This window comes from Domibacillus sp. 8LH (assembly GCF_038806185.1).
GTDB classification, from domain to species: Bacteria; Bacillota; Bacilli; order Bacillales; family Domibacillaceae; genus Domibacillus; species Domibacillus indicus_A.
On record NZ_JAVJNG010000011.1, the window covers coordinates 55,569 to 113,239 of the forward strand.

56 protein-coding genes and 1 riboswitch (1 of these 57 only partly in view) are annotated in these 57,671 nt (G+C 45.5%); of the genes, 8 read left to right on the forward strand and 48 right to left on the reverse strand.

The features are described 5' to 3' along the window. Positions 1-118 precede the first annotated feature (118 nt). The 24 genes from RG959_RS13875 to RG959_RS13990 all read right to left on the reverse strand — a co-directional run bounded on the left by RG959_RS13875 (position 119) and on the right by RG959_RS13990 (position 25,187). Positions 119-232: a methionine/alanine import family NSS transporter small subunit gene (locus RG959_RS13875; RefSeq protein ID WP_251269777.1), complete on the reverse strand. Its 114-nt coding sequence runs from the start codon at positions 230-232 to the stop codon at positions 119-121. Beyond that, positions 232-1,725, reverse strand: coding sequence for a sodium-dependent transporter (locus RG959_RS13880; RefSeq protein ID WP_342797602.1), 1,494 nt, complete (start codon positions 1,723-1,725; stop codon positions 232-234). Before RG959_RS13880 ends, RG959_RS13875 begins: the two co-directional genes overlap by 1 nt. Before the next feature lie 204 nt (positions 1,726-1,929). Further along, positions 1,930-3,444 (reverse strand): Na+/H+ antiporter NhaC family protein, encoded by a 1,515-nt coding sequence (locus RG959_RS13885; RefSeq protein ID WP_342797603.1) that lies wholly within the window; start codon positions 3,442-3,444, stop codon positions 1,930-1,932. Between the two features lie 164 nt (positions 3,445-3,608). After that, positions 3,609-4,340, reverse strand: a complete 732-nt coding sequence (yunB, locus tag RG959_RS13890; RefSeq protein WP_242234054.1) for a sporulation protein YunB — start codon at positions 4,338-4,340, stop codon at positions 3,609-3,611. A gap of 41 nt (positions 4,341-4,381) precedes the next feature. Next, positions 4,382-5,737 carry a bifunctional metallophosphatase/5'-nucleotidase gene (locus tag RG959_RS13895; protein ID WP_342797604.1) on the reverse strand — a complete coding sequence of 452 codons (1,356 nt, stop codon included), beginning with the start codon at positions 5,735-5,737 and terminating at the stop codon, positions 4,382-4,384. A 13-nt stretch (positions 5,738-5,750) separates the two neighbouring features. After that, on the reverse strand, positions 5,751-6,560 hold the full coding sequence (locus RG959_RS13900) for a sulfite exporter TauE/SafE family protein (RefSeq protein ID WP_342797605.1): 810 nt from the start codon (positions 6,558-6,560) through the stop codon (positions 5,751-5,753). Positions 6,561-6,576: 16 nt separating this feature from the next. Continuing rightward, positions 6,577-7,422, reverse strand: a complete 846-nt coding sequence (locus RG959_RS13905) for a DUF72 domain-containing protein (RefSeq protein WP_342797606.1) — start codon at positions 7,420-7,422, stop codon at positions 6,577-6,579. Positions 7,423-7,905: 483 nt separating this feature from the next. Further along, positions 7,906-8,238 (reverse strand): DUF1904 family protein, encoded by a 333-nt coding sequence (locus RG959_RS13910; RefSeq protein ID WP_342797607.1) that lies wholly within the window; start codon positions 8,236-8,238, stop codon positions 7,906-7,908. Between the two features lie 723 nt (positions 8,239-8,961). Next, on the reverse strand, positions 8,962-10,359 hold the full coding sequence (sufB, locus tag RG959_RS13915; protein ID WP_242234059.1) for a Fe-S cluster assembly protein SufB: 1,398 nt from the start codon (positions 10,357-10,359) through the stop codon (positions 8,962-8,964). 115 nt (positions 10,360-10,474) lie between these two features. Beyond that, positions 10,475-10,909 carry a Fe-S cluster assembly sulfur transfer protein SufU gene (sufU, locus tag RG959_RS13920; protein WP_309088776.1) on the reverse strand — a complete coding sequence of 145 codons (435 nt, stop codon included), beginning with the start codon at positions 10,907-10,909 and terminating at the stop codon, positions 10,475-10,477. Next, positions 10,899-12,128, reverse strand: a complete 1,230-nt coding sequence (locus RG959_RS13925) for a cysteine desulfurase (RefSeq protein ID WP_251269787.1) — start codon at positions 12,126-12,128, stop codon at positions 10,899-10,901. The genes sufU and RG959_RS13925 overlap by 11 nt, the downstream gene beginning before the upstream one ends. Continuing rightward, on the reverse strand, positions 12,125-13,435 hold the full coding sequence (gene sufD, locus RG959_RS13930) for a Fe-S cluster assembly protein SufD (protein ID WP_342797608.1): 1,311 nt from the start codon (positions 13,433-13,435) through the stop codon (positions 12,125-12,127). The genes RG959_RS13925 and sufD overlap by 4 nt, the downstream gene beginning before the upstream one ends. A 19-nt stretch (positions 13,436-13,454) precedes the next feature. Then, positions 13,455-14,231: a Fe-S cluster assembly ATPase SufC gene (gene sufC / locus RG959_RS13935; protein ID WP_309088772.1), complete on the reverse strand. Its 777-nt coding sequence runs from the start codon at positions 14,229-14,231 to the stop codon at positions 13,455-13,457. Between the two features lie 175 nt (positions 14,232-14,406). Further along, positions 14,407-14,586 carry a YuzK family famiily protein gene (locus tag RG959_RS13940; protein WP_242234064.1) on the reverse strand — a complete coding sequence of 60 codons (180 nt, stop codon included), beginning with the start codon at positions 14,584-14,586 and terminating at the stop codon, positions 14,407-14,409. A 261-nt stretch (positions 14,587-14,847) separates the two neighbouring features. Then, entirely contained in the window at positions 14,848-15,702 is an 855-nt protein-coding gene (locus RG959_RS13945) for a MetQ/NlpA family ABC transporter substrate-binding protein (RefSeq protein WP_342797609.1), read from the reverse strand. Between the two features lie 34 nt (positions 15,703-15,736). Then, entirely contained in the window at positions 15,737-16,405 is a 669-nt protein-coding gene (locus RG959_RS13950) for a methionine ABC transporter permease (RefSeq protein ID WP_242234066.1), read from the reverse strand. Further along, positions 16,398-17,423: a methionine ABC transporter ATP-binding protein gene (locus RG959_RS13955; RefSeq protein ID WP_342797610.1), complete on the reverse strand. Its 1,026-nt coding sequence runs from the start codon at positions 17,421-17,423 to the stop codon at positions 16,398-16,400. The genes RG959_RS13950 and RG959_RS13955 overlap by 8 nt, the downstream gene beginning before the upstream one ends. A gap of 71 nt (positions 17,424-17,494) precedes the next feature. Beyond that, a riboswitch (SAM riboswitch) is annotated at positions 17,495-17,600 on the reverse strand. Positions 17,601-17,688: 88 nt separating this feature from the next. Further along, a complete protein-coding gene (locus RG959_RS13960; protein WP_242234068.1) occupies positions 17,689-17,985 on the reverse strand; it encodes a thioredoxin family protein in 297 nt (98 codons plus the stop codon). 1 nt (position 17,986) lies between these two features. After that, positions 17,987-18,349: a toprim domain-containing protein gene (locus RG959_RS13965; RefSeq protein WP_251269795.1), complete on the reverse strand. Its 363-nt coding sequence runs from the start codon at positions 18,347-18,349 to the stop codon at positions 17,987-17,989. A 202-nt stretch (positions 18,350-18,551) separates the two neighbouring features. Further along, entirely contained in the window at positions 18,552-18,935 is a 384-nt protein-coding gene (gene gcvH / locus RG959_RS13970) for a glycine cleavage system protein GcvH (protein WP_251269796.1), read from the reverse strand. A gap of 70 nt (positions 18,936-19,005) precedes the next feature. Continuing rightward, entirely contained in the window at positions 19,006-19,356 is a 351-nt protein-coding gene (locus tag RG959_RS13975; protein ID WP_342797611.1) for an arsenate reductase family protein, read from the reverse strand. Positions 19,357-19,910: 554 nt separating this feature from the next. Next, entirely contained in the window at positions 19,911-21,677 is a 1,767-nt protein-coding gene (locus RG959_RS13980) for an acyl-CoA dehydrogenase family protein (RefSeq protein WP_342797612.1), read from the reverse strand. Between the two features lie 14 nt (positions 21,678-21,691). Continuing rightward, entirely contained in the window at positions 21,692-22,870 is a 1,179-nt protein-coding gene (locus RG959_RS13985) for an acetyl-CoA C-acetyltransferase (protein WP_342797613.1), read from the reverse strand. A 13-nt stretch (positions 22,871-22,883) separates the two neighbouring features. Then, positions 22,884-25,187, reverse strand: coding sequence for a 3-hydroxyacyl-CoA dehydrogenase/enoyl-CoA hydratase family protein (locus RG959_RS13990; protein WP_342797614.1), 2,304 nt, complete (start codon positions 25,185-25,187; stop codon positions 22,884-22,886). Between the two features lie 185 nt (positions 25,188-25,372). Here RG959_RS13990 and cls point away from each other — a divergent pair, with 185 nt between their 5' ends. Then, the gene (cls, locus tag RG959_RS13995) at positions 25,373-26,899 is read left to right on the forward strand and encodes a cardiolipin synthase (RefSeq protein ID WP_342797615.1); all 1,527 of its coding nucleotides are present in this window, start codon (positions 25,373-25,375) and stop codon (positions 26,897-26,899) included. Positions 26,900-26,935: 36 nt separating this feature from the next. Here cls and RG959_RS14000 read toward each other — a convergent pair whose 3' ends face one another. From RG959_RS14000 to RG959_RS14035, 8 genes are all read right to left on the reverse strand, one after another. Beyond that, positions 26,936-28,000 carry a M20 family metallopeptidase gene (locus tag RG959_RS14000; protein ID WP_342797616.1) on the reverse strand — a complete coding sequence of 355 codons (1,065 nt, stop codon included), beginning with the start codon at positions 27,998-28,000 and terminating at the stop codon, positions 26,936-26,938. A 34-nt stretch (positions 28,001-28,034) separates the two neighbouring features. Beyond that, on the reverse strand, positions 28,035-29,246 hold the full coding sequence (locus RG959_RS14005) for an MFS transporter (protein ID WP_342797617.1): 1,212 nt from the start codon (positions 29,244-29,246) through the stop codon (positions 28,035-28,037). Positions 29,247-29,257: 11 nt separating this feature from the next. Then, positions 29,258-29,473, reverse strand: a complete 216-nt coding sequence (locus RG959_RS14010; protein ID WP_342797618.1) for a hypothetical protein — start codon at positions 29,471-29,473, stop codon at positions 29,258-29,260. 55 nt (positions 29,474-29,528) lie between these two features. After that, positions 29,529-30,461, reverse strand: a complete 933-nt coding sequence (locus RG959_RS14015) for an aldose 1-epimerase (RefSeq protein ID WP_342797619.1) — start codon at positions 30,459-30,461, stop codon at positions 29,529-29,531. 153 nt (positions 30,462-30,614) lie between these two features. Further along, complete coding sequence (locus RG959_RS14020; protein WP_342797620.1) at positions 30,615-31,325, reverse strand: LutC/YkgG family protein; 711 nt, start codon at positions 31,323-31,325, stop codon at positions 30,615-30,617. After that, entirely contained in the window at positions 31,322-32,752 is a 1,431-nt protein-coding gene (locus RG959_RS14025; protein ID WP_315694594.1) for a LutB/LldF family L-lactate oxidation iron-sulfur protein, read from the reverse strand. The genes RG959_RS14020 and RG959_RS14025 overlap by 4 nt, the downstream gene beginning before the upstream one ends. Before the next feature lie 13 nt (positions 32,753-32,765). Beyond that, positions 32,766-33,482, reverse strand: coding sequence for a (Fe-S)-binding protein (locus RG959_RS14030; protein WP_342797621.1), 717 nt, complete (start codon positions 33,480-33,482; stop codon positions 32,766-32,768). Between the two features lie 131 nt (positions 33,483-33,613). Further along, positions 33,614-34,330, reverse strand: coding sequence for a FadR/GntR family transcriptional regulator (locus RG959_RS14035; protein ID WP_342797622.1), 717 nt, complete (start codon positions 34,328-34,330; stop codon positions 33,614-33,616). Positions 34,331-34,477: 147 nt separating this feature from the next. Between RG959_RS14035 and RG959_RS14040 the strand changes: the two genes are divergently transcribed. After that, positions 34,478-36,286: an L-lactate permease gene (locus RG959_RS14040; RefSeq protein WP_342797623.1), complete on the forward strand. Its 1,809-nt coding sequence runs from the start codon at positions 34,478-34,480 to the stop codon at positions 36,284-36,286. Between the two features lie 117 nt (positions 36,287-36,403). On the opposite strand, the gene RG959_RS14045 is transcribed toward RG959_RS14040, so the two are convergent. Continuing rightward, complete coding sequence (locus RG959_RS14045; protein ID WP_342797624.1) at positions 36,404-38,932, reverse strand: rhamnogalacturonan lyase; 2,529 nt, start codon at positions 38,930-38,932, stop codon at positions 36,404-36,406. Positions 38,933-39,336: 404 nt separating this feature from the next. Between RG959_RS14045 and RG959_RS14050 the strand changes: the two genes are divergently transcribed. After that, positions 39,337-39,507: a hypothetical protein gene (locus tag RG959_RS14050; protein WP_342797625.1), complete on the forward strand. Its 171-nt coding sequence runs from the start codon at positions 39,337-39,339 to the stop codon at positions 39,505-39,507. 158 nt (positions 39,508-39,665) lie between these two features. Here the strand turns inward: RG959_RS14050 and RG959_RS14055 are convergent, their stop codons facing one another. Next, a complete protein-coding gene (locus tag RG959_RS14055; RefSeq protein ID WP_342797626.1) occupies positions 39,666-40,529 on the reverse strand; it encodes an STAS domain-containing protein in 864 nt (287 codons plus the stop codon). A 118-nt stretch (positions 40,530-40,647) separates the two neighbouring features. Here RG959_RS14055 and RG959_RS14060 point away from each other — a divergent pair, with 118 nt between their 5' ends. Then, positions 40,648-40,971, forward strand: coding sequence for an iron-sulfur cluster biosynthesis family protein (locus tag RG959_RS14060; RefSeq protein ID WP_309088722.1), 324 nt, complete (start codon positions 40,648-40,650; stop codon positions 40,969-40,971). Positions 40,972-41,000: 29 nt separating this feature from the next. On the opposite strand, the gene RG959_RS14065 is transcribed toward RG959_RS14060, so the two are convergent. The 6 genes from RG959_RS14065 to RG959_RS14090 all read right to left on the reverse strand — a co-directional run bounded on the left by RG959_RS14065 (position 41,001) and on the right by RG959_RS14090 (position 47,359). Next, positions 41,001-41,828, reverse strand: a complete 828-nt coding sequence (locus RG959_RS14065) for a metallophosphoesterase (RefSeq protein ID WP_342797627.1) — start codon at positions 41,826-41,828, stop codon at positions 41,001-41,003. Further along, positions 41,812-42,357, reverse strand: coding sequence for a GNAT family N-acetyltransferase (locus RG959_RS14070; protein WP_342797628.1), 546 nt, complete (start codon positions 42,355-42,357; stop codon positions 41,812-41,814). Before RG959_RS14070 ends, RG959_RS14065 begins: the two co-directional genes overlap by 17 nt. Positions 42,358-42,494: 137 nt before the next feature. Then, positions 42,495-42,959, reverse strand: coding sequence for a DinB family protein (locus RG959_RS14075; RefSeq protein ID WP_342797629.1), 465 nt, complete (start codon positions 42,957-42,959; stop codon positions 42,495-42,497). A gap of 26 nt (positions 42,960-42,985) precedes the next feature. Continuing rightward, complete coding sequence (locus RG959_RS14080) at positions 42,986-43,381, reverse strand: GNAT family N-acetyltransferase (RefSeq protein ID WP_342797630.1); 396 nt, start codon at positions 43,379-43,381, stop codon at positions 42,986-42,988. A gap of 570 nt (positions 43,382-43,951) precedes the next feature. Beyond that, on the reverse strand, positions 43,952-45,256 hold the full coding sequence (locus RG959_RS14085; protein WP_342797631.1) for a methyl-accepting chemotaxis protein: 1,305 nt from the start codon (positions 45,254-45,256) through the stop codon (positions 43,952-43,954). 129 nt (positions 45,257-45,385) lie between these two features. Then, positions 45,386-47,359 (reverse strand): alkaline phosphatase family protein, encoded by a 1,974-nt coding sequence (locus tag RG959_RS14090; protein ID WP_342797632.1) that lies wholly within the window; start codon positions 47,357-47,359, stop codon positions 45,386-45,388. A 167-nt stretch (positions 47,360-47,526) separates the two neighbouring features. On the opposite strand from RG959_RS14090, the gene RG959_RS14095 reads away from it, so the two are divergent. Further along, positions 47,527-47,787 carry an HPr family phosphocarrier protein gene (locus RG959_RS14095; protein ID WP_342797633.1) on the forward strand — a complete coding sequence of 87 codons (261 nt, stop codon included), beginning with the start codon at positions 47,527-47,529 and terminating at the stop codon, positions 47,785-47,787. Between the two features lie 69 nt (positions 47,788-47,856). On the opposite strand, the gene msrA is transcribed toward RG959_RS14095, so the two are convergent. Together msrA and RG959_RS14105 are read right to left on the reverse strand one after the other, a co-directional pair. Continuing rightward, on the reverse strand, positions 47,857-48,528 hold the full coding sequence (gene msrA, locus RG959_RS14100) for a peptide-methionine (S)-S-oxide reductase MsrA (RefSeq protein ID WP_342797634.1): 672 nt from the start codon (positions 48,526-48,528) through the stop codon (positions 47,857-47,859). A 64-nt stretch (positions 48,529-48,592) separates the two neighbouring features. Next, entirely contained in the window at positions 48,593-48,973 is a 381-nt protein-coding gene (locus tag RG959_RS14105) for a hypothetical protein (RefSeq protein WP_251269833.1), read from the reverse strand. A 183-nt stretch (positions 48,974-49,156) separates the two neighbouring features. Here RG959_RS14105 and RG959_RS14110 point away from each other — a divergent pair, with 183 nt between their 5' ends. Next, complete coding sequence (locus RG959_RS14110; RefSeq protein WP_242234101.1) at positions 49,157-49,348, forward strand: alpha/beta-type small acid-soluble spore protein; 192 nt, start codon at positions 49,157-49,159, stop codon at positions 49,346-49,348. An 82-nt stretch (positions 49,349-49,430) separates the two neighbouring features. Here the strand turns inward: RG959_RS14110 and RG959_RS14115 are convergent, their stop codons facing one another. The 4 genes from RG959_RS14115 to RG959_RS14130 form a co-directional block, all read right to left on the reverse strand. Beyond that, a complete protein-coding gene (locus tag RG959_RS14115; protein WP_342797635.1) occupies positions 49,431-50,132 on the reverse strand; it encodes a hypothetical protein in 702 nt (233 codons plus the stop codon). Positions 50,133-50,243: 111 nt separating this feature from the next. Then, positions 50,244-51,977 carry an assimilatory sulfite reductase (NADPH) hemoprotein subunit gene (gene cysI / locus RG959_RS14120; RefSeq protein ID WP_342797636.1) on the reverse strand — a complete coding sequence of 578 codons (1,734 nt, stop codon included), beginning with the start codon at positions 51,975-51,977 and terminating at the stop codon, positions 50,244-50,246. Positions 51,978-52,005: 28 nt separating this feature from the next. Continuing rightward, a complete protein-coding gene (locus RG959_RS14125; RefSeq protein ID WP_342797637.1) occupies positions 52,006-53,790 on the reverse strand; it encodes an assimilatory sulfite reductase (NADPH) flavoprotein subunit in 1,785 nt (594 codons plus the stop codon). Positions 53,791-53,996: 206 nt separating this feature from the next. Further along, a complete protein-coding gene (locus tag RG959_RS14130; protein WP_396120225.1) occupies positions 53,997-54,242 on the reverse strand; it encodes a hypothetical protein in 246 nt (81 codons plus the stop codon). Between the two features lie 106 nt (positions 54,243-54,348). On the opposite strand from RG959_RS14130, the gene RG959_RS14135 reads away from it, so the two are divergent. Beyond that, a complete protein-coding gene (locus RG959_RS14135) occupies positions 54,349-54,852 on the forward strand; it encodes a YceI family protein (RefSeq protein WP_342797638.1) in 504 nt (167 codons plus the stop codon). Continuing rightward, positions 54,849-55,334, forward strand: coding sequence for an immunoglobulin-like domain-containing protein (locus RG959_RS14140; RefSeq protein WP_342797639.1), 486 nt, complete (start codon positions 54,849-54,851; stop codon positions 55,332-55,334). The genes RG959_RS14135 and RG959_RS14140 overlap by 4 nt, the downstream gene beginning before the upstream one ends. Before the next feature lie 51 nt (positions 55,335-55,385). On the opposite strand, the gene RG959_RS14145 is transcribed toward RG959_RS14140, so the two are convergent. Both RG959_RS14145 and RG959_RS14150 read right to left on the reverse strand, forming a co-directional pair. Further along, on the reverse strand, positions 55,386-56,855 hold the full coding sequence (locus RG959_RS14145) for a flotillin family protein (RefSeq protein WP_342797640.1): 1,470 nt from the start codon (positions 56,853-56,855) through the stop codon (positions 55,386-55,388). 127 nt (positions 56,856-56,982) lie between these two features. Then, positions 56,983-57,671: the 3' portion of a Bcr/CflA family multidrug efflux MFS transporter gene (locus RG959_RS14150; protein ID WP_483298889.1), read on the reverse strand. The gene runs 484 nt beyond the window's last position; only the last 689 of its 1,173 coding nucleotides appear in the window; its start codon lies beyond the right edge, outside the window; its stop codon occupies positions 56,983-56,985.

Consider the following 57,671-nt stretch of genomic DNA (forward strand, 5'->3'; position numbering starts at 1 on the left):
TAGGAATGGCTCGCTGTTTACTGTCAATAATATAAAAAGCCGGATTACTTTATCGGTAATCCGGCTTTGATTTTGCAAAGTATTCAGCAGAGCAGCGTTTAAATTCGCTTTTTTGCTATTATGAATGTTTGTTTTCTTTTGCTTTTTTTACTGCGTGACCAATGCTGGCACCAAGGCCGCCCCAAATGATCACAACCCCAATGACCATCATCACAATTGCACTCGTATCCATTATAGCCCCTCCTTGCTGTTCCGGCTTAAAGGCTTAATAAACATAAAGACTACACCAATGATAATGGCAAGTGCTGCCGTACCCCAGCCGTAAGTAATCAGGAATGAAAGTGGATAATCCTCATATGGAGTAGACAAGTCTTGACGAATGTTGTCAAACATCATATAAGCCAGCACGATAGGCGTTAAAATCATTAAGCAGAATTTCCACCATGCACCCAGCTTTATGTCAGAAACGGCATCCGCATGCTGTTTCAACGAGTCCAATTCTTTAAATACCCAAGCAACAAGAATAACTTCAACGAACCCAGCGAAAACAATTCCATACAAGTTAATAAAATGATCTACCGTGTCTAAGAAGAAAAGACCGCCTTTTGTTGCGTATAAAAGTGAAATTAACGCTGAAAGGCCTCCCCCTACTGCCACAGATACTGTTCGGGAAATATTAAATTTCTCCTGCAGTCCTGCCACAAACGTTTCAATAATGGAGATAAGCGATGTTAACCCTGCAAGCGTAAGCGAGATAAAAAATAAGAATCCAAAAAATCCACTTGCTACTGGAAACTCATTAATAATTTGCGGGAAAACGGCAAAAGCTAAAATGATTCCGCTTGATACAACTTCTTCTACCGCTACACCCTGTTGTTGCGCCATAAACCCAAGAGCGGCAAAAACACCAAAGCCAGCAAGCAGTTCAAATGAGGAATTTGCAAAAGCTGTAATAAAAGCATTATTCGTAATATCTGCTTTTTTCGGCAGATAGCTGGAGTAAGTAATCATGATAGCAAACCCGACTGATAAACTAAAGAAAATTTGGCCGTAAGCTGCAATCCATACTTTACCATCCAAAATTTTAGACCAATCTGGCTGGAAAAAGGCATTTAAACCTTCAACAGCTCCCGGCAAAGTCAATGCGCGTACTACAACAATAAAGAATAAAATAACAAGAAGCGGAAGCATAAATTTCGTAGCTGCTTCAATTCCTTTTTTAACACCTGAAAACATAATGCCCAATGTTACAATCCACACAAGCAATAGCGGAAGAAGAACACCGCCTGCAAACCCGCCAAGCTGGCCTGGTTCACCTACTTGTAAATACTCCCCCAGCAAAAAGTCCTGCGGAGCGTTACCCCATGATTTAGTAAATGAGAAAAACGAGTATGATGTAGCCCATGCAATAATAACAGAATAATACGTTGCAATGAAAAAAGAGATTGCCAGCTGCCACCAGCCAAGCCACTCTGACTTTCTATTAATTCTTGTCATTGTCAGCGGTGCAGAACCGCGATACTTGTGACCCATTGTAAATTCCATAATAAGCAGTGGGATTCCGGCTGTTAATAGAGCGAACAAATAGGGAAGGAAAAAAGCACCTCCGCCATTTTCATATGCTACTGCGGGGAAACGCCAAATGTTTCCGAGTCCGACTGCCGAGCCAACCGCTGCCATAATGAATCCAGCGCGTGACCCCCATTGTGGACGATTTTGTTCCATATATATGGACCTCCTTGAATGTTCAAAATTTTGTATTTTCAGATAATTTCTGAAGACCATCTTTATTATAATCTTCTTTAAAATATTCGTAAATATCTTTTTTATTATTTTTTTAGAATAATTCAGTTAATTTACTGTGAATCCGCTTACCTAACAAAAAAGACCTGCATATTTTCCATATACAGGTCTTTCTTCTAAAAAATTTTACTTTGTTCTTTTTAAAATAAAAGCAAACATAACTAGTAAAAGAATCGTCACGGCAAGCCCAAGAAAAATATTTTCCGTAAAACCGAGCACAAGATAACCTGCTGCCGCCGCTAAAGCAGATACGAGCGCATAAGGAATTTGTGTCATCACGTGATCTATGTGATTGCTCCCTGCCCCGGTTGATGAGAGAATCGTTGTATCTGAAATCGGCGAGCAGTGGTCTCCGAATACAGCACCCGCTAAGACGGCTGCCAAAGCCGGCAATAAAAGCGAAATATCTGTTGCTGCTGCGATTTCACCGGCAATCGGAAGAAGAATCCCAAACGATCCCCAGCTTGTTCCAGTTGCAAAAGCCATAATACCGGCTGTGACAAACAAAATTATCGGCAAAAAGCCAATGTTCAAGTCAGATTTTTCTACAAGGCCGGCTAAATACGTGCCTGTTCCAAGCTCACCAATCAGCGCTACGATCGTCCACGCTAAAAATAAAATATACACTGCGGGAAGCATGGATTTAATGCCTTCGACTATCCCTTTTCCTAATACAGCACCGGCTCCCTCAGGGAACACAGCGGCCTGTCGTGCAAAAACCACCAATGCTGTAATAAGCCCAATGACTCCGCCAATAAACAATGATTTTGCTACATCTGTGTTTTCAAAAATAGCAAAAATGTCTGCGCCTTCTCCTGCCGCTTTGAAGCCCGTAAAAAGCATAGCTGCGACCGTACCGATAATCAATGCTACAATCGGCCAGACAAGTCCACCGATCGTACCGCGGTCACTCACCGGCAAATCTTCTTTTAGCTCACCAGGAATTTCACGGCCGCTGAATACCACTTCTCCTGTTTGAACAGCATGATTTTCATGCTTTTTCATTGGACCAAAATCCCGGTTTAATACCGCTACAAGAAAGACCATTCCAAGTGCCGCCCAAACGTAATAATTCATAGGAATCATTTGCATAAACGCCGAGAAAGCTGTGAGGTCCGTTACTTGATGAGCAGTTAAAATGGTGCCGATCAATCCTATAATGTAAGCACCCCAGCTTGAGACCGGCGCTACTACACAAACTGGAGCAGACGTCGAGTCAATGATATAAGCAAGCTTGGCGCGTGAAATACGATGGCGGTCGGTAATAGGCCGTGATACCTGGCCTACCGCCAGTGCATTAAAGTAATCATCGATAAAAATCAAAACACCAAGTAAAGCGGCCATTATTTGAGCACCGGTGCGTGACTTAACGCGCGTAACAGCCCATTCTCCAAAAGCACGGCTGCCGCCGGAAATGGTAATAAACGCTGTAACGATACCTAAAATAAGCAAAAATAAAATAATATATAAATTCCATTCACTCCATTCAAATGCCCCACCTGTTCTTGTGTACACATTACCAGATAGTGCTCCCCAAGCGATTGAGAATGTTTTCCCAATTTTAAAATCAGCAAGCAAAAAAGCTGCTGCCAGAATCCCAACCCCAAGCGATAAAAGCACACGGCGTGTTAAGACCACCATTACAATGGCCAGGATCGGCGGTAAAAGTGAAAAATTGTGTTTTCCAAAAGTATTTCTCCTCCATTTTGTGCAATAAAAAAAAGCAATGGCTTATTGGCTGCATTGCCTTTATAGTTTATTTCGTTAACATCGTATCAAAAAACACAAACCTTTTCTATGCTTTTTTATTTTGACGGTACATTGATGGCATCTGGATTATAGTAGTTTGGCACCGTTCCATGAACAAGCCCCATCGCTACAGGAAGTGTTTGTTTGACGACGGTTGTATCCACCGCAAATGGAACGATAACTTCTACGCTGACTTCAAGTTCAATATATACTTCTACATAAGCAGAGTTAATACCGAACGGCTCCACTTTTGTTTTGACATTCGATGTAACGTCCCCGATGGCATGAAAGCGAATCGGAATACGCGGTCCAAGATTGCCAAGAATAGCGTTATTTGTAATTTGTCCGAGCGGGATCGTGTAAGCAATCCCCTGCGCTCGTGCTGTTTCTTCCGTATCAATCTCGACACCTGAGATCTCTTCAAGTTCCGTTAAATTACCCGCTTCCGCTTTGTCCAGGTTTTCTTCGGCAAGATCAGTCACTTCGGCAAGCACCCTGTTGATCACTTCCGCGTTAAATGTCGTCGATCCTCCATCGCCTTTTTCAGTCGTCATGATATCTTTTATATTAAGATTTTCGGTAATTTCCTCACTGATCGCTTTTTGCAGAACCATTGAAGCAATTTTGTTCGTCTGCGCCTCAGCGAAGTTTAAAATGACTGGCTGAATATTCCGGTTGATCAGCCAAAGAACAAAAATAATGCCAGCTATAAAAAAAATAACAACAGTTAAAAAGCGGCGGCGGCCTGATGATGAAGCACGGCTTTTCCATTTTCTGCGCCTGCGCATAAAAAAACCTCCTTTTCCGCATTGTATGCGGGAAAGAAGGCTTATAGTTGCAGAAGCTTCCATTCCATAATATCGCGTAAAAATTCGGGCATGAAATACCGTTTGGATGAAGCACGATGCAGTTCAACAAAGTAATGGCCATACGTAAACATATCAAGAGTGGCAACCTTGTACGTCCGCTTTATGTCGATCGGCTCACCGTTAACGAAAATATTCGGCTTATCGATCTCGATCCGGTCATACACAAATCGGCCCATGACACTTCCGCGAAAACCGAGCCCTTTAATTTGCAGATGAGGCCATTTTTCGTCACATGTCTGCCGGATGACTTCTGCCAGCTCCGCCCCTGTCAATTCGATTAAACAAGGGTTTATAGGATGAGGCAGCAGTTTATGCAGGTCGTATTTTGTGATATCCCCTGCCGGCAAATTCCCCAATACGACGCCTGCATTTAAAAAAGAGCAGTCAGCTCTGCACCACTCTGTAAGTGCTTCGGTCAGCATTTGAGGCAGCGGAGACGGCTTAAACCAATCACTCCAAAGCTCTTTTTGGAGCCGTACAACCGGCACAGACAGGGCTTGTTCCCCTTTCTCTTCAAAGAGCGCCTGCTGCTTCTTTTCGTCTGGCGGAGGCGTAAGCAACCGGTTTGTTTCATATACACGGGCTCGTTTCTCAGCTATGCGGCCGGCTTTATCGATATCCACTTCTACGTGGCCGGTAAAATAGCCATATTTGCCGGCTGCCGCCATCAATGTTCCATTTACTTCTTTTCCTTCATGAAACGTATGATGGGTATGCCCGCCTAGAATAATATCCGCCTCTGTTTCTTCCGCCAGCTTTTCATCATCATACATCCCAAGATGAGAAAGCACGATTACAATATCTGCTCTCTTTTTCAGCATCGCAATTTGCTTTTTCAGCTCATCAATAGGAAGAGTGACGCACCAGTCCAGAAGCTCATAAAAAGCGGTGTACTGTGCAGTCGCAGACGTAACGGCAATCGTGGTGCCGCCTGCTTGAAAAAAAGTATGCGGTACAACCCAGTCCGGCCGCCTCTCTCCGTTTTTTTCAAACAAGTTGGCGCAAACAACCGGAAAGCGAGCTTGCTCGTACAGAGCGTTCAACGCTTCTCTTGGCATCGTAATTCCTTCATTGTTACCGATCGCAGCCGCATCAAACCGAGATGAATTCAGCAGCTCAATGTTGAAGGCGCCGAGCGTTCCTTCTGTTAACGGATGGGCCCGGTCCACATGATCACCAATATCAAAAGCGAAAACGAACTCTCCGGCCGATTCGTGCAGTTCCCGCTTTTCCTTTAAAAAGCGGGCAATTCTCGGCCAATTTTCAAAATGGCTGTGTAAATCATTTGTATGGTAAATATGTATCGTTTTTTCCATGTTCATTCCACCTTTAATAAATGCCCTGCCAAATCAAGCGGGCACCAACCAAAATTAAAACGAGACGAAGCATTATCACAACGGTTTTTGACGCCAGGCGGGCATTCAGCCAGGCCCCAATTTGTGCCCCGAACCAGGCTCCGGGCACGAGCGCTGCTGCATAAAGCCAGTTTACGTTTCCAAGAAATACGTGTGTCACACTCGATACGCCTGCTGATAAAAAAATAAGCAGCATCGATGTAGCAACGGCTACATGCGGGGGAACCGCAAACAGCATAATCATGGCGGGCACCATTAGTGAGCCGCCGCCGATGCCGAATAAACCGCCTAAAAAGCCGACCACAAATGAAGCGATCGTTCCGGTAATCGGCTCAATGGAATATGTATGAGTTCCTTCGTTATCGGTAAATGTCCGGGTGAGGCCGCGCGAGGCAAACAGCGGTTTTGCCCGATTTTTCAACATAAGTACAAATGACATAAACACCATGAACAAGCCAAAAAACAAGCTGAACTGCTCCATGTTCAGCCCTTTATTGGCCCAAGCCCCAAGCAGGCTTCCCGGCGCGCTGCCAATAAATAAAAGAAAGCCCAATTTATAATCCACTTTTCTCTGTTTCATGTAAGCAAGGGTTGAAGACAAGCCGGTAATAATTAAGATAACCGACGACGTACCCACTGCTATTTGTGGGGAAACGGGGTTGAGCAGTGCCGTTCCGCCTAAAAAAAGCAGTGCTGGCACAATGATAATCCCGCCCCCAAGTCCGACGAGGGCGCCGATTGCTGCTGCGAGCAGGCCGATGCCGAGTAAAAGAATCCATTCCATTCTACATTCTAGCCTCCTAAAACAAATCGAGCTGGCGCGAAGCTAAATTGTCATATTGAATATCAGCTAAATGTAAGAATTGCTTCGCATTATCCGCCGCATCACCGCCGGAATTATTGTTAAACAGCACGAAGACATCTTTTGACTGTTTATGGAGTTCATTCGTAAAATCCACCCACTGCCGTAATTCATGCTCATTGTAGCGATACAGATAGCGCACCTTGCGCCAATTTTTCTGACCGTTTTTCCGCCAGCCTGCCCGGTTGCGTCCATGCAGGCGGACCAGCGTTTTTTCTTTGTTCGTTGCTTGAAGCACAATAGGAATTGAGCCTTCACCGGCCTGCGGCTCATCGCATACCGTATGAATCCAGTTCTCCTGTTCTAAAAAAGAAATCGTTTTATCAAAATACTTGGCTTCATACCAGGTTTGATTCCGAAATTCAATAGCAAGCGGGACATTCCCCATTTTTTCCTGGCAATACCGAATATACGTCACGTTTTCACGTGTGCAGTCGAACCAGGGTGGAAACTGAAACAACACCATGGCGAGCTTTCCTGTTTCGATCATTGGTGTGAGCGATAAGTTAAATGCGTGAAACATCTCTTCTTTCGAGTCAAACGGAATTTCGCCCCGTTCATGGCCGGTCATTCCCTGGTATGCTTTAACTACAAATCGAAAGCCGTCCGGCGTGTCTTCTGTCCATTTCCGCATGTTGCGCTCCGGCTGTACAGCATAAAAGCTGGAGTCAAGTTCAACGGTCGGAAAATGCGCTGCGTACTCGGTTAATTTATCGCGGGAAGCGACTCCTTGCGTGTAAAGTGTGTCATGATCTCCCCAGCCGGTTACCCCTGTATAAATCATCTCGTATCACCTCGTAGTAAGAGTGTAGCATAAGTAGGAATGGCTGTGAATTTCAAGCATCTCAAATACCAGCTCTTTATTTTACTTTTCTTTCTCAAAAAGAAGATGGCATTCCCCAAAGATACACTTCGTAAATCCAGCGTCTCTTTTCTTCTTCAAAAAAGCAGCTTGCAGTATGATTTCTTATTACCCTTTCTCCTTCTCATTGACTCCTCATTACTTTTTCATTATTTGTAAATACTTTCATTTTACCCTGGCAATCAAAAAAACCAAACCACACAGGTGGTCTGGTCTTGGAACAGCTGTGATACACTGTTTAACCGAATGAATTTAAGAATCGTACCAAGCCCTGGCAAGCATCGAATTCAACAACTTAAAAAATCCATCCGTACCCCAGCCTCTTTATTCATTCCTTATTAGATACTATTTTACGTCTATAAGGGGCAGCAACGATCCCCCCTTATCTTTCCATCCATGTTTCCTCTAGTTCCCGACTCTTTCGCCATTAATATAATAAGCAGGCTCGGAGAAAGGAATAAACACGACTTCTATTTCATCAGCACCTGTTGATATAATATGTCTGGTAACGGACTGGGCGAATCGATCGCGAGCTTCTTGCCCGCGTTCAAACCATTTTACTTCAATAAGCGGGAAAGCTGGAATCTCTTCCCCATCAAATACAAACGTCGAATGAGGCACTTCGAACGTAAAATTATCCGTCCCACATTCACAAATTTCTGCAAGCTCTTCTACTAATGGCTTGCTGATTCTTTTCATCTCCTCAATCGATACCCCTCGAATCACTAAGTGCGGCACTTATATTCCCTCCATTATGTATGATCATTTGTTAGCTCTCTGCTGAAAAGTTTATATCAAATCTTTCTATAATCAAAGTCTTTCCTTCTGTTCCATATTGCAGATGCGAACCAAAGTGACCGGTTAGGTAGAACTCCATTAGTCACTGCCTGTTATTTTGGTTTTATTAAGATCGCAGCTTTCTTGATGAAAAATGACTGCCCGTATAGGACCTGATAAGATTATGGTCGATAAACAAATTAGAAGGGATGATCACAATACTGTCATCCTGACAACGTTAAAAAATTCTTTTTATTGCTCAAATAAAATAGTCCCTGATTTAGTACGTGAATGGACACGACGTAAACTGAAGATGGTATCATTTCCTGAAATTATCATGATCTAACAGCTTCTCTTATTCGCGAAACAATGCAAGATTATCTCAAAAAAGCCGGCGTTGAATATAGCAAAAGCACTCATGATTTAAATATACAGACGTGGTTCTATTGCTTAAAACAGGGGAAAGCCTTAAATATACCTTAAATCGCTTGGAGCATAAGACCTTCAAGACAAGATCGAATACTTACCTTCGATACTACAAAAAAATAAAAAAGACGAACTGGATAAGTCCGCCGAACACCTTTCAGAATGAAATCCAATCGAACTTGGTACATTCTTGGTATGCGGCTGATTTATCACAGTTCGCCTTCTATTAAAAGCCTTATGAATAAGGGTTTTTCGGTATTAACCGATAGAACCTTCCATCTCAAATTTAATGAGGCGGTTCATTTCAACAGCATATTCCATTGGAAGCTCTTTTGTAAATGGCTCGATGAAGCCCATAACGATCATTTCTGTTGCTTCTTCTTCAGAAATACCACGGCTCATCAAGTAGAACAATTGCTCTTCAGACACTTTTGATACTTTCGCTTCGTGCTCAAGAGAAATATTGTCATTTAAGATTTCATTGTATGGAATCGTATCTGATGTTGATTTGTTATCCATAATAAGTGTATCGCACTCGATATTTGAGCGGGCGCCTTCTGCTTTACGGCCAAAGTGAACGATACCACGGTATGTTACTTTTCCGCCTTGTTTTGAGATCGATTTTGATACGATTGTGGATGATGTATTTGGTGCAAGGTGAATCATTTTTGCCCCTGCATCCTGATGCTGTCCTTTACCGGCAAGAGCGATCGAAAGCGTCATACCGCGCGCGCCTTCGCCTTTTAGGATAACAGCTGGATATTTCATTGTCAGTTTAGAGCCGATGTTTCCATCTACCCATTCCATTGTGGCGTTTGCTTCACAAACGGCACGCTTCGTTACCAGGTTGAATACGTTATTCGCCCAGTTTTGAATCGTTGTATAGCGGCAGTATCCTCCCGCTTCAATCGCAATTTCTACGACCGCTGAGTGAAGTGAGTTTGTTGTGTAAACAGGAGCTGTACAGCCTTCAACGTAATGTACACTTGCATCTTTATCAACGATGATTAATGTACGCTCAAACTGGCCCATATTTTCTGAGTTGATACGGAAGTACGCCTGAAGCGGCGTATCCACTTTCACGCCCGGCGGAACATAGATGAATGAGCCGCCTGACCAAACAGCCGAATTTAGTGCAGCAAATTTGTTGTCTGTCGGCGGAATGATTTTCGCCCAGTACTTGCGGAAAATGTCTTCGTTCTCTTTCAAAGCAGAATCCGTATCCTTAAAGACAATGCCAAGTTCTTCCAAATCTTCTTTCATGTTGTGGTATACAACTTCGGATTCATACTGTGCTGAAACCCCTGCAAGATATTTTTGTTCCGCTTCCGGAATTCCAAGCTTGTCAAACGTTTGCTTGATTTCGTCCGGTACTTCATCCCATGATTTCTCTGAGCGTTCAGAAGGTTTTACATAATACGTAATTTCATCAAAGTTAAGAGACGCCATATCGCCTCCCCATTGAGGCATCGGCATATTATAAAAATACTCTAATGATTTTAAACGGAAATCGAGCATCCATTGTGGTTCATCTTTCATTTTTGAGATTTCTTTTACGATTTCAGGCGTTAATCCACGTTCCGAACGGAAAATGGATACGTCGCGATCATGGAAGCCATATTTGTAATCGCCAATTTCAGGGGCTTTTTTAGCCATGCTGCATTCCTCCTGTTGTTATGGCAGGCTGACGATAAACGCTCGCTTTCAGGGGTACCTGATGTTCGCGGCGTGAACCCTCAGCCTGCTTTTTTATTTATTCGTTATTTACCGTTTATTTTTGGTCCTGGAGTCCTTTTTCCATTGCTTTCCACGATAGTGTCGCACATTTAATGCGGGCCGGGAATTTTGCCACTCCCTGCAGCGCTTCAATGTCGTCAAGGTCTACATCGTCCGGATAGTCATTACCGAGCATCATGTCAGAAAAAACTTGAGACAGCTTGATGGCATCCTCGATGTTTTTCCCCTTGATCGCCTGTGTCATCATGGAAGCAGAAGCCATGGAAATCGAGCAGCCTTCACCGTCAAATTTCGCGTCCGTGACAACCCCGTTTTCTACATTCATCGTCAAATGAATCCGGTCTCCGCACGTTGGGTTATTCATATCAACGGTCACACTGCCGTCTTCAATGGCCCCTTTGTTGCGCGGATTTTTATAATGGTCCATAATCACCTGACGGTACAACTGATCTAAATTATTAAAAGACATCTGAGAAATACTCCTTCGTTTTTAACAAACTGGCGGCAAGTCTGTCGATATCTTCTTCGGTATTATACAAGTAAAAGCTTGCACGTGCTGTGGCAGATACTTTGCACCATTTCATTAGCGTTTGTGCGCAGTGATGCCCTGCACGAACAGCGATGCCTTCCGCGTCAAGAACCGTCGCCACATCATGCGGATGAACATCATCTAAATTAAATGTTACCACACTTGCGCGGTCTTTTCCTCTTTTCGGACCGAAAACAGAAATTCCCGGAATCTCCGTTACTTTATCCATGGCGTACGCAGCAAGCTTATGCTCATGCTGCTCGATTGCATCCATGCCGATTTCTGTTAAGAAGTCGATGGCTGCGCCAAGCCCGATGGCTCCGGCAATAATCGGTGTGCCGCCTTCAAATTTCCACGGAAGTTCTTTCCATGTTGATTCGTATAAGCCGACAAAGTCAATCATTTCTCCGCCGAATTCAATTGGTTCCATTTCCTCTAAAAGTGCTTGTTTTCCATACAATACTCCAATGCCGGTTGGACCGCACATTTTATGGCCGGAAAAAGCAAGGAAATCACAGTCAAGCTGTGCGACATCAACTTTCATATGAGGAGCCGCCTGAGCTGCATCCACTACCATAACTGCTCCGTTTTCGTGAGCAATTTTCGTAATTTCTGCAATCGGGTTAATGGTACCGAGCACATTTGATACCATCATCACCGATACAATTTTTGTGTTAGGCGTGACGGTTTTTCGGACATCCTCTAAAGAAATGGTTCCGTCTTCCTGTAGAGGAATGTACTTTAAAGTAGCTCCTGTTGCTTTGGCAACCTGCTGCCACGGAATGATATTGGAGTGATGCTCCATCATCGTAATGACAATTTCGTCGCCTTCTTTTACGTTCGTACGCCCGTAGCTTTGAGCGACAAGATTCAATGCTGTCGTTGTTCCACGCAGAAAAACAATTTCCTTTGTAGAAGCCGCATTAATAAACTTGCGTACTTTTTCACGTGCGCCCTCATACAAATCCGTCGCCCGGTTGCCGAGCGTATGCACGCCGCGGTGCACATTCGAATTTGCATAACGGTAATAATGATCAAGCGCTTCAATCACTTGAACGGGCTTTTGGGAAGTGGCCGCGCTGTCAAGATAAACGAGTGGATGACCGTTCACTTCTTGATCAAGAATGGGAAAGTACTTTTTCAGTTCTTTCGCATTCATTGGCGAACTTTCCTTTCAATAACCCCTGTCAATTGCTTTTTCACATTTTCGATTGGCAGGTTGTTTACGACTGGTGCCAGGAAGCCGTGAATCACAAGGCGTTCTGCTTCTTGTTTCGTAATACCGCGGCTCATTAAGTAGTAAAGCTGAAGCGGATCAACACGGCCAACAGAAGCAGCATGCCCTGCTGTAACATCATCTTCATCAATCAAAAGGATTGGGTTCGCGTCACCGCGAGCTTTTTCACTCAACATAAGTACGCGTGATTCCTGCTCAGCGTTTGATTTTGAAGCACCATGCTCGATTTTGCCGATGCCATTAAAGATTGATTTTGCTTCATCTTTCATTACACCGTGCTTTAAGATGTAGCCTTCTGTATGCTTGCCGAAATGAACAACCTTTGTTGTAAAGTTCATTGACTGCTTGCCACGGCCGACCACTACTGTTTTTGTATCAGCAAAGGAACCATCGCCAATCAAGTTTGTCACATTTTCTGAAACGGTATTGCCATCATTCATGATACCGAGTGACCAGTCAATACGCGCATTTGGTGATGTAATACCGCGACGGTTCACGTATGTTGTCATATTTTCAGCTAATGTGTCAACGGCGCCGTATGAAACTTGTGCGTTATCGCCAGCGATCACTTCTGTCACGATATTCGCTACGCCTTGCTCTGTTTTCACTGTGGAAATGTAGTTTTCTACATATGTCACCTTACTGTTCGCATCCGCTGCCACAATAACATGGTTGAACAGCGCAGCCTGCGCATCGTCATGAATGAAAACAGCTTGAATAGGTTCTTGAATTTCAACATTTTTAGGCACGTATAAGAATACACCGCCGTTTACAAGCGCTGCATGAAGAGCGGTTAATTTATGCTCATCTGCTTTGACCACCTGCTGCATAAAGAATTTTTGGAAAACTTCGCTGTGTTCTCTTGCGGCTGTTGAAAAATCAGTAAAAATCACACCTGCTTCTTTTAATTCAGCCGATACGTTTAAAATAGACGGCGTATTGTTGCGCTGTACATAAATGTTTTGTGAAGCTGTTTCTTCACCAATAACCGCTTGTGCAGCCTGTGGCAGCTGAGTAAGCTGGGTATACGCTGCACTTTGTACGCTGTGTGCGCCAAACTCGGTAAAGTTCCATTTATCGAGTTTCGTTTTATCCGGCTTTGGAAGCGGAAGATCTGCCGCCTTGTTAAACGCATCCAGACGAAGGTTTAACAGCCATTCTGGTTCGTTGTTTGCAGCTGAAAAATCGCGGATTGCCGATTCATCAACTGACCATTTTGTTTCTGTCATGTTTGCTCCTCCTATACGATTACTGTACCGTTTCGTCTTCGATGCCAAGTTCCTGCTTGATCCAGTCATATCCTTCTGCTTCAAGGCGTTCCGCTAGTTCCGCTCCACCGGATTTCACGATTTTACCCTGCATCATAACATGAACATAATCAGGTGTAATGTAGTTCAGAAGACGCTGGTAGTGCGTAATCATAAGGCAGCCAAAATCTTCGCCGCGCATTTTATTGATTCCTTTTGAAACCACTTTTAATGCATCGATATCAAGACCGGAGTCGATTTCGTCAAGGATCGCAATTTTTGGCTGAATTGTCATTAATTGAAGAATTTCGTTGCGCTTTTTCTCACCGCCGGAGAATCCTTCGTTTAAGTAACGCTGTGCCATATCCTGGTCCATATCAAGAACGTCCATGTTTGCATCCATTTGGCGGATAAATTTCATGAGGGAAATTTCATCGCCTTCTTCACGGCGTGCGTTTACAGCTGAACGAAGAAACTCAGCGTTTGTAACACCTGTAATTTCACTTGGGTACTGCATCGCAAGGAAAAGACCTGCACGTGCGCGCTCATCTACTTCCATCTCAAGCACGTCTTCACCATCAAACGTGATCGAACCTTCTGTTACTTCATATTTAGGGTGGCCCATGATTGCAGACGAAAGAGTGGATTTACCTGTTCCGTTCGGTCCCATGATCGCATGGAACTCGCCGCCTTTAATTTCAAGGTTGACCCCTTTTAAAATTTCTTTTCCGTCGATTGAGACGTGAAGATTTTTGATTGTTAACGTTGATTGTGACATCTTTTACCCTCCGTATTCATCGGCCGAGAAAACCGATTGTGTCTATTCTCAATTTATTCTCATTACAATCTTATAACAAATGAAATTTATATTCAACTTAGGAAAACGATTAAATAAAGTATTCTCAAATAAAAGCAGAAAAACCGGTTTTAAAACCGGTTTTTCTGCTTATTCATTAGGAAAGGTGATTGGTAAATTTACGATTAAAGTCAGCAACCATGCGTCTTGACTGTTGATAGTCTTCCTCACGGTTCTGCTCAATATCCATTCTCACTTCATGCTTCTGATTGTACTCTGCATAGCCGACACCATGCGATGCATGCATGGCTTTTTCCATACCTTCTGTGTACTTCATATCAAGTGAGTTACTAATGGGGAATCAATCCTTTTCGTTTTTTTTGAAGACCTGGCTTTCGTTCTCTATCCTACCAGAGTCTTGCCAGGAGGCACAAAAGCCGTATGGCTTCTTCCAGCCTTCTCACACTGGGTGAGCTTCGTTACACTCCTTTATATAACCGCTGTCTCCGAATATAAACCTTTTACGCCCGAATTCTAAATTATCAGAAAATAAAATAGGTAAAAAAAAGCGCCTGGCTCCATACCAGGCGCTTTTTCATTATTCTGTAACCGGAACGACTGCTCCGTTCCATTCTTTTGTAATGAAGTCTTGAATTTCTTTTGATTTCAATACTTCAACCAATGCTTTGATTTTCTCTGAATTTTCATCACCCGTACGTGTAACAATTAAGTTTGCATATGGTGAATCTGTGCTTTCAATCGCAACAGAATCTTTTGTTGGGCTGATCCCGGCATCAATGGCATAGTTTGAGTTAATCACAACTGCATCGCCTTCTTCGTTATTGTAAATTTGCGGAAGAAGCGCTGGCTCGTAATCGTAGTCAAACTTAAGATCTTTTGGATTTTCAGCAATATCCTCAAGTGAAGCTTGGGTCTTATCGATGCCATCTTTGATTTTGATTAAACCTTCTTTTTCTAAAAGCATCAATACACGACCATGCTCAGCAACTGAATTACTTAGGATGATCGTAGCACCTTTTGGAAGGTCTTTCAGGCTTTTATATTTTTTTGAGTAAACAGCCATTGGCTCAAGGTGAATAGCGCCAGCATTTGCAAAGTCATAACCTTGTTCCTTCTCTTGAAGCTCAAGGTATGGGATGTGTTGGAAGTAGTTTGCATCTAAATCGCCTTCTTCAAGCGCTGTGTTTGGAAGTACATAGTCCTGGAACGTTTCAATTTGCAGGTCGTAGCCTTGTTCTTTTAAGATTGGCTTTGCCTCCTCCAAAATAACTGCGTGCGGTGTGTTAGATGCTCCGACAAAAATTGTTTTATCGTCTTTAGATGAACCGCCTGAAGCTGATTCCTTATCTTCCGCTTTGTCCCCGCCGCCGCAAGCTGCAAGCACAAGCATAATGGCAGCTGTCAACAAGCCTAGAAGCCATTTTTTATTCATGGTTACATTCCTCCTAAAAAATAAATATATTTTATTAGCGTTTATCAAGCTTACGGACAGCCGTATCGCCGATAAACTGGATAATAAACACGATAACTAAAATCACAATCGTTGCCATTAAAGTCACATCACTGCGGCTGCGCTGGAAACCATCCAAGAAAGCCAAGTTCCCCAGGCCCCCTGCCCCAATCACACCTGCCATTGCCGTATAGCCGACAAGAGCGATGGCTGTGACCGTTAAGCCAGATATAAGAGCCGGCAGTGATTCTGGGATCAGCACTTTGCGGATGATCGTCCAAGTGGACGCTCCCATTGCGCGGGCAGCTTCAATAACGCCACGGTCAATTTCGCGAAGGGCAATCTCAACCATACGAGCGTAAAACGGTGCTGCTCCAATAATTAAAGCAGGCAGTGCCGCGTTTTCACCAATGATCGTTCCTAATAATGCTTTTGTAAATGGAATCAGCAACACGATCAGTATAATAAATGGAATCGAACGGAACACATTGACAATAACGGCGGTGATGCTATACACTGCTTTGTTCTGCCAGAGCTGTCCTTTTGATGTTAAAAACAACAGCAGTCCAAGTAGTATCCCTAAAACAAAGGTAATCACAACAGAAATACTGGTCATATAAAGTGTTTCATAGGTTGCTTCCCACATTTTTTCCCAGTCAACATTCGGAAACCATTGTTCAATCATACTCAATCACCTCCGAATCAACTTGCTGGGCATCCAAAAAGGCGACTGCCTTGTCCACTTCAGACGAATCGCCTGTAATTTGAACAAACAGCGTGCCATACGCGCCATTTTGTGTTTGAGAAATTTTCCCCTGCAAAATGTTTACCCCGACATTAAACGAACGAATCAATTCAGTTACAACCGGCTGTTCCACCGAAACGCCTACAAATGTCAGCTTGACGATTTTTCCTTCTGGATGCTCGGTAAGGAGGTGCTGAATCGTTTCTTTTGATTCCTCTGGTTCGGTGATCTGCTGAACGAACCGCTTCGTAATTGGCTTCTCCGGACGACGGAACACATCGAGTACCGGACCAAGTTCTACGATATTACCATTTTCCATTACGGCTACCCGGTGGCAGATTTTTCGAATAACGTGCATTTCGTGCGTGATAAGCACAATCGTTAATCCAAGACGCTGGTTGATATCGACAAGAAGCTCCAAAATAGAGTCCGTTGTCTGTGGATCGAGAGCCGATGTTGCTTCGTCGCAAAGAAGCACTTTTGGATTGTTCGCAAGTGCCCGGGCAATGCCGACCCGCTGTTTTTGACCGCCGGAGAGCTGTGACGGATATGATTCGCCACGGCCTTGAAGGCCAACGAGCTCAATTAATTCATCCACACGCTTAGTGCGTTCTGCTTTGCTAACGCCCGCAATTTCAAGAGGAAATGCAATATTCTCCCGTACGGTGCGTGACCAAAGTAAGTTGAAATGCTGAAAGATCATGCCGATTTCCTGGCGTGCTTTCCGAAGTTCAGATCCTTTGATCGTTGAGATCTTCCGCCCCGCTACGGTTACGGATCCTTCCGTCGGTGTTTCAAGCCCGTTCAACATGCGGATCAGTGTACTTTTACCAGCGCCACTGTAGCCAATCATGCCAAAAATTTCGCCTTCCTGGATGGATAAATTTATATTATCGACCGCTTTAACCGGACCATTCTTCGTTTGAAATATTTTTTTTGCCTGCTCAATAAAAATCACGGGATCACTTCCTTTCCACAAAAAAAGCCTGACTGTCATAATGACAGAAAGGCGTTTTTGACGTTTCCTTTCTCTCATCTTCCGAAACATGCTGCTTCGTGTGATTTGGCACCTTTTCCTGTAAAGACGGTTGCCGGGCGTCATCGGGCACATTCCCTCAGCCACTCTTGATAAGAGTTGTTTTAATTTATGAATGGATTTTACCACCGTCTGAATACATATGTCAACAAAACATTCTGTAATTCCGACAATATTCGACGGCCTGTTAAAGTGACCGTATTTCTTCATATATATATGGAACTGACTGAAAAGCATAAATTTTCTTTTTTAATACACCCTGCTCAAATAAAAGAAGACACGGAACGCTCTCGATCTCAAAACGATGAGCGATTTCTTCGTAATAATTAATATTGATACGTTGGAGCGGCACATCTGTATTCATCGCTTCAACAACATCAAGCATTTTCCCTGCTACCTGGCATGTACCGCACATCGATGTATACACATAAAGAGCCGATTTAGGCTTGGCTGTATATTCCAGGATTGATTCAGCTGTTTTCATTTTAATGATGTGTTCCTTCCTGCTGTAAATACTCACCGCGCACGTCAATATCAGCCCCCATTAGGAGAGCCGCTAAATAACGGTGCGGCGCCGCAGCCACTTCTTTGTACCCGCGGTCAATGTAAAGGTGCCGGGCATGAGGAAGCTCGCGCTTAAACTGCTGGCGCAGCTTTTCTCCTGATGCATCGGCATCGACTAAAATGTATACGTCCCGCTCGAATAATTGCTCTACCAATTCATCAAGACGTGCGACACCGATTGTTCCATTGGTGCAAATAATATCTACCGGTTCTTTTACAATTTCAGCCACCCGTTTCCGATCAGATGACCCTTCGACGATAATCGTTTTTTCTACCATCATCACCAATCACCCCGCTGCACATTATACTTCTATTGTGGCGCGTTTTCGCCCAAAATGCAAAAAAGAAGGAGGCCCGGCGGCTAATAATATGGAATAAAAGCGACATCCTTCCACTTGTGCTTTTATTCCCCGTGACGTATAAGCCCCTCGCGCTGCCTGGTGCCAGCCAAAAGCAAAAAGACCGGCACGGTGCCGGTCCTCATGTTTAGTCTTCTTTTGTCATTTCTGCGTATTGCTCTGCTGTCATTAAAGCATCAATTTGAGAAGCATCAGAAGGTTCGACAACAATCATCCATGCTTTTTCATATGGTGATTCATTTACAAATTCAGGATTGTCATCAAGCTCTTCGTTAATTTCTACCACTGTACCGCTGACAGGTGCATACAACTCAGAAACCGTTTTAACAGATTCTACGCTGCCGAATGGTTCGTTAACTGTTACTGTATCGCCAACAGACGGAAGCTCAACAAAAACAATATCACCAAGTTCTGCTTGAGCAAAATGAGTGATACCGACCCGCACTTTCCCGTCTTCTTGTTTTACCCACTCATGTTCTTCAGAATAACGCAGCTCTTTAGGTAAGCTCATGTGTATGTACCTCCAGATAAGAATAATTTCACTTTACACTTTACTGATTATGAAGATGGAAAGCAAGAAATCACTGCCATTTTTGTGCATAGTCCTCTTCTTTAAAACCTACTGTTACCTTATCATTGTCTATAGCAAGCGGGCGCTTAATGAGCATGCCATCGGAAGCAAGCAAATCAAGCAGCTCATCATCATCTGCTGTTGCGACTTTTTCTTTTAAACCAAGCTCACGGTATTTTTGGCCGCTTGTATTAAAAAACTTTTTCAGTGGAAGACCGCTTTTTTCGTACGCATCTTTTAATTCTGCTTTTGACGGCGGCGACTCCACAATATGAATGGCTTCATATGAAATATTATGCGCGTCCAGCCACTTTTTTGCATTGCGGCATGTACCGCATTTTGGATACCAGTAAAACTTCATTTCCTATCACCTCATCACATCCATTTCGACATAAGCGCCCGAAATCCTTTTTCAAAGAAATGGATTCCGGAGGCCGGCCGCAAAAAGCTGCCTCAGTGTGTAGACAAAGTCTTTCGCTTTTAAAAAAGAGCCGATAAGGGAAGCCTGCCGGACTTCGCGCGTTCCACGGGCAGTGCGAAAGCCTCCTCGGCTGCGCCTGCGGGGGTCTCCCGACTCACTGTACTTCCCGCAGGAGTCTTCGTCCACCAGGCTTCACTAAGTGGTGTTGCAGATCAATTAAGCAAAGAACGAATAGACATTTTCTCTTTTTTAAACAGAAAGATACGACCTTATCAGCTCTATACCATCTTGTCGCAAGCCACTTGGCGGCGGGAGGGCAGCGCAGACCCCTATGGGATTAGCTGGAAGCCGGGCTCAGCGCCTGCCCCATGGAAAGCGGAGCTGCCTGGACGCCGCCGATCCATCCCATTCATGTGCACGATCATCCATATCATTTGTCTACAGTCTGCGGCGGCAAAAAGCCGCCTCTTTTTAAAAGAAGGCGGCCGCATTTGTTACACCGTATATTTTAGGGATAGATTCAGCCTGTCGGCAGCTTCACGCTTTTTGGCAATAATATTAACGGGGGTATGGCGGCTGAGCTTGCGCAGGGCAGACAGCATCATGCGTAAAGCGTCTCCGGACTCGACAGCAGTGAGCGTTTCTTTTGCATGGGCTTCTATTTCATTGAATGCTTCCTGGCAAAAAATTTCGGTATAAAGCACTTTTTGTCTGTTTTTTTCTTCGCCTGATACACTGATCGCTTTTTCTGTCCGCAGCACGGCCGACTCCATCGCATACACCAGATTTGTCAGATCTGCAATGTTGGCGAGCACTTCCTGCTCAGATTCGAGCGATGTACCATACGTTTTAGCTGCAAGCCCAGCAGCGAGCAGCGTTATTTTTTTAGCCCTTTTCACAAGCATTTTTTGTTGGTCGAGCACCTCATCTCCCGGCTCTTCCGGCAGCAGCATCATGATTTCGTCCTGCAGCTCTCTAGCCCGTTCAAAAAGCGGCAGTTCCCCTTTTATCGCTCTTTTAACCAGTGTGCCTGGCACAAGCAGCCGGTTAATTTCATTGGTCCCTTCAAAAATCCGGTTAATGCGAGAGTCCCGGTACATGCGGGCAATTTCGTATTCCTCCATAAACCCGTATCCGCCGTGAATCTGCACACCTTCGTCCACCATGTAATCCAGCACCTCTGAGCCGAAAACCTTGCCAAGAGAGCATTCGACCGCGTATTCAGCGATAGAGGAAGCGACTGCTTTTCCGTTCTTTTGTTCCTCAGCTGTTAAGCCGCTCATCCGCTCTTCAAAAAGACCAACCGTCCGATAAATGGCGCTTTCCGCTGCATACAGTTTAGCAGCCATCGTACCGAACTTTTCTTTCATGAGAGGAAACTGGGCAATAGGCGTTTTAAATTGCTTTCGTTCTGCGGCATATTTCAAAGAAATATCCAGTGCCCGCTTGGCGCTTCCAACGGCGCCGACACCAAGCTTATAACGGCCAATGTTTAAAATATTAAAGGCAATGACATGCCCGCGTCCTGCTTCACCGAGCAGGTTTTGGACCGGCACCTGCGCATCTGACAAAATAAGGGTTCTCGTTGAAGAGCTTTTAATGCCCATTTTATCTTCTTCCGCTCCGGTCGATACACCTGGATATTGCTTTTCAACAATAAAAGCTGAAAAGTGTTCGCCATCAATTTTTGCATACACAATAAACACATCTGCAAAAGCAGAATTGGTAATCCACTGCTTCTCGCCATTTAAAATATAGTGGGTTCCGGCTTCATTCAGCCGGGCAGTCGTTTTTGCCCCAAGAGCATCCGATCCGGATCCGGGTTCGGTAAGCGCATAAGCGGCAAAGCGGGTGCCGGCAGCCAGGTCTGGGAGATACGCTTTTTTTTGATCTTCATTGCCAAACAACACGATCGGCAGCGAGCCGATACCGACATGCGCTCCGTGTGAGATCGAAAATCCGCCGGCAGCAGCCAGTTTTTCTGCGATTAATGCTGAGCTTATTTTATCAAGACTTAAGCCTCCGTATTCTTCCGGTACATCTGCGGCAAGGAGCCCAAGTTCTCCTGCTTCCTGCAGCAGTTTTACCGACCGGTCAAATTCATGCTTTTCAAGAAAGGGCACCTGCGGCATGACGCTGTTTAGCACAAATTCTTCTGTTGTTTTAGCAATCATTTTCTGTTCGTCTGAAAATTCTTCCGGGGTAAATACTGCGCTGCATGGAACGTCTTCGATTAAAAAGGAACCACCTTTTGCTGCCATACCTTTTCCCCCTTTTACGTAATCCGTTCAAATACACCAGCGGCTCCCATGCCACCGCCAATACACATTGTGACTACGCCGAACTGCCCGCCGCGCCGTGCTAATTCATGGATAAGCGTTAATGTCAGCTTCGTGCCTGTACAGCCAAGCGGATGGCCAAGGGCAATCGCGCCCCCGTTTACATTCACTTTATCCATATCAAGGCCCAGCGTCTGTATGACGCCAAGTGCCTGGGAAGCAAAGGCTTCGTTTAATTCAAACAAGTCAATATCTTTAAGATGAAGTCCTGCCATTTTCAAGGCTTTTGGTATAGCGGCGACTGGGCCGATGCCCATCACTTCCGGCGGTACACCTGCGACCGCAAAGGAACGAAACTTGGCAAGTGGTTTTAAGCCAAGGGCATCCGCCTGCTCCCGCTCCATGACCATGACCGCCGCGGCTCCGTCAGATGTCTGGGACGCGTTGCCTGCTGTGACGGATCCAGCGGCAGAAAAAGCAGGACGAAGCTTGGCGAGTGCTTCCATAGATGTTTCGCGGCGCACACCTTCATCCATTGAAAAAGTGACTTGCTCTTCCTGTACGCGCAAACCCTCTCCTATGTGCCGGAATGTAACGTCCACCGGTACAATTTCGTCGTTAAATTTTCCTTCGGCAATGGCGCGGCCGGCTTTTTTATGGCTTTCAACAGCAAAGGCATCCTGATCTTTACGGGAAACGCCATACTTTTTGGCGACTTCTTCTGCAGTGTGGCCCATGGACATATAGTACTGGGGCATTTCTTCGGCGATTTTTACGTTAAGACGAGCTACATGCCCCATCATCGGGACAAGGCTCATTGATTCCACTCCGCCAGCTATAATCGTTCGGGCATGGCCGAGCATAATCCGCTCTGCCGCATACGCAATGGACTGAAGACCGGATGAACAGTACCGGTTAATCGTTACAGCCGGAACGTCATGCGGCAGGCCGGCAAGCGCCCCAATATTCCGGGCTACATTTAATCCCTGTTCGGCCTCAGGCATCGCGCAGCCGATAATCAAGTCATCAATGTCTCCGCTGTATTCTCCTGCCCGTTTTACTGTTTCCCGTACAACGAGTGCACCGAGATCGTCCGGACGTATATGACGGAGTGTTCCTTTTTTAGCCCGGCCGACCGGTGTCCGCGCCCCTGCTACAATCACCGCTTCTTTCACTGAAATCCCCCTTTTAGTTGCGAAGTGGCTTTCCTTTCAGGAGCATGTGCTGCATGCGCTGCTGTGTTTTCGGCAAGGCGGCCAGCTGTAAAAACGCCGCTCGCTCAAGCTCCAGCAAATACTCTTCCTCTACTTCCGTTCCAAACGGCACTCGTCCTCCGGCAATGACCCAGGCGAGTTTTTGGGCAATGTCAAAATCATGGTCGGAAATAAAACCTGCTGTGTGCATGGAGCGGGCTCCCATCAGCATCGTGGCATAACCCGTTTCTCCGGTGACCGGAATTTTTTTTCGAATCGGCGCTCTATAGCCTGTATCTGCTAAGTGAAGTGCAGCTTTTTTTGCTTCATAAAGCACATGGTCGCCGTTTAAACTGATTCCGTCAGATCGATAAAGAAACCCGCGTTTGCGTGCTTCTGCTGCTGAAGTAGATACGTTTGCCAGGGCAATCGTTTCGAACACTTTGTTTGCAGCCGCCTGCAGATCTTCCCCGGGCATTTGGTTCAAGCAGCGGATGTAAAGTTCTTTATTGCCTCCTCCTCCAGGAATCAGGCCAACGCCAGCTTCAACAAGACCTATATACGTTTCATGGGCGGCCTGGATGTGGGCGGCTGGCAGGCACACTTCCGCTCCGCCGCCGAGCGTCATACCAAACGGTGCGGCTACAACAGGCTTTGGGCTGTATTTAATATTCATCATCGCCTGCTGAAACTGTTTAACGGTTGCTTCAATTTCCCAAAGGTCCTCATCCTGCGCCGCCATTAAAATAAGCGCCAGATTTGCACCGACACAAAAGTTTTTGCCCCGGTTGCCGATCACGAGGGCCTGATAGTTTTTCTCCACTTCTTCTATCGAGAGATTGATCATTTGAATAATATCGAGACCAATCGCGTTGTTCGGCGAAGTAAATTCAAGCAGCGCTGCCCCGTCGCCGATATCATGCAGCCGTGCTCCACTGTTTTCCTTGATGACATCTGTTCCTTTTGGCAAATAAATCACTTTTTTGTCCTGAGGTACAGGCTTATAAGATTTGGTCAGAGGATCGTAATAACAATCATATTTATAAAAGGAATCTTTCATTTCTTTTACCCAGGCCGGCACCTTCAGCCCTTCTGCTTCCATCCTGGCAATGGATTCGTTTCGGCCGATTTGGTCCCAGATTTCAAATGGGCCTTCCTTCCAGCCGAACCCCCACTTCATTGCCCGGTCAATCGCAACAATATCGTCGGCAATTTTTCCAGTAAGCGCTGCCGAGTAAAGAAGCGTCGGAGCAAGTACTCGCCAAAGAAAAGTACCCGCCTTGTCTTTGGCGTACAGGAGTGTTTTCCATTTGGCCGATCCCTTTTGCTGCTTGGCACGTTCTACTGAATCCGCTTTCAACTTCTTGCGTGGACCGTATTCCATCGTTTTGGCATTCAGCTCTAAAATCGTTTGCCCTTCTTTCTTAAAAAAACCCTGCCCTGCTTTTGCACCAATCCAACCGTTTTTCTGCATTTGCACAAGCAGTTTTGGCACTGTAAATACGACTTTTTCCTCTCCATCCGCCTGTTCATATACATTTTTCGCTACATGAATAAATGTATCGATCCCAACGACATCAAGCGTACGAAAAGTTGCGCTTTTCGGTCTTCCAATGAGCGGTCCCGTAACCGAATCTGCTTCTCCGAATGAGAAATTCATTTCTTCCATGACGTGCATTGTTTTTAACAAGCCGTACGTGCCGATCCGGTTGGCAATAAAGTTAGGTGTATCTTTTGCAACCACCACCCCTTTGCCAAGGATATTCTCCCCAACTGATTTCATAAAATCAGTCACATCCGGGTCGGTATAGAGTGTGGGAATCAGCTCAAGCAGCTTTAAATACCTGGGCGGATTAAAAAAGTGTGTACCAAGAAAATGTTTTTTGAAATCCTCGCTGCGTCCTTCAGTCATCGCTTCAATCGAAATGCCGGATGTATTGGAAGAAACGATACTTCCGGTTTTGCGATGGACATCTACAAGCGCTAAAATATCTTTTTTTACATCAAGCCGCTCAACAACCACTTCAATGATCCAGTCTGCATCCGCTAATTTGTCTGCGTCGTCTTCAAGGTTACCTGCTTTAATCAGGGCAGCATAATCTTTTAAAGCAAGCGGAGCCGGTTTTTGTCCAGACAGCTCCCGAATTGCTTTTTCGGAAAGAGAGCTGCGGTTCTTTTCACCTTCTAATACCCGGTCAAGAAGCAAAACGGGAATACCTGCATTGGCTAAATGGGCAGCAATACCTGAACCCATGACTCCTGATCCGATCACAGCCGCTTTACGAATAAGCTGAATCACAAATGAGCCCCCTTTTTGAATGAATACTCATTCATTTATCATATTTAAACTATAACGCACCCTTTTTTAAATTTCAACGGTCGCATCAATGAAATTTTTGGGTAAACTAAGGGAAACATTGATAAATTGCTTTCTCTTCCGGATAAATCCGTCAGGGACAAGCATTGTAAAAGGATGGGACAGTCATGAGAGAAAAGATTGTACAACTGTTTGTACTGGTCATCTGTATGGGTTCAATTTATTTTTCAATTCGTTTTTATTCCAATGAGTTATCGGTTGCCTTTACGTATTTAGCTGTCGGGGTTTCCGTTTTAGTTGTCATAAATCTCCTTCTGTTTGATTCACGCGGGACTAACTCAAAGGTGGCATGGAGTGCAATTGTCCTTGCATTTCCGCTTGCCGGCGCTGTCTTGTATGCCGTATTTGGCCGGGATCCAAGAAGACGGCTGCTGCCGAAGCAGGTTGTCTCGGAAACCGTTAAATTTATCACCACCATGCGTCATCAAGGAAAAGAATGGGATATATCTGACCAGCTTCCAGAGGCGAAAAATATTCGAAATATGACCGGCTTCGAGGCGATGTCTGGCAATAAAGTAGATGTTTTAACGAACGGTGATGAAACATTTCCAGCAATTTTAGATGCAATTCGGCACGCGGAACACCACATTCATATTCAATATTATATTTTCCGCGACGATAATATTTCTATTCAAATTCGCGATGCGCTTATTGAACGGGCAAAAGCGAACGTTCACATCCGTTTTCTTTTCGACGGCCTTGGCTGTTCAAGCCTGCCAAAATCTTTTTTAAAGCCGATGCGTGATGCAGGTATTGAAACTTATGCATTTGATTCGATTATATCCCCATGGCTCACCCGTACTGCTAACTTGCGCAACCATCGTAAAATGGTCGTTGTGGATGGGCATACCGGTTTCACAGGCGGACTGAATGTCGGTGAAGAATATTGCAGCAACGCCCCTCAATTTAAAAAGTGGCGGGACACCCATATCCGTATTCATGGGCCGGCTGTTCACCAGCTTCAGGAAGCATTTATAACAGACTGGATCCACGCAACAGGAGCAAAATCATCCTTGCTTGACGAACTGAAAGAACCGTTTCGATTTGAAGCGTATTTTCCCGAAAAAGTGGATGAAGCCGATCAAATGGTTCAAACCGTTTATGGCGGCCCCTATAATGAAGAACGTGATGTCCGGGATGCGATGCTGGAAATGATTCAATCCGCTGAAAAATCAATTTGGCTTACCACTCCATACTTTGTGCCGGATGATGAAGCGCTGGCGGCTATTCGTGTAGCAGCCAGAAGCGGAAAAGACGTGCGCGTTATTGTACCGGGAAAAGGCGACAGGGCGATTTCATTCTATGGAACGAATTCTTATTTTAAAGATTTGCTTAGCGCCGGCGTAAAAGTGTTTGCTTACCGGGATGACTCGTTTACGCATGCAAAAGTACTGCTGATTGACAATGTGCATGCGATTGTAGGAACAGCAAATTTTGACGTTCGGAGCTTTCGATTAAATCATGAACTCATGACGTTTATATATAACCGGACCCCGGCTGTAGAAAAAATTGAAATTGATTTTCTCCATGACTTTGCTGATTCTGTACCCGTTACGCGCGAACGCTTTGAGCACCGGACCTTCTTTAAGCGGATTGGAGAATCACTGGCCCGTCTGCTGTCTCCCATTTTATAAAAAATCGGCTGCCGGATAAAAGGCAGCCGATTTTCACTAAAACCGGAAAATGTAGTCAGTTAAGATTTCTTTAAATGTCACAAGAGAGTTGGTATCGACATATTCGTTTTTACCGTGATGATTCGCACCGCATGGCCCAAACTCTACTGCGGGAATGCCTCGGGCAGCGTAAAAGCGCGTGTCAGCCGCTCCATGCTGTCCAAACATTTGAATATTCCGCCCGGATACATGCTCCGCTGCCTGCTGAAGACGCTTAATTAATGGATGATTTGGATTCGTCTGTACCGGTTCTCCCTCGCTTAATACGCGAACAGTGCCGTTGACGACCCCTTTTATTTCTTTAAGCAGCACTGCCGGGTCCTGACCGGGCAGATACCGAATATCGAGATCCATAATACAGCAGTCCGGTACTTGGTTGATCGCCTGGCCGGCTTCAATCCGGGCAAGATTAAGCGATGGATGCTCAAAATACGGCGTACTTACGCTGAAAATCGGCAGTTCTTCAATTCGTTTGTACGTTTCAACCGCATTTAAAATTGCATTATCACCAAGCCAGGGCCGGCTGCCGTGAGCGGAAACCCCTTCAATTTGGATTTCCACTTGAAGGACCCCCTTTGCCTGTACAGCAATATCAAGGTTTGTCGTTTCTCCGCAAATCACAACGTCTCCAAGCAGGCCGTGTTCAACTAAATATTTGGTTCCTTTTTGCCCGCCTTTTTCCTCATCCGGCACAAGCGCAAGCATGACCTTGCATGGCAGCTCTTCCTGCACAAGCTCTGCCATTACATGCATCATGACTGCAACCGAGCCAAGCATATCAAAACTGCCGCGCCCGTAAAGCTTTCCTTCTGCCACATAAGGAATAAATTGATCGGGACCGGCTGGCACCACATCGAGATGGCCATTTAAAATCACCGTCGGTCCTTCCTCACCGATCACAGACACGACGCTTTTTAAGCCTTCATTATTAATCACCCTGGCATGAACGCCGTTCGCAGCCAGCCATTCGGCGCAATACTCGGCTGCTTCGTTAATCCGTTCTTTCTCCACGGTGCGGAACTCAATTAGCTTTCTCGTTAATGAGATAATGGATTCTTTCAACCGCTCCCTCTCCTTTACTGCAAAAAATCTGTTTCTATATAACTTCCTTTTGGCGTCGTAAATAAACATACAAAAAGAAGCTGAATAGAGCACTCAAGAGCGCACAGGCACCAATAAACAAATAGCCTGCCTGCATACCGCGTACAACTCCCATACCGGCGCCCGCATATTCTGTTACGGCAGTAATAATAGCGCCAATAATGACGTTTCCGGAAACGGTGAAAATACCCATAATTGTAACCACAAACGTAATGGCTGTATCACTATTTTCCCGATAACGGCGGGCGATCATCGCCATGACGGTCGGATAAACAGGCGCAATGCCGATTCCGGCTGCTGCTAGTAATAAGGCACCGGGCTCACCCGCTGCAATGCCAATGAAAGTAAAAGCGGCTGAAAGGGCGCCGAATAAGATAAGCGATACAGTAAAACCGATTCGGTCCGTAATCGGTCCAAGAAACAAACGGGAAAAAGTAAAGAATAAAAAGAAAATCGACAGCATCTGGGAGGCATCCGCATTTGTCCAATCGTATGCCTTTTCCAAAAAGTTGACGAGCCAGCCGCCGACAGACATTTCAGCTACCACTCCAAATGAAAGAATCAGCACAATAAGCCACAGAACCGGGTCACGTGCAAGCATCCGAACCGGAATCCGATGTTCAGGCTGTACATCTTCCTGCGGAAACCGGCTTGCCAGAGCTGGAATCATCGGAATAAGGGAAAGCAGCATGACCGCAAGATACATTCCGCGCCAATCCAGTACCGTTCCGCCAATGGTCAGCTTCATTAAACCTGAAGCAAGCATAGGGGCAACAATCGAACTAAGCCCATAGAAAAAATGAGCTAAGTTCATCATCATCCCTGTATTTTTTACAAACAAGCGCGCGCTTAAAATAGCCAGGACAATTTCCAGCATGCCGTTTCCAACGTACATAAAAAAATAGGCTCCTGCCAGGCTTGTGTAGGTGGAAGACAAATAAATAAATACACCGGAAAGGGCCATGGAGCCAAACGACAAAGCACTCATGGTCTTGATGCCCCATTTTCTCGTTAGCTGCGCGGTAAACGTGCAGGCCAGCAAATAAGCAATGGAATTAAAAGCTAACAGTGTACCGACTTGAAAAGCATCCAGATCGAAATCCGCCTGGATACGCGGCATGGCCGGCCCTTTTACATTTTCTGAAAAACCAAAAATAAGAAAGCCGACGAACACAGTCGCCAGCATAAAAGAATAGTTTCGTTTCATTTTTTCTCTCCTTAAAAAATCAGCAGGTACGCGGAACCGATCATAATGCCTGCAAAGCCAGCCATCATGGCGAGAAAGGTAAATTCCGGCGCAGGCCCTTTTGATGCCGGCTTGAGAGGGCCAAAACCCATCTTTTCCTTCCTCCCTTTCAGCTCATCCGCTTCTCTTCGTAGATAATCATCCGGCGGCATTTCCGTTAAAAGCGTTTCGATGAGTGATTTTTTCATATTGTCCTCTTCTTTCGGATCTTTTCCTCATTATACCAAAAAATCCGCAGTGGTATCACTGCGGAATAGATAAGGAGCTGACTTCAATTTCTGTTCTTACTGTATCTTCTTCGCCCGGCATCAGGATACGCAATCCTGTTTCTTCAGGTGAAAGGTTCATATTAAACGCATTGGTGATGCATGTGTAAGGCTCTGGACAGACAAAACCTTCCTTTCCATTTCCATTGTAGATGACCCAGTGTTTAAAGGCGGAGTCCGTTCGATATGTAACCGTACAGCCTGTTTCCCTGTTATGCATAACGGCCTCGTTTCCTTCGCCAAAAGCTGCATATGCATCATCGAGCGGCATGGCCTGCAAACTGATTTCTTTCATCGGCTCCCCTGGCACCTGCTCTCCTGTAGGAATCGCTTCTTCCGTCAGCAGCCACTGGCTTTTTTTCGTTAAGGAAAAAGAAGAATGCTTTTCATCAAATAAAAAAGAAGTGTGGTAGCCGATTCCCCATGGGAATGGTTCGTCACCATTGTTTTTAACGGTCGCTGTTTGGCGTAAAACAGCTCCGTCAAGCTCGTATGTTAATTGGATAGATGCCCCTTTATAGATCGCAGGCTGGTCAAGCTGAATCATCGTCTGGATAGTCACAACACCTTGTTCTTCTTTTTCATTCGTGACCTGCCAAGGCTGGTCGTATACAAAACCATGAATATGATGCTTGTCAATTTCATTGATTGGAAAATGGTGGGTGGTGCCGTTAAATATAAACGTACCGTTTTCAATTCGATTCGGCGGAAACAAAACCGGGATGCCATTGAGCATCGGGTTTTCAGTTAGTGCCTCGAACGAATCCGGCTTCACGAGCAATTCTTTTCCCGTTTTCTTATCGATTAATGAAATCACATTGCTCCCAAATGACGGGATCATGAGAAGTTGAAGGTAATCGTTGGATGCTTGAATGGCTTCTTTTCCATCAAAAATTACATGTTTAATCATGGTTACTCTCCTTTGCGCACGACATCACTGCCAGACCTTTTTGTTAACGATTTGCCCATTTCATATGTTTTATAAACGTACTCTACAGGAAATCGCAAAATTCCAATGTTGAAACGGGCAGTCTGGCCCATCAGCCGCTGTGAAGCTTCAGCATTACCGATCTTCAATCACAATATACGCGGCTTTAACAGGACCATGCACACCCACAACGAGGTTCATTTCAATATCAGCAGAGTTACTTGGACCGGTAATAAAATTGATGCATGACGAAATCGTTTCCCCCGCCTGTACACGCCGGGAAATTTCCTGCGCTGCCTGCGTCATACGCGGTACAATGGTACTTTTCGGCACGAGGGCAATATAGTTGCGCGGAAGAAGGCTGACCGTGCGCCCTTTTCCAGCACCGGAAAACAGGACGACCGTACCGGATTCAGCAAGGGTGATATCACTGAAAGTAATACCAATGTTCGCCCGCTCTGCCTGGGCGATATTTTCCCGGCCACGGGCAGCATCCCATTCGTTTACTTCCACATTACGCAATGGCCACGTTTCTTTCAGCAGCCCATCCAGGCCAAACTCCGTAAAGCGCGGGTCCTTCCAAAGGGATATCGGTCCGCCGCCGTATAAATGAACGGCCGCTTCCAATACTTCCGCCAGCTTGCTGCTAGTCGTTTCAATCAATTCAGTATGAATCAGCCGGCACTGCTCACGCAGCACATTGATTAATTCGTCCGGCGTTTTATCTGTCAGCGTTTTATCCTGCGGACGAAACTGCCAGTTTCGCTCCGGCTTCACACTTGTATTACGGCTGCGGCCAAGCTGCCTGGCCACGTTGTTTAAAAAAGATTCACGCTGATGGATCATTGTCCGCCACCTCCTTTTTCGTGCTGTTTAAACCAGTCACGGAAGCGCTCCTTATTTGGCGCCGGAAATTCCCGGATTTCTGTCCATGCTTTTAATGGTCCCGGCCCGCTTGAAATGCGGTCATTTTTCGTAAACGGCTTCATCATCGCCGCGGCCATTTTCGAGCCTGCTGCATACATAGGATTTGAAGCGGCTCCAAGCCCAAATGCTTTCATCGCAAGCTTTTCAGAAATAGGTGCACGTCCTTCTCTTTCTACAATCACCTGCCGATGCTTGTGCAGCAGTTCATGCAGCGGAATTTTCACCGGGCAGGCGTCCGTGCAGGCAGCACAAAGCGTCGAAGCATAAGGAAGATCTTTAAAGTCATCATAGCCGCCAAGAAGCGGTGTGAGAACGGCTCCAATCGGCCCCGGATAAATCGAATTGTAGGAGTGGCCGCCAATATGGCGGTATACCGGACAGACGTTAATGCAGGCCGCACAGCGGATACACTGTAGAACGGATTGAAATTCCGTGCCTAAAATCTTAGAACGCCCGTTATCCACGATCACAAGGTGAAATTCTTCCGGTCCATCCGCATCCCCTTTTTCGCGAGGACCGGTAAGCGCTGTGATATAGCTCGTTAATTTCTGTCCGACCGCACTGCGCGTCAAGAGGCCGACAAGTACTTCAAATTCTTCAAACGTTGGTACAATTCGCTCCATGCCCATCACAGCAATTTGCGTTTTGGGCAGGTCTGACACAAGCCCTGCATTTCCTTCGTTCGTCACAAGACCTACCGATCCGGATTCTGCAATGGCGAAGTTGCAGCCGGTAATGCCGATGTCGGCTGTTAAAAATTCCTGGCGCAGCGTTTCACGCGCGTGCAGTGCCAGTTCTTCCGGTTTAGAAGTCATCTTATAATCTAGCTTGTCAGAAAACACATCCCGAATCTGCTCTTTGTTTTTATGGAGTGCCGGCGCAACGATGTGAGAAGGCGGATCATGTTCATCCAGCTGCAGGATATACTCGCCAAGATCTGTCTCAATCACTTTGCAGCCTTCTTCTTCCAGCACTTGATTTAAACTGATTTCTTCTGTGACCATTGATTTAGCCTTCAGAATTTTTTTGCCGCCATTCGCGTTTACGACTTCACGGATATATCCAGTCGCTTCGTCTGCTGTCTCGGCGAAAAACACGTGTCCGCCGCGTTTTTGAAGGTTTTCAGCCAGCTCATGCAAATAGTAGTCGAGGTTATTTAAGACATGCTTGCGAATTTCTTCTCCGTGTGACCGCCACTCTTCCCAGTTTCCAAGCTCTTCTGCTGCATCAAGCCGGCGTGTGCGGAGGCGTTCCTGTGCGCCCGCTACCGCACCGCGCATAAAGGTATCTTCCATATTTTTATTGACGTTTTCTTTAAATTTGCCTTCTCCAATTTTCATTGCCATGCTGTTTCCCCCCTCACCGGCTGTTTAACACTTCCGCGATATGCATCACGCGGATTGGTTTTCCTCTTCGTTCTATTCGTCCACCAATATTCATCAGGCAGCCGCCATCGGCTCCAATTAAAAAGTGAGCTCCTGTCTGCTCGGCCGAGTCGACTTTTTCATCGACCATCTGCTCCGAAATATTGCCCATCTTCACGGAAAACGTGCCGCCGAAGCCGCAGCAGTTATGCGCGTTTGGCAGCGGTTCAAAGCGAAGCCCTTCCACATTTTGAAGCAGAGTCATTGGTGCATCTTTTACACCAAGAAGCCGTGTCATATGGCAGGACGGGTGATAGGTTGCCACACCGTTTAGCTTTGCACCGACGTTTTCCACGCCTAATACATCGACGATAAATTCAGTCAGCTCATAGGTTTTTGCAGCCAATCGTTCTGCGCGCGGACGCCAGACAGGATCATCATGAAAAATATGCTGGTATTCTTTAAACATCGTGGCACATGATCCGGATGGAGTGACGACGACCTCTGCGTTCTCAAATGTCGTAATCATTTTTTTCATGGCATCTTTTGACTCTTCTACATACCCCGAGTTGTAAGCTGGCTGCCCGCAGCAGACCTGCCCCATCGGAAATTCAATGTCGCAGCCAAGGCGCTCCAGCACTTCTACCGTTGCTTTGCCTACATCGGCCTGGAACATGTCAACGATGCATGTAATAAAAAGTGTAACCTTCACATTGCTTCACCCCAAAAGTAAGGTCATCAGATGACCTGTTTATTAGATTATTTATAATCATACTACAAACGCTTTCATTTTCCAAGGTTTTCTTCTGATAGAGAGAAAGCCGGTACAGTGCGGCTTTTCCTCTATGTGATGTTCAGATGCTCGCGTAGAACAGATTCCACATAATCAAGATGGACTGTCATGGCTTTCCTGGCCGCTTCTGTTTTTTTGGACTGAATCGCCTTTAAAATCGCTTCGTGCTGCTGATTCAGCTGTTCAACAGTCGCACTTGCTTCGTATAAACAAATACGGCGCGTTTCCCGCATCGATTCAGCTGTCATGTCCGAAACATGATTCATTAAGCTTAACAAAAGATCATTGCCGGCCGCTTTCGCAACAGCTAAGTGAAAAGCAAGGTCTGCTTCTTCTCCTCGCTCAGCATCTCCAGAATGAGTAACCATATCAGAAAGAGCCTGCTGCATCGCTTCTATATCTGCCTGAGTACGCCGAGCTGCTGCAGAAGCGGCAATGCCTGTTTCCAGAATCTTACGCACTTCCATTAACTGCTGCAGATCTTCTTTATTCATCAGCAGGGCGCTTTGAAGAGGAAAAGCAATATCTCCCGGTTCAAATGCTTTCACATATGTGCCTTCTCCCTGCCGCATTTCAATGAGCCCCATCGCACGAAGAGATGTAAGTGCTTCTCTAATAGCAGATCTGCCGACTTGAAAGCTTTCGGCCAGCTGCTGGACAGAATCAAGCTTTTCACCTGGCTTTAAGTCTCCCGAACGAATCGACTCAAGCAGCGTATCTGCTACTTCTTCATATATTTTTTTTGGTTTGATTTGTTTATATTTCAACGTTACTCTCACCTCTTTCTCTATTATAAACGTTCTCCCCAAAATTTTTTGTTGATTTTTTGAAAACGGTACCATTATAATCAAACCAGGTCATCAGATGACCTAACAACTAACAGTTTTGTAATCTTATACCCGAGGAGGAAAAAGATGAGCTTGCTAGTGTTGTCACTTATTTCAATTGTGCCTATTTTTACGATTATGTTTTTTTTAGTTATTTTAAACTGGCCGGCCAGCAGAGCTATGCCTGTTGCATTGATGGTGACGGCTGTGATTGCGCTGTTTGTTTGGGGAACAGACGGGAGCGTAGTGGCAGGTGCTGCTTTTAATGGCGTTATTACAGCCATGGAAGTTATTTTTATTGTGTTTGGAGCCGTGCTGCTTTTAAATACGGTGAAAGAAAGCGGTGCTATACATACAATTCGAAATGGCTTTACCAGCATTTCTCCGGACCGCCGCATTCAAGCCATTATTATCGCCTGGCTCTTTGGAGCATTTATTGAAGGTGCTGCCGGATATGGAGCCCCATCCGCAGTTGCCGCACCACTTCTTGTGGCGATTGGTTTTCCTGCAATGGCAGCTGTAATGTGTGTTTTAATTATTCAAAGTACACCCGTTTCATTTGGTGCGGTAGGAACACCTATTCAAATCGGCGTAAATACAGGTTTAACGGATCAGCCGCTCGTTCAATCCGCTCTTAACGGAACTGGCATGAGTTATATGGATTATTTATTGTATATTACATCCAATGTTGTGATGATTCACAGTATTGTCGGCATCTTCATTCCCCTGTTTGTTGTCACTATGCTGACTCGCTTCTTTGGCCCGAATAAATCCTTCCGAGAAGGATTAAAAGTTTGGAAATTTGCTTTATTTGCCGGTTTTTCCTTTACTGTTCCCTATTATATCATTGGAACTTTGCTGGGTCCGGAATTTCCTTCTCTGCTTGGCGCGCTGATTGCTTTGTTTATTGTTATTCCGGCTGCAAAAAAAGGATTATTTATGCCGAAAGACGAAATATTTGACTTTACACCGAGAAGCCAGTGGGAACAAGGTTGGTTCGGCAAGCTTAACCAGGAGCCAGAACGTGAAAAAGGATCTCAGCGTTCCATCTCCGCGGGAATTTCCTGGCTACCATATGTGATTGTTGCCGTACTTCTCGTTGCTTCCCGGACGATTGAACCATTAGCCGCTGCCCTGAAAGCACCAGCTCTTGTATTTGAAAACACATTTGGTTCCGGCATTACGACAACCTCTACACCGCTGTATTTACCGGGATTTATTTTCATTGTCGTATCTGGGCTTACCTTTTTCCTTCATAAAATGAATAAAAGGAATTATGCAGCTGCCTGGAAAAATTCCTTTAAAACAGCTGTGTCCGCGGGAGCAGCCCTTGTTTTTGCCGTGCCAATGATTAAAATTTTCCTAAACACATCACTTGCAGCAGACAAAGTCAATACAGCAACAGAGTACCTTGCTGGAAAAAATATGCCGCTTATTTTGGCAGAAAGTGTTTCTGTTGTAACGGGCAGTTTCTGGCCAATTGTCGCTCCGGCTGTTGGAGCACTTGGTGCTTTTATTGCTGGAAGCAACACGTTCAGCAATATGATGTTTTCCTTGTTTCAGTTTGGTGCTGCCAGCAATATCGGGCTTAACGTCGAGCAAGCCGGTACTGTCGTGGCTCTTCAAGCTGTCGGAGGAGCAGCCGGCAACATGATTTGTGTTCATAACGTTGTAGCTGCTTCTGCGACGGTTGGATTAATTGGGAAAGAAGGTGCCTTGATTCGGCGCGTACTCCTGCCTATGACGTATTATCTGCTTGCCGCCGGCTTCCTTGGCATGGCCATTATCCATGGCACGCTTAACGTATGGCTTATTATTTATGCTGTTATCGTAATGGCCTACCTTTTTCGCCTTGTTACAGCGAAAAATGGATTTACCGCAGCCGCTGCTGGTTAAAAAATATCCGCCCGTATTTTTCACGGGCGGTATTTTATTTTCACCATGCATTCTATTGATAAAAGAATAAGCCAGCTGGAAGCTTACCATGTTCGTTGCAGCTCCCTGCTTTCCATTTCATTTTTTTAGCCATTCTTCTTTCAGCCGTTCTGCCTGGTGTGATAAATTCAGCTTTGCTCTCTCCGTTCCTTCCTGTTCAAGAATAGACTTGAACTTGTCCAAGAATGCTATCGCCTGTTTGCTGTTTCCTTTTTCTGCTTGATGCAAAGCTTGCTTGAGAGAATTGTCCAGCTTCCGCCCGGCTGGATGGGAAAGCTCTTCCGCTTCAATATAATCATCAAGTAAGTTTTGAAGGGCCACAACTGTCCCCGGTGTATGATATTCCGGCTTCGGTACAGAAGACCAATCCGTATCCGATGCAAAGTAAAAGCTTGTGTACGCCGGCTGATTATAGACGATGTTTTGTCCGGCAATACCCGTTCTGTATTGCGTATCGTGCATAAGCGTATACATTTTCCGTTCTGTTTGCCCGGTGCTTGTGAATATGCGAATTGCACTGCTGTCCGCGGTCCGCAGCATCAGTTCCTCACGCCAATCGCCAAATACATCCGCTACAAGGGACGGATTTCCTTTTGTACCGTTATTCGTACGCGTATTTTCCGCCAGCAGCTTTCTTCCTTCCAGCCAGTCATCGATACTTGGCGTACCTTCCCCTGATCCATTTATAATTTGCGTCGTCATATCGGACGCCCATTTAATGTTCATGTTAGTGCCGGGAATTTTCGTGCCGATTTGCTCCCCCTGGGCAGTCCGCAGGTCTACTGCCCATGTTTCCAGCCCTCTTTTGGATGGATCAATGTCTCCCACCATGCCTCGTCCCGTGTCTTTGCCGGTATAAGCACCGTAAATGACCCGGCCGGTTTTCGCATCCCGCATCGCATAACCGTACGGAGCATAAGTGGCGCCTTCATGTACCATGAAGATTTCCAGTCCTTCACGGTCCGGATCTATATCCGTTACATGAATGGCATCACCATGGCCAAGCTTCGCGGTAGTTCCCGGCGCAGCGCTTTGTGCCGGCATTGTATTTGTGGAGCTATAAAGCAAACTGCCGTCATGATCAACCGTTGCCGATCCGTACACGATTTCCTGATTCCCATCTCCGTCTACATCTGCTGTACTTAAGAAATGAGCACCCTGGTTGGCAAGTGCCCCGAGGGCCGGATCTTCACCGCTTGTTCCATGCGGACTGTCGTTAAAAGGATTTTTCATCGGTGTCCAGCCGCTGTCTGCTGTCCATACTTCGCGCAGCTTTTCTCCGTCCCAATCATAAGAAACAAGTGCCGCACGTGTATAGTAGCCGCGTGCAAAAACGGCGGATGGTGTTTTGCCGTTTAAGTATGCGACTCCTGCAAGAAACCGGTCGACCCGGTTGCCTGGCTCAATCCGGCTCATCGCATAATCTCCCCACATCAGTCCATCATCATGACGGCTGACTCCATACGGGATGGTTTCCATCTCGGCACCGGTCTCTCCGTTAAATACCGTTATATACTCAGGACCGCTTACAATAAAACCTTCGAAATTTCGTAAATTATTACGTGTACTTCTTGCTGGAGCATACACATCCATAAAGTAGTCAGCTAATTTTTGAGCGTCTTCTCGAGACAACGGATACGTGTATTGTGGCTCAATGCCAAAGCTTTCTTCCAATGTTTTCGGCCAGCTGCCATTTACAACTTCTTCATGCTTATGCCAATTTATAAACATCTCGACAACGTGATTGTAGTAATCTTTTTTGCTCATTCGATAGTCACCAGTATGGACATAACCTGCTTCTATATCTTCCTTTGGCATCGTAATATATTTTTGGGATATCACATCGCCTTTGTCGTTATAACGAATAATTTTGGTGCCTGGTGCCGTTTTAAACATTGATTCCGCTTTGCCGTCCCCGTCAAAGTCGTACACAAGAAATTGAGTATAGTGTGCACCCGAGCGAATATTGACGCCAAGGTCAATCCGATATAAAAGCTTGCCTTCAAACGTATAACAGTCAATGTAGGTATTGCCTGTGTAGCCAACCTGCGATACATCCTTTGAATTAGACGGGTCCCATTTGACGAAAAATTCATAGCGGCCGTCTCCATCTACATCACCGACACTCATGTCGTTCGCTGAATACGTATACCGTTCTCCGGCTGGTGTAACACCGTCTGCAGGCTTTTGCAGTTTTAAATCATGGTATTGCTGCTTCCATGGCTGTACTGTATCACTTTGATTTAATTCTTTGCTGTTTTTAACCGCGCGGACAAAATAGGAAGCATTTGCTGTCCCAGTTGGATCAACAAAATTGGTACTGTCTTGAACAGCTGCGATTTTTTGTCCGTTCTTATAAACGTGAAAATCCACACCTGTCATGCCCGTTTCGGCGTACCCATCCACTTCGTTTCCGAGGAGCCGCCAGCTGAGAAAGACACCGCTTGATGTTGGAACAGCCTGCAGCCCTCTATCCAGTGCTTCGAGCTGTATAGCTGCGGGAGGCTGTGTTGTTTCTTCGTTTGCTGCATGAGCCGCCCCTGTCCATGAAGATAAAAGCAGCGGCAGCGCTGCAATAGGGGCGATCATTTTCGATTTAATATACATGAACTTTTCCACCATCCTCTTTTTGCAAACGTTTTCAAAATTCTCCCTCAGTATAATTTGTTTATTTAAGCCTTAACAGGTAAAAAGCAGATGAAATTGTTTAAAAAACCGGGAGACTTTTCACATGAAAATCATTTTCAATTATGAGTTGACAGATTTGGAAACACCGGGTAAGATAATACTTGTAACCGGTAATGATAATCATTATCACTTTAGCTTTACCCCACCGATTCATTGTGCATTGTTTGGCGGTCCGAATGCCCATCCGGACCGCCCCCTTTTTTGTTCTTTTTTAATAAAATGTAAAAAATTTGTAAAGTTCTTCCCACCCTGTTTATTCCTTCTTCCATCTGGGAAGTAGATGACTGTTTTTCATTCTATCTTTTTTCAAGGAGGAGTTCGGTATGGATTCTATGCTGAAAAAGAAGTTTGCGGCCGGCGGAATGACTATGTTTTTAACGATTGGCGCTTTAGCAGGCTGCGGCGGTTCTGAAGAAGAAACGGATACTGATACAGACACCGAGGAAATGGAAACAGAAGAAACAGAAATGGAAGATGAAAAAGAAAGCAATTAACGTAAATAAAAGCCCGGACTTCTACCTGGTCCGGGCTTGACTGTGTATTTAGAATTTTTTTCGAAAATAAACGGGTAATCCAATGCTATACGTATGTTATTTTAAATGGTTTCATTTCAACGTAAAAAACGGGCAGCCATTACGGCTGCCCGTTTTGCTTATCTTCCAACTCCAAGATACGTAAGTGCCTGCGGAAGGCCGTGAAATGTTTCAAGCCGGCTGAAATCCAAACCTAACTGAATTGCTGTCTGTGCTGTTTCCGGCCGCATGCCGGATACAACCGTTTGAATACCAAGGAGCTGCAGCGACTGGGTTAAGCCAAACAATTGATTGGCCACAAAGGTGTCAATCACTTTCATGCCGGAAAAGTCTATCACCAAATGCCCTACTTGCTGTTTGGCACATTTTACTGGGATGGATTCCAGCAAAGACTTGGCTCTTTTTTCATCCATCGCACCGATCAAAGGCAAAATAGCAATTCTTTTGGAAACCGGGATCACCGGCGCATCTATCTCCTCAATCAGCTGCTCCTGGCCCTGCAGACGGCTGCGGGTTAAATAATAGTAACGGGTAGAAAACTCAATGACCAACGTATCTAAAATGGAATGATACACGGTACTCCAGTTTAAAGTATCTTTTTTATCAATGTCTTCTTTTTCTAAACTGTATTCTGTGATAAAGTCCCAGATCAGGTTTCTTGTTTTGTTAAGCGCCTCAATGACTTCATAAATGGGTGTATCCCACTCAAGGCGGGTGTTCACCACAATTTCGGTCCATTCCTTCAAGTTTTGTTCAAACAATGTTTGATCCGGCAAAAAACCGCTTGCGATCGTATGAATGGTAAAAAGATGCTGTTCTTTTAATTCTTTTTGAATCACAGAGCCGGCATTCTTTGCGTAAACAGACCTATCTGTTTTTTGTCTGGCTTCAAACCATTTTTTGCTTATATCAGCCGCATTCAAACGGATTGCTTCATAAAGAGCCTGGTCTTTTTTCTCCAATTCTTTTTCCTCCATCGCCATGTTCTTTCTTCTTATTTATTATACCGCTTTCCCCACTCAAAGAAACGATAAAACCAAGTCCAAAAAAGACGGATGCGGCTGCTCATATGCTATACTGAAACAAGAAAGGCGGATGAACATGGAAATCACCATTACACCGGCTGCGGTCGAAAAAATACATGCACTAAAAAACCGGGAGAACGGTATATTAAAGCTAAAATGGGATACAGAAGGAAACGGATGTGTGCTAAACGGCATTCCAACGCTTTGGTATGTGGATGAAGCTGATTCAGATCACGACGTGCTGCTTCAAACAAATGCGATGCCGATTTTAGTGGAAAAGCCGAAGATGGTTTTTTACGACGAAGCTGTTAAAATTGATTTTTCTCAGGAAGCCAATACATTTCAGTTGAAAAGCGCAAATCAAATGCTGAACGGCAGAATGGCTTTTCGCAATAAATAAAAAAAGCGGCTGCTTTGGCAGGCCGCTTTTTATTTTGCTTGTTTGAGGGTCACAACGACGATTTCCGGACGGTTAAAGATACGCTGTGGAGCCAGACTGTTGCCCAGCCCCCGATTGACCACCATTGTAGAAGAGCCAAGCATATGGGCGCCGGCCGTATAAGAAGGAAAAAAACCCTGCCCCGGAGCAAATAAGCCGCCTACAAAAGGCAGCCGTACCTGGCCGCCGTGCGCATGCCCTGTAAAAATCAAGTCCATTTGAGCCTCAGCATAAAGAGAAAAAAGCTCAGGACGATGGGAAAGCAAAACGGTATACTGATCCCGCTGTTTAATGCTCTGTTTTGCTTGCTGTATGGCTTCCCCCGTTTCAATCCTAGTCGGATCGTCAACCCCCACAAGATTGATCGCTTCTCCGTCCCGCTGGATAACCATACTTTCATTTTGAAGTACGTGAACCCCCATTTTTTGCAGCCGATCTTTTTTTGCTGCAAAGTCTCCTTCCTCATGATTACCGGTAACAAAATAAACGGGTGCAATGTTGACCATTTTCTTCATTAAATCATAGCCCTCTGCTTCACCGCCCCGCCTGAAATCAATTAAATCGCCTGTATATACAATGATATCCGGTTTTTCCCGTTTCACCTTTTCGGCAAGCACTTGCTGATGTTCCCCAAATGATTTGCTGTGCAGGTCTGACAACTGTACAATCCGGTATCCACTAAAGGCAGCTGGAATTTTTTCCGATTGTACTTGTAGTGCTGTAACAGTTAAGACATTATTTTGTATGTAGAAAAACAGCCCCAGCAGGATGAGAAAAAGAAAAAAAAGAATAAGACGCTTGCTATTTTGCCGCTTCACGTTCGTCTCTCCTCTTCCATTCTTCCTCCAGCAGGCTCATCTCCCAAAGACTCCAATACTCCTGCCCGCACTTGCGTACATCGCGAAGCAGCCCTTCTTTTTGAAAGCCCACTTTTTCATAGCAGGCAATCGCTGCATGATTAAAATCAAAGACCCCAAGACTGACACGATGCATTTTAAAGGTACAAAAAGCAAGCTCGACTGCTGCTTCAATCAAGCAGACGCCGAGACCACAGCCGCGCATAGATTCGTCACCGATCAGAACTTTTCCAATCCGCGCAGAGTCATTGCGCCGGTCGAGTTTTAATGAAAGATGTCCAACCATCTTCCCGGTTTCCTGCTCAATGGCTTTGAAAACAAAGGTATCTGAGGATGGCTGATTGGCTTCTTTTATATATTGTTCAAGCTGATAAAGGTGGAGCGGAAACTCAAAAGCAGAACCCGCCCACTGAATCATAAAAGCCTCACTTGGAATCCATTGCATCAGTGTTCCGAAATCTTCCCGTGTAAAATGCGCAAGTTCAATCATTTAATTCCCCCTGTCCGCCACATACTCCAATCTGCCATGATCGTAACCCAATCATAGAATGGACACCTAAACCCAAATGCTTTGCAAAATGCAGAGAATGAAAAAGGCGGGCTTCCCAGCAAAGCCCGCCTTTTCACCTACAATACACGCTTAATTGACTTAATCGTTTCAGAGTGAAGCCCCTCATGGTAAAGACTGTATGTCAGCATTTCTTCAACAGACAAAAGTGTTAAGCCGGCTGATGTGGTAAATGGCTCAGCAAGCGGGTGCGGCAGGCGGTTTGCTGTCTGCCGCTTAATGCGTTCTGCCTGATCTTTTAAAAGCGCACGCAGTTCATCCATTTTCGGCACCCCGCCCTGCCAGTCAGCTGGCTTTGTACCGCGTCCAAACCAGCTGTTAAACTCGTCCGGCATTACCATTTTATCACCGGTAAAATGGAAGCCGAACCGCTCTTGTACCAAATAAATATGTCCGAGATTCCACTTAATATTGTTATTGAATCCAGCTGGCACAAGATGCGAGGTTTCTTCATCAATTCCTTCTACTTCTTTGAGTGTCAGCTTGCGAACAAATGCTAACTGGTTAAATAAAAAATGACCCATGCCCATTTCTCCTTTTTGCTGCTGTTTTATTTTTTATGCGGAATGAGGAAAGCTTTATCCATCCGTTCATAGCCCTGTTTTGGATAAAAACCGATCGCTTCCGGCGCGGATAGAAGCACAAGCGCTACTTCATCGCTCAACTCCGCTTTTACTTGTTTTAAAAGTGCCGCACCGATTCCCCGTCCTTGATGCTCTTTTTTAACAGCCAAATCGGAAATATAAGCACAGTACGAAAAGTCCGTGAGTACGCGCGCGATTCCAATCAGTTTCTGCTCCTGCCATGCTTCGGCTATCAGATCCGCATGGTCAATCATTTTCTGCAGACGAAGCAGATCGTCTGCCGGGCGGCGAATACCAGAGGATTGAAAAACCTCCGCCAACTGAGCAGCCGTAATGCCCGTATTCAGTCGATATGTAACCATGTTAAAAGCCTTCCTTCCCGCCTTCGTCATCTTTTCTTGTTTTACATTATAATCTCTTATACACGTTTTTCCAATTAAAAGAAAAAAGCTGTCTCGCAATAAAGACAGCTTCAGACTGTAGACAAACTATATGGATGACCGTGCACATGAATGGAATGGATCGGCGGCGTCTCCAGGCAGCTCCGCTTTCCATGGGGCAGGCGCTGAGCCCGGCTTCACCGGTCTCCGCTGCCCGCTAGTCCCATAGGAGTCTGCGCCGCCCTCCCGCTGCCAAGTCGCTTGCGACAAAATGGTATAGAGCGAATAAGGTCCTATCTTTCTGTTTAAAAAAGAGAAAATTCTATTCGTTCTTTGCTTATGGATCTTCCACACCACTTAGTGAAGCCTTCCGGACGAAGACTCCTGCGGGAAGTACAGTGAGTCGGGAGACCCCGCAGGCGCAGCTGAGGAGGCTCCCGCACTGCCTTAGGATGCGCGAAGTCCGGCAGGCTTCACTTGTCGGCTCTTTTTTAAAAGCGAAAAACTTTGTTACACACTGAAAGCTGTCTTGTATAAAGACAGCTTTTTTTCTTACATCGTCTGTTCTGCTTTTTCTAATAGATTTGTAGTCAGCTTTGACAAGCCCTCGGTTGTCTGGCTGATTTCCTGTATGGAAAGAACAATTTGATCCAGGTCTTCTTTGTTGCGGCCAAACATCGTTAAGTAGTTTTCCATTTCCATTTTAACCGTTGCCAGGCCGCCCTTTACTTGCTGCAGCTTCAACTGCGAATGTTCGTTTGATTGATTCACGTCTTCCATCTCACTGACAAGCCGGGTAATATTCATATTGTTTTGAACGATTAATTCGTTAATGCTGCTGCTCATTACTTTTGAATGTTCGGCAAGCTTACGCACCTCACTGGCAACAACGGAGAAGCCTTTGCCATGCTCTCCTGCACGCGCAGCTTCAATGGATGCATTCAGCGCAAGCAAATTGGTTTGATCGGCAATGTCCTCGATCCCTTTTGTAATGCCAATGATTTCTTCTGAAGCTTGTTTTAATTCACTAATCCCCGTCAGGGAAGCACTTACTTTCTTTGTTGACTGCTTAAATTGTCCTTCCATCTCTTCCATCTGCTTTTCGTTCTGAAGTGTTAAATCAACCAAATTTTTACTGCTTTTTTCCGTTTGATCTGTTTCCTTTAACACCTGTTCAGCCCGGGAGCTTGTATCTAAAATCGCTGCTTCTGTTTGTTCAACGGATGCCGCTATTTCCTGGCTGACTGAAACAATCTCCTGCTGCAGTGTATATTTCGCTTCGTTTGCCCGGTGTACTTCATCCATCCGCACATTCATGTAGTGATCAATAACCATTTGGGCATCCAAGTTCATAGCGTGTGTAATCGCTTGAATCGCTTGAGATAACCGTTCCGGCTCGTGCTGATAATGCTCAACGATTTTCGGAATGATTAATGTGCTGAACGCGGAGTAAGAAGCAATAAACCATGTAACCGGGACTGAAAACCGGCTGTGTGTCTGCCCCATCTGCTTGCGCATATCTAAAAATGACTCATCGATTTTTCCAGTCAGCAGGCTGCCAAAATAATCGCCAAATACTCGTTTTAACCGTTCCCGGCTTGAATGATCCTGTGCAATTTTGACCATCTCCGGGCTTTTTACTAAATGATCAAGCACATTTTCCAGCACTTCATCTAAAATAGCGTTCATAACTGGAGCCATTTGTCTAAGCGTGTCCACCTGCTCCTGCGTATAGCCCATGTAGTAAAGGCGAGGAGCTAAACGGTTATCGGGCGAAGCGGCTATCCTTGACTTGTCAGGAAATTGTACAGACGCTTTAAACTCTCTTACTTGTTTATCTTTAAGGAAAGAAAACATAGTGATCCTCCATATTCTATAAGGTGCATTTTCTTTTTATTATGGCGGATCAAGATAGGTCTTTGCAACTACAAGCGTGCTCCGAATAAGTCTTTTGACATCCGTTATCCTGTATATGCATTCAGGAATTTATTCCTCTTTTTTCCTCCACAGAGCAGATTTCACTTCTCCTTCAACAAAAGAAGGAGCTTTAATGCCAAGAAGGTTATACACATTCGGAGCCAGATCGAGCGTGGATACTTTCCCAATCGTGCTTCCTTCTTTAAATGAAGGCCCTGTTGCCATAAAGACGGGGCGCAAATCCTGTTTGGTCGAGTTTCCACCGTGTGTGCCTAATTCAACTGATGGCTTGCTGAAACGGCTCGTACCGTTTGCCATCATGTATCCCGGTGCACCAATCAACAAAATATCTCCAGCATGAGCATGGCCAAGCGGCTTTTTCTCCGTATCCTCAGGCGACAGAATCGTTTCATATGGATGAATCGTTTCTTTTAAGCCCGCTTCCCATATTCCTTTCATACTTGCTTCCGGCAGCTTTGACAGCTCTTCTTTTTCTTTGCCGGAAAGAACAGCTTCAAAGCCGAGCTCCAGCATATCATTTCGGTTTTTCTGCTTTATTTCTGCTGTCTTGAATGCGTCGATGGCCTGGCGCTTCACATCGTCAAACTCATCTTTTTCTACAATGCCTTTTTTCTCGGTTACTTTGGCATTAATATATACATGGGCGGCTGAGCCGCTCGGTACGGCATATGCTTTCGTTTTGGAGTAATCAATCGTGCCGTCTTCGTTTGTTTTAAGAAGGCCCGCTTTCTTCAGTACGGCATTCGGCTCAAGCATCGTGTGTGCCGCTTCCATTCCATGATCTGATACGACAAATAAATGGTCATTGTCATCCATGGCTGCCACTGTTTTTCCAACTGTATCATCTGCCAGCTGGTACGCCCATTTGATATACGCTTCATAACGGTCTGCTTTTTTCTTCGTATAGCCTGGCTGGCGCGGATCCGTCAGCGTATATTTGTGCTCCTCATGATCAATCTGGGGACCATAAAAAAACAGTGCATCAGGCTTATACGTGTTCTTTATATAAAGAGACACATCTGTGATCCATGTATCGAACCGGGCACTGATTTGCTCATATTCTTCGCGGGTAATCCATTTTTTCTTCAACGCATCATCCTCAGACTCAACGGGAAAAAAGCCAAATTGCTCTGTAATGCCGGCTTCAAATCCGGCCGGTCCGCTAAACAAGCCGGATGTAACGGCTGTTTTAAAAAACGGTACCGGCTTCGTTAAATCCGTTGTTTCACCTTTTACCTTGAAGGTAAAGCCGGCATGCTCCCCTTTGTCCATTGTCAGCGGGACTGTACCCCATTCATCGCGCTTTGCACGTCCGTCTTCTGCGTTTATCTGCTTGTCCTCAGAAACGGTAAACTGATCGTAGTTTACACGCCCGTCATCCGTTGTATCGACTGCGAGAACAAACAATGTTCGGTTTTTAGCTTTTTTCAGCTTCAGCGGCAGGACAGCTTCCTGCGGCGGACTAAAACTTTTTGGTGCCCCTTTCCAGCCCGGTGCCTCCTTGAACGAAAGCTCGTTTAAGCTGGCTTTTGCCCATGTGTCCCCATAGAAAACAGAGTAATCCGCCGTCTGGTTTTTCGTTTCTGGATTGGCTCCTGGAAATGCGACGGTCGCGGTTGTTTTTCCCTGCCGGCTTGCTTCGCTCCAGATTGGGGATACATGAATGGTTGTATGAAAAGCATCATCTTTATTATTGAACTTTTTTTCTGGATCGTGGAACTGATTGCTGACAATGCCTGTTTTATCCGGAGTGGCACCTGTCGAGAGAGCAGCATGAGATGGGGCCGTTAAGGACGGTACAATCGTTTCCGGCTTTTTTGCCCACACTCCTTTTTCGATCAGTGCCTCCATATTTGGCAGGTCGCCCTCTTTTATGTATTTTTCCGTTAAATCCTGACGCATGCCATCAAAGGAAATCACGATGACATCCTGGTCTTTTGATTGGGTCCCTGTTTTTGCTTGAGCTGCAAAAGGATTCAGGCAAATCGACAGCCCGGCCGCTAACAGCAACAACTTCTTCATTTTTCCAGCCTCTTTTCTCTATAAAAGTACGGTGTTCTTTACCCGACAGAGAGGCGAAATAGGCCTGTTTCTTTTTGGCAGCTTCATCTTTCTGAAAGAAGTTCTATTTTTTATCGAAGCGGGTATACTGAAAATACTTTTATTCTACGAAGAAAGGTTTGAGAAGCATGTTTGTCAAAACCGTCCACATAAGAAGCTTTACCCCGCAAACCGCTGTTCCGCTTGTTCATTTAGCCAGCCAGTTCGTATCCGATATTTATCTGCATTATCAAAACCGGCACGTCAATGTGAAATCGATTATGGGGGTGCTGGCACTTGGTTCACCCAATGGAGAAATGACGCTCACAGCTAAAGGAATCGATGAATACGAGGCCATTAAAGCCATCGGAGCAGCACTTGAACAAACAGAAACACGCCCCGCTTCATAGCAGGGCGTGTATTTTATGGGAAGATGGAATTGTGTCAACCCGTCCTAACACCCTGACTCATTTTTCTGTTTACCAGCGGAGCCCGCGGATAAAAGCAGAGAGCTCCTCCTTGGCTGAATCAGAAATGGCCCATGAACGGATTTCTTCTTCAATTCGGGGCAAAGTAGTATATTCTCTTACAAATCCATTGAGGCGGGCGGTCAAAGTTGAATCGGTAAAAGAAGCGGGTGTCGTAAATACAGAGGCGAGTTTTTCCGCTGCCCGCTTAAACCGTTTTAAATGATACTTTTGATGCCGCTCTTCTGCAGGGGTAAAAACGGAAAACTTCTGAATCTCTGTTTCAATCTGTTCCCTTCTCTTCATTTCAAGCTCACGCTTGACCTGCTCAATGGTCTGCCTTTGTTCATCATTATGATAAAAAAGAAGCGACATATACTGGCGGTCTTTGTATTCTGTACGGTTTGTTGATGTATGATTTGCCCAAAAGATATGAAGAATTTCTTTAAAAGAGAGGATATCCGGATCAAATTCAATCTGTACCGTCTCTGTGTGATCTCCCATTTGCCGGTAGACCGGATTACTTGTTGTACCACCCGCAAAGCCGGTTTTTGTCCGAATCACACCGGGCAGGGCACCAAAACGAGCGTCCGGGCTCCAAAAACAGCCCATGCCAAATGTAGCGGTTTGACGGTTTGACATGTGCGCCTGCCAGTTTGCTTCAATTTCTGCAATGGTACGCATGATTTCCCTCCTATACATATGAATCAAAACGAAATAAACTCCGGGCAGCTGAGGCCCGGAGCCGTTAGTCTTCAATGGCAACTGTAAAAGCGCCTGTTTCTTCAGCAGTAATGACCGCTTGTTTTTGTTTTCCTTTATGATCTACGCTGTACGTTTGAATTAACGCGTTCAACTTAGCTGAATCGGTATCAAGGCTTGTATCGGCAGGCTTTGCATCCATTGGCAGAAATCGCTTCGCCAGCTCTACCGCTGCCTGCGTACCCATCGGTATCGAACTTGACAGCTTATGTACGTTTTTTTCTTCGTCAATCCAGCACGTTAATTTGGCATTGATGCCGGGAACTTCAAATAAGATCATTTCATTGGTTGATTCGGGCGACGGCTGGCCGCATACATTCACAAATGCCTGAAGGGAGTCTCCCACTTTTGGATATCCATGATGCATGTAAATCACTCCTTTGACTAGATGGTCTGCTCTTTGGCTTTACCCTTATCTTCATCCACTGAAACGCCTGTGCCACCTAAGTGGAATCCTTCCAAAAGCGATATCATTTGCTACCGCTTTTTCTGCATGTTTCTCCCCTGCAAAACAAATAGTATAAGCAAACAGAAGAGGTGGTGAAAAAACATGGCAAACAATAACCGGCAGCAGCTTCTTGTCCCTGGGGCAGAACAAGTTTTGGAACAATTTAAATACGAAATTGCCAGCGAATTTGGTATCACGCTTGGAGCAGATACTACTTCGCGGGCAAACGGCTCAACAGGCGGCGAAATCACGAAACGACTAGTCCGCCTTGCTCAGCAAGAACTTCAAGGCTAATTTTTCTTACGCATGCATCCTGCAAAATTGAAACGGAAAACCAGTTTGGTTTTTGACGCTTTATTTTCAGGGGCATGCGTACTTATTCTTTCTCTTCTCCCCAAATTGATACATACTGCTGCTCTATTTGGAATGCACGCTCGTTCCATTTTAACACGTTTTGCACATAGCCAAGGCGATCTGCGTTATATCGTCCGGCAATGCCCTGCCATGCATTTAACTCATACACGCCGTTACGGTCAAAGTCAATCGGGTACAGTCCTGAAATCGGTGAGACCCATCCTTCAACCGGCTGCTTTAATGTGCCGTCCGAGTTATAGATTTCGTTCAAGTAAGCAGCCCCTTTTGTTGTCAGGTCTAATATATACCGTTTAGCAGGCTGCCTGCTTGTCACTTCTGCTTTGTAATCATTTTGGTACTGGACACTGTATTGTGTTTGCTTGTTAAACAGAGCTGTGTCAAAAATCAAATAAAAACGGCCGCCAGCATAGGAATATACATAAGCGTAAACAGTGCCGCCGCTCCCGCCTGTATCGGTCACCACCAGAATGTCTTTTACTCCATTGCCGGTAAAGTCGCCGAGAAATACCGTTGGGTTGTAGCCCGTGTTTTCAGGCAGCATAAGCCGGAAAGAACCACCTGTACGCCTGTCCTGAACAACGAGTGTGATCTGCTGCAAAAACGAACTGCCGGCCGTTTGAACGGCTGTTAAGTACACAATATCCGGCACCCGGTCTCCCGTGACATCACCATGGTGCACTTGAATGACTTGTTTTTCGTCCATTAGGGCGCTCCTCTCCGCTGTTTGAAACCTCTTACCATTCGTATGCATACAGCGAAGATTTTAGACAGCATAAAAAAGACAGGAACCTAGGTTCCTGTCTTTTTTATTTTATTAATTGTGGAAATTCGTTCCGTCCGTTGTTGCTTCGACGATACCAGCACGAATGACGAAGTCACCGAAGTGCTCGCCTTCCTGGCGCTCATTTGCGTAGCGGGAAAGAACGACGCGCAGTTCTTTTAAGATTTCTTCTTCTCCAATGTTTTCACGGTACATTTTACTTAAGCGGCTGCCGTCATGTGCAGCGCCCAAGTACATGTTATATTTGCCGACTGCTTTTCCGATAAAGCCGATTTCGCCAAGTGCGTGGCGGGCACAGCCATTCGGGCAGCCAGTCATACGAATCGTAATTTCTTTGTCGCGGAGGCCGTTTTCATCAATGATTTCATCAATTTTATCCATTAAGCCCGGCAGGTAGCGCTCAGCTTCTGCCATCGCAAGGCCGCATGTCGGCAGGGCTACGCAGGCAAGTGCACTGCGGCGGATCGCTGAATGGTGGCGTCCTTCTGTTAATCCATATTGGTCAATGAGCGCCTCAATTTTTTTCTTGTTTTGGGCAGACACATTCCCAATGATCAAGTTTTGATTGGCAGTGAGGCGGAAATCACCTTTGTGTACTTTTGCAATTTCCCGAATACCCGTCATCAACTGATATTCAGGGTAATCCACAATCCGGCCGCCTTCAACAAACATTGTAAAATGCCATTTGCCTTTTACGCCTTTTTGCCATCCGTACCGGTCACCATTATGGTCAAAATGGAAATCGCGTGCTTCTTCAAGCGCCCAGCCAAGGCGGCGCTCAAGCTCTGCTTTTACGTTTTCGAGGCCAAGACGGTCAACTGTATATTTAAAACGGGCATATTTACGAACAGAACGGTTTCCGTAGTCGCGCTGAATCGTAATGACTTTTTCCGCAAGATCAACAACTTTATCAGGTGTTACAAAGCCAATTACTTTTCCGAGCTGCGGATATGTTTGTGTATCACCATGGCTCATCCCCATACCGCCGCCGATTGTTACGTTAAAGCCAGTCAGCTGGTTGTTTTCAACGATGGCAATAAAACCAAGATCCTGTGAAAACACATCAATATCGTTAGAAGGCGGTACCGCGATCCCGATTTTAAACTTACGCGGCAAGTACAGCGGACCGTACATTGGTTCTACTTCTTCCGTTTCCGGCGTGCCGGCTACTTTTTCTTCCCCAAGCCAAATTTCATGATAAGCACGTGATTTCGGAAGCAGGTCATCACTCAGCTGTTTTGCCAGTGCGTGAACTTCTGTGTGAACCTCCGACTGGTATGGATTTGATGTAGCCATTACGTTCCGGTTTACGTCTCCGCATGCCGCAATCGTATCCATCATCGTTGAATGAATGTCTTGAATCGTCTGCTTCATGTTCCATTTTAAAATCCCGTGGATCTGGAACGTTTCACGTGTTGTTAGTTTTAGGGTGCCGTTTCCGTATTTATGCGCCAGGGTGTCCATCATCAGCCACTGGCTTGATGTTGCTACACCGCCCGGAAGGCGCACGCGCAGCATGAATTGATATGCCGGCTCTAATTTTTGTTTTTGTCGTTCTGTGCGCAAGTCACGATCGTCTTGCAAGTAGCTGCCGTGGTGTTTCATCAAGCGGTTGTCATCTTCTGGAATACCGGCTGAGATGCGGTCCTGCATCACTTCTGCAAGTGTGCCGCGCAATAAATTACTTCTCTCTTTAATGCCTTCTACATCACTTGGCGGGCCTTCTGGTGCGCGCAGCTGGTGAAGGTCATTTACCGTTTTGCTCATTGTGCTTGTCCCCTTTCGATCATAAAACTTAATATACGTCGCGCTGGTAGCGTTTTTGCTGCTGCATATCGGCTACATATTTCTCTGCCTGCTCGCGGCTCATGCTGCCTTCTTTTTCTACAATATCAATCAATGTCTGGTGTACGTCGTGAGCCATATTTTTCTCGTCGCCGCATACGTAAACGGCAGCGCCTTGTTGAAGCCATTCGAACAATTCCTTGCTGTTTTCCTGCATCCGGTGCTGTACATATACTTTTTCGGCTGTATCGCGTGAGAATGCCACATCCATTTTTGTCAGCACACCGTCTGCCAGCCACTTCTGCCATTCAGTCTGGTACAGGAAGTCGGTTACGAAATGCTGATCTCCAAAGAACATCCATGCTTTTCCGTCAGCACCTAACTCTTCGCGCTCCTGCATAAACGCGCGGAATGGAGCTACGCCTGTTCCTGGTCCGATCATAATAACCGGTGTTTCCGGATTTTCCGGCAGCTTGAAGTTGTCGTTATGCTGAATGTAAACCGGTAATGTATCGCCTGGCTCTAAACGCTCGGCACAAAGAATCGAGCAAACACCACTTCGGTCACGGCCATTCGCATTATAGCGGACCGCACCAATTGTCAAATGTACTTCATCAGGATTCGCTTCTAAGCTGCTGGCGATCGAGTAAAGACGAGCCGGCATTTTCCGAAGTACATTCACAAAATCCTGAGGTGAAACGCCAAATGGTCCAAATTGCTGTACTACATCAAGCAGGTCGCGGCCGTTTATGTAGGCTTTCACTTTCTCGCTATCGCCGATTAAGTCATGAAGCTCATCTACGCCCGTTAACTGAGCGATTTTTTCCAGCAATGGTTTTGTTAATACTGTTATTTCATAATGTGTTAAAAGTGCATTACGCAATGAAAGGACATCGCCTTGTTTGTTAATCGTCACTGTTTCATCTGGATTCCAGCCAAATGCCGCAATCAGTTCATCAACCAGCTTTGGATCGTTTTCTGGATAAATGCCAAGCGCATCACCCGGTTTGTACGTAAGACCTGATCCTTCAAGAGAAAGCTCAATGTGGCGTGTTTCTTTGTTTGAACCGCGTCCATTCAAATTAATGCTTTCAAGGATTTCCGCACGAAACGGGTTCGTTCTTGAGTACTCAGATTCTGCCACTTGTGGACCTGCTGCTGCCGGTGCCGCTTGAGCTGCTGCTGGCGCCGATGCCTCGGACAAGCTTTTTACGACACTGTCAATCCACTCTGCTGCCGGCTCGTCGAAGTCAAGATCACAATCAACGCGCGGTACGATACGCTTGCCGCCGAGTTCTTCTAAACGCTGATCAAACTCTTTTCCTGTCTGGCAGAAAAATTCATACGAGCTGTCGCCAAGAGACAGAACAGAAAATTGAAGATCATCCAGTTTTGGCGCACGCTTGCCATGAAGAAATTCATGGAATGTGATGGCATTATCCGGCGGATCGCCTTCTCCATGTGTGCTGGCTACAATCAGCAAATTTTGTACTTTTTTCAGATTATTTGGCTTAAAGTCACTCATTGCCGAAACCGTGACGTTAAATCCGTTTGATTCGAGCGTTTGGCCGGCTTTTTGGGCTAAGCGCTGTGCATTACCCGTTTGAGAACCGTATAAAATCGTTACATCTTTCGACACAGCTGGAGCAGGTGCCGCTGAAACAGCTGCAGACGGAGAAGCGGCTAAAAATCCACCCAGCCATACCTTTTGCCCTTCTGTAAGTGTTGGCAGAAGGCGATTCAGGAGCTCTGCCTGCTCCTCATTAAACGGACTGTTCGTTACTTGAAGTTGCAACACGATCCACCTCACAAATTTATAGGAAAATTCTTTTTAACGCCATAATAATACATTTATCGTAGTCGTATTATTCCTACAAGTCAAGTCGGTTTTAATTATATCAACCATTAGCAATTACTTATAGTACAGCAAAAAAAGAAAAGTTCAGTCTCTTTTCATTAAAAACGGCACCTTTCTTTTAAGAAAAGGCGCCGTCAATCAAATTATTTTTCATCGTGTGTAGGATGTGCTCCTGGGTACTCTCTGGGCCGGTTTTCATGCAGATGCTTGAATTCGTACGTAAAGTTGCTCGCCACGTGCTGGTCTTTTTTCCACGGCGTACTTTTTCCTTCCACTGGTTTTTCGTTATCAATTGGCTGTCCATAAGCCCCTTCTGGAAATTCTTCCGGAATCAAGGTCAACTGGTCCCGTACATTGTACAATTCTTTATAATCCGTTTTCTTGTCCACTTGCTCACCTCCTTTTTACTTAGTATGTCCTGGCTTGCTGTTTGTTTTATTCGTGACAATGCAGGGAAATAATGAGTAAAAGAAAAGATTAAGGGGGACTTTAATAATGGACAAACCAACATGGGTCGTGGATAAATCCCAGAGCCTAGTTTATGCTGCTGTCAATCATGTGAAGGGTTCCTTCCCTTCGTATGAAGCGACAATTGAAGCCGAGGCAGATCATTTAGTAACGGCGAACATCTCGTTTAATGTGGATCTATCCACCATACAAACAGGCAATAAGGAACTTGATGCCCACTTGATATCAGAGAAGTTTTTTGATGTGGAAAAATACGCAGAAGTACGGTTTATCGCTAACAATATTTTGGATCAGGAGAACGGGCAATACGAACTCGTCGGCGACCTTTCCCTGCACGGCGTAACCCGGACAGAATCTTTTTTTGTTACGTTTAATGAGAAACAGAATTCCGACACGGGTGAAACCGCCCGCCTTCAGGCAAAAGCCGTCATTAAACGCAGCGATTACGGTTTAACGCTCGAAACAGGAGGCGTGCATATTGAAGACGACGTAGAGATTGTGCTGGATCTTCAGCTGGTGAAAGCTGCATGAACAAGCGGCTTGTCCATATAGCGGCTTGTGCGATGCTGCTGTCGGCCTGCCAACCGGGTGAACCTGAGCCCGAGCCGGCAGCCGAAAAAGCCGCACCCCTGCAGGAAATGGCCTCACAAAAAAATGGGTTGTCTCTTACCGTGCAAAACGTATCTGACAGCGCCTTAAGACTGATGATTCAAAACGGGCGTAACACTGATTTTACATATGGCCGCTCCTTCCGAATTGAACAGCAGCTGGACGGTACCTGGTATGCTGTGCCGTTCCAAAAAAACAGGGATGCTTTCGAAGAAATTGCACTGTTGTCTCCACCCCGCAAGCAAACCATTGAAACGGTTGACCTTGGCCGTCTCCAAAAACCGCTCGAAGCGGGCAAGTACAGAATCGTCAAAGCGTTTCGTTCTTTTTCTATCGATGAAAATGGACGAAGTGTGTATGGAACGGAATTTTGGCTGGCAGCACCTTTTGAGATTGAAAACTAAATCAGCTCCACACCATAAAGGTGTGGAGCTGATTTATGAAAAATATTTTTGTCACTCTGTTTCTTTTTTATCCTCCGAAAATGAAGCAGCGTCGACCCGTTTTCCTTTTGCAGCAAAGTCTTTTAAAAGACCTGCCACATCAATGCCGGTTAGTTCTTTTAATGGTTCCTGAATACCGAGCATCGTATCTGTGACACCTTTGCTAACCGTTGGAATGCCGGATCCGCTGCCTGTTTGAATCACTTTAATGGAATCTACATTATTCAGCGGCTGGGCCACTTTTTCAGCAAGCAGCGGCAGCATCTCAATAATTTTCTCTGTAATAATAACCTCGCCGTGCTCTTCAATGGCTTCAGCCAGCAATTGACGCGCCTTCGCTTCTGCTTCTCCTTTTTTCAAAACAACTTCTGCTTCGGCAAGACCGGCTTCCCGGATGATCCGTGCTTTTGCCGCCCCGTCAATTTCTGATTTTCGTGCTTCTGCTTCAGCCCGTTTCGTTGTTTCATAAAAGTCAGCATCTGCTTTTGCACGGCGGATTTTTGTTTCTTCCGCTTCAAGTGTTACAAGTCGTTCCCGCTCCAGCTGCTGAATTCGGAGCTGTTCTTCTTTTTCGCGGCTGATCAAGATAAGCTCTGCTTCTTTTACTTCTTTGGCCAGCTTGGCTCGTTCAAGCTCATATGATTGTTCAGATTTTGCCCGGGCCCGTTCGGTTTCTTCTTTGATGGCCGCGTCTTTTAGGTCTTTTGCTTTTTTTGCTTCAGCTGTGGCAATTTCACGTTTATACTCTTCCTCGCGTGCTTCCTGATCGGTTTTCGCTTTATGAATCCGCGTTTCCCGCTCGCTGTTTGCTTCGGCAATTTCCGCCTGTTTGCGTACTTCGGCAATGCGCGGGCGCCCGAGGTTATCCAAATAACCGTTTTTCGCATCTGCATCCCGAAGGTCCGTCAATCCAAGAGACGTAATTTTAAAACCCATTTCATCAAGCTGCTTTTGCGCAATTTCTGTTACCTGTTTATTAAAGCCTTCCCGGTCGCCGTTTATCTCTTCTACTGTCATTTTCGATAAAATCGCCCGCAGGTTGCTTCCTAGTACTTCGGTAATTTCCACTTCAATTTCAGGCTGCTCTTTTCCTAAAAACTGCTCCGCGTAGTTGGCAATGCCTTTTAATGTATCTGCCACTTTTACCATTGCAACAGCATCTGCTACGATCGGCACACCACCGTTTGTGTAGACGCGCGGCGTTGTCAGCTTTAATTGAAAGGACGTTAAATTGACGGGTGTTGAGGTTTGAAACATGCGCAGCCGATAGCCACCGCCACGGATAATTTTCATCGAGCGTCCCTCATCATCGGTAAAAATATTGGATTCCTTTTCAATATCACCAAGCTTTGGTCCTGTAATCACAAGCGCCTCGTTCGATTTAGCCGTCCGATAGCGCACTTTCATAAAAAAGTACCAAAGTGCAGCTCCGATAACAGCTAATACAAGAAGAATCATAATTATAAGAACAACATTTCCCATTTGCCTCTAACCCCTTTTCTCTATAGAATGGATTCTTTTTTCTATACGGAAAAATAAGGAAATAGTTTCGTTTATTTTATAAATAATGAAAACGACAGGTATTATACAATAAAAAAGTCCACAATCGTCATGATTGTGGACTTTTTTTGGCACCCCGGGCGAGCCCGAAATACGCAATCATCGCTAACATACTGGCCCCAAAGATCGTCAGTCCCATTGGAACAGCCGTATTTTCACCGGCAATGCCGACAAGCGGCGCTGTCAGTGACCCAAGCGCAAATGGAAGCAGGCCAAGAAGCGCCGACGCACTGCCGGCAATATGCCCTTGTGTTTCCATCGCAAGAGAGAAAGCGGATGTACCAATGATACCAATTGAAGAAACAAAAAAGAAAATCGGAATGACGATCGAATAAAGCGGTCCATGAATCAATACCATGATGACGAGCACGATGCTTGATATTGCCGACATCCACAAGCCGAACCGCAAAAATTTAGCTTCTGAAATGGTATCTGAAAACCGGCCGACTACTTGTGTACCGATCATAATGCCAATGCCGTTCATCCCAAACAGCAGGCTGAACAGCTGGGGAGATGCGCCATAAATATTTTGATACACGAAAGGTGTGCCTGAAACATACGCAAAAATCCCGCCGACCATAAAGCCCTGTGCAAGCGCGTAGCCCATAAACTCCCGGTTTTTCACAAGAGAACCGAAGCTTTTAAACGTTTGGGCAATATTGCTTGGCTGGCGCCGTTCGACCGGAAGCGTTTCATCCATTTTCCATGTTACGACAAGCATTAACCCGATGCCAATTG

What these genes read in the sequence shown, in the direction of transcription:
- RG959_RS13875 (WP_251269777.1), bottom strand. Translation starts at nt 232, where the DNA reads ATGGATACGAGTGCAATTGTGATGATGGTCATTGGGGTTGTGATCATT.
- RG959_RS13880 (WP_342797602.1), bottom strand. Translation starts at nt 1,725, where the DNA reads ATGGAACAAAATCGTCCACAATGGGGGTCACGCGCTGGATTCATTATG.
- RG959_RS13885 (WP_342797603.1), bottom strand. Translation starts at nt 3,444, where the DNA reads ATGGTGGTCTTAACACGCCGTGTGCTTTTATCGCTTGGGGTTGGGATT.
- yunB (WP_242234054.1), bottom strand. Translation starts at nt 4,340, where the DNA reads ATGCGCAGGCGCAGAAAATGGAAAAGCCGTGCTTCATCATCAGGCCGC.
- RG959_RS13895 (WP_342797604.1), bottom strand. Translation starts at nt 5,737, where the DNA reads ATGGAAAAAACGATACATATTTACCATACAAATGATTTACACAGCCAT.
- RG959_RS13900 (WP_342797605.1), bottom strand. Translation starts at nt 6,560, where the DNA reads ATGGAATGGATTCTTTTACTCGGCATCGGCCTGCTCGCAGCAGCAATC.
- RG959_RS13905 (WP_342797606.1), bottom strand. Translation starts at nt 7,422, where the DNA reads ATGATTTATACAGGGGTAACCGGCTGGGGAGATCATGACACACTTTAC.
- sufB (WP_242234059.1), bottom strand. Translation starts at nt 10,359, where the DNA reads ATGGCTAAAAAAGCCCCTGAAATTGGCGATTACAAATATGGCTTCCAT.
- sufU (WP_309088776.1), bottom strand. Translation starts at nt 10,909, where the DNA reads ATGTCTTTTAATAATTTAGATCAGTTGTACCGTCAGGTGATTATGGAC.
- RG959_RS13925 (WP_251269787.1), bottom strand. Translation starts at nt 12,128, where the DNA reads ATGAATGCGAAAGAACTGAAAAAGTACTTTCCCATTCTTGATCAAGAA.
- sufD (WP_342797608.1), bottom strand. Translation starts at nt 13,435, where the DNA reads ATGACAGAAACAAAATGGTCAGTTGATGAATCGGCAATCCGCGATTTT.
- sufC (WP_309088772.1), bottom strand. Translation starts at nt 14,231, where the DNA reads ATGTCACAATCAACGTTAACAATCAAAAATCTTCACGTCTCAATCGAC.
- RG959_RS13940 (WP_242234064.1), bottom strand. Translation starts at nt 14,586, where the DNA reads ATGAAGTACACAGAAGGTATGGAAAAAGCCATGCATGCATCGCATGGT.
- RG959_RS13945 (WP_342797609.1), bottom strand. Translation starts at nt 15,702, where the DNA reads ATGAATAAAAAATGGCTTCTAGGCTTGTTGACAGCTGCCATTATGCTT.
- RG959_RS13950 (WP_242234066.1), bottom strand. Translation starts at nt 16,405, where the DNA reads ATGATTGAACAATGGTTTCCGAATGTTGACTGGGAAAAAATGTGGGAA.
- RG959_RS13960 (WP_242234068.1), bottom strand. Translation starts at nt 17,985, where the DNA reads ATGAAAACAGCTGAATCAATCCTGGAATATACAGCCAAGCCTAAATCG.
- gcvH (WP_251269796.1), bottom strand. Translation starts at nt 18,935, where the DNA reads ATGAGCTTACCTAAAGAGCTGCGTTATTCTGAAGAACATGAGTGGGTA.
- RG959_RS13975 (WP_342797611.1), bottom strand. Translation starts at nt 19,356, where the DNA reads ATGAAGTTTTACTGGTATCCAAAATGCGGTACATGCCGCAATGCAAAA.
- RG959_RS13980 (WP_342797612.1), bottom strand. Translation starts at nt 21,677, where the DNA reads ATGGCAGCAAAAGGTGGTTCCTTTTTAATCGAAGACGTTCCATGCAGC.
- cls (WP_342797615.1), top strand. Translation starts at nt 25,373, where the DNA reads ATGAGAGAAAAGATTGTACAACTGTTTGTACTGGTCATCTGTATGGGT.
- RG959_RS14005 (WP_342797617.1), bottom strand. Translation starts at nt 29,246, where the DNA reads ATGAAACGAAACTATTCTTTTATGCTGGCGACTGTGTTCGTCGGCTTT.
- RG959_RS14010 (WP_342797618.1), bottom strand. Translation starts at nt 29,473, where the DNA reads ATGAAAAAATCACTCATCGAAACGCTTTTAACGGAAATGCCGCCGGAT.
- RG959_RS14015 (WP_342797619.1), bottom strand. Translation starts at nt 30,461, where the DNA reads ATGATTAAACATGTAATTTTTGATGGAAAAGAAGCCATTCAAGCATCC.
- RG959_RS14020 (WP_342797620.1), bottom strand. Translation starts at nt 31,325, where the DNA reads ATGATCCATCAGCGTGAATCTTTTTTAAACAACGTGGCCAGGCAGCTT.
- RG959_RS14025 (WP_315694594.1), bottom strand. Translation starts at nt 32,752, where the DNA reads ATGGCAATGAAAATTGGAGAAGGCAAATTTAAAGAAAACGTCAATAAA.
- RG959_RS14040 (WP_342797623.1), top strand. Translation starts at nt 34,478, where the DNA reads ATGAGCTTGCTAGTGTTGTCACTTATTTCAATTGTGCCTATTTTTACG.
- RG959_RS14045 (WP_342797624.1), bottom strand. Translation starts at nt 38,932, where the DNA reads ATGTATATTAAATCGAAAATGATCGCCCCTATTGCAGCGCTGCCGCTG.
- RG959_RS14050 (WP_342797625.1), top strand. Translation starts at nt 39,337, where the DNA reads ATGGATTCTATGCTGAAAAAGAAGTTTGCGGCCGGCGGAATGACTATG.
- RG959_RS14055 (WP_342797626.1), bottom strand. Translation starts at nt 40,529, where the DNA reads ATGGCGATGGAGGAAAAAGAATTGGAGAAAAAAGACCAGGCTCTTTAT.
- RG959_RS14060 (WP_309088722.1), top strand. Translation starts at nt 40,648, where the DNA reads ATGGAAATCACCATTACACCGGCTGCGGTCGAAAAAATACATGCACTA.
- RG959_RS14070 (WP_342797628.1), bottom strand. Translation starts at nt 42,357, where the DNA reads ATGATTGAACTTGCGCATTTTACACGGGAAGATTTCGGAACACTGATG.
- RG959_RS14075 (WP_342797629.1), bottom strand. Translation starts at nt 42,959, where the DNA reads ATGGGTCATTTTTTATTTAACCAGTTAGCATTTGTTCGCAAGCTGACA.
- RG959_RS14080 (WP_342797630.1), bottom strand. Translation starts at nt 43,381, where the DNA reads ATGGTTACATATCGACTGAATACGGGCATTACGGCTGCTCAGTTGGCG.
- RG959_RS14085 (WP_342797631.1), bottom strand. Translation starts at nt 45,256, where the DNA reads ATGTTTTCTTTCCTTAAAGATAAACAAGTAAGAGAGTTTAAAGCGTCT.
- RG959_RS14090 (WP_342797632.1), bottom strand. Translation starts at nt 47,359, where the DNA reads ATGAAGAAGTTGTTGCTGTTAGCGGCCGGGCTGTCGATTTGCCTGAAT.
- RG959_RS14095 (WP_342797633.1), top strand. Translation starts at nt 47,527, where the DNA reads ATGTTTGTCAAAACCGTCCACATAAGAAGCTTTACCCCGCAAACCGCT.
- msrA (WP_342797634.1), bottom strand. Translation starts at nt 48,528, where the DNA reads ATGCGTACCATTGCAGAAATTGAAGCAAACTGGCAGGCGCACATGTCA.
- RG959_RS14105 (WP_251269833.1), bottom strand. Translation starts at nt 48,973, where the DNA reads ATGCATCATGGATATCCAAAAGTGGGAGACTCCCTTCAGGCATTTGTG.
- RG959_RS14110 (WP_242234101.1), top strand. Translation starts at nt 49,157, where the DNA reads ATGGCAAACAATAACCGGCAGCAGCTTCTTGTCCCTGGGGCAGAACAA.
- RG959_RS14115 (WP_342797635.1), bottom strand. Translation starts at nt 50,132, where the DNA reads ATGGACGAAAAACAAGTCATTCAAGTGCACCATGGTGATGTCACGGGA.
- cysI (WP_342797636.1), bottom strand. Translation starts at nt 51,977, where the DNA reads ATGAGCAAAACGGTAAATGACCTTCACCAGCTGCGCGCACCAGAAGGC.
- RG959_RS14135 (WP_342797638.1), top strand. Translation starts at nt 54,349, where the DNA reads ATGGACAAACCAACATGGGTCGTGGATAAATCCCAGAGCCTAGTTTAT.
- RG959_RS14140 (WP_342797639.1), top strand. Translation starts at nt 54,849, where the DNA reads ATGAACAAGCGGCTTGTCCATATAGCGGCTTGTGCGATGCTGCTGTCG.
- RG959_RS14145 (WP_342797640.1), bottom strand. Translation starts at nt 56,855, where the DNA reads ATGGGAAATGTTGTTCTTATAATTATGATTCTTCTTGTATTAGCTGTT.